This window comes from Nonomuraea candida (assembly GCF_000725485.1).
GTDB lineage: Bacteria > Actinomycetota > Actinomycetes > Streptosporangiales > Streptosporangiaceae > Nonomuraea > Nonomuraea candida.
This window is the reverse complement of the sequence record NZ_JOAG01000009.1, coordinates 111,793-166,982: the sequence shown is the minus strand read 5'-3', so window position 1 is coordinate 166,982 and position 55,190 is coordinate 111,793. Positions and strand designations below refer to the sequence as shown.

The window sequence follows — 55,190 nt, the reverse complement described above, 5'->3', positions numbered from 1 at the left end:
GGGTGTCATACCAGACCGTCTCGCGCGTGCTCAACGAGTCGCCCCGGGTGCGGCCCGAGACGCGGACGGCGGTGCTGGAGGCGATCGAGCGGCTCGGGTTCCGGCCCAGCCGGGCGGCGCGCGCCCTGAGCCTGGGGCGCGCCCGCGGCATCACCGCCGTCACCTCCAACACCGTCCTGTACGGCTACGCCGCCACCCTCCAGGGCCTGGAGGAGGCCGCCAGGGCCGAGGGCATGGCGATGGGGATCAGGGTCGTGGAGTCGGCCGAGCCCGCCGAGGTGAAGCAGACCGTCGACTACGTCAGCGACGCCAGCGCGGGCGGGGTGGTGGTGATCGCGTTCGACCCCCTGGGCGTGGCGGTGCTGGAGGCGCTGCCCGAGCACGTGCCCGCCGTCGCCGCCGCCGAGCCGGCCGCGCCCGACCGGGGCCGGGTCGCCATCGCCCTCGACGAGCGCCGCGCCGCCGCCGACGCCACCCGCCACCTGCTGGAGCTCGGCCACCGCACCGTCCACCACGTGGCCATCCCGTCCGAGGGCGGAGCCCCGTCCGGCCGGCCGGTGGACGACGGCGCGCCCGGCGGGCGGCTGGCGGGGTGGCGTGATGCGTTGCGGGCGGCCGGGGCCGAGATTCCCGGGGTACTGGCGTGCGGCTGGGACCTCCGTTCCGCGTACGCCGCCGGGCAGCGGCTGGCCGCCGACCCCGCGGTCACCGCGATCCTGTGCGGCAACGACGACATCGCGCAGGGCGTGCGCCGGGCCTTGTACGACGCGGGCAAGGACGTGCCCGGGCAGGTGAGCATCGTCGGGTTCGACGACATCCCCGGCTCGGCGTACTGGACGCCTGCCCTGACCACCGTGCGGATGGACTTCGCGGGCCTGGGCCGGGCCTGCTTCCACGCGGCGGTGGCCGAGCTGACCGGCGGCGAGCAGCCCGCGCCCGCGCTCACCCCGCCCGCCCTGGTGCTGCGCGAGTCCACCGCGCCACCACCCCGGCCCTGACGCCGGCAGGCAGGCACCGCTCCCCCGCCTCGTCACTGACGCCGGCGGGCGGAACCCCGCTCCCCGCTCGTGTCCGGGCCCGTAACCGGCGTGTAACGATCCCGCATAGGGGGCTTCCCTGGCCGGCGTGTGACCGCTCACACTGAGGCTCACGCATGTGACCGGTCACATGTCCTGCTCACGGAAAGCGAGATCTGATGCCTGCTGACGTCGTCGAGACGTTGCGCTGGGGCCACGCCGCCCTCACCGCCGTCGTGGAGATCCACCCGGATCGCCCGGTGACGCTGCGCGAACTGTCGGCGGGAGAGCCCGCCCGGCCCCCGGCGCACCCGGCGCAACCGCTGGTCGAGGTGCTGGTCGCGGGCGAGGGGCGGGCCAGGGCCTCCCGGCGGCTCTCGGAGACGGCGGTGGGCGCCCGGCTGCGGTACGCGGGCTCCGCGCGCTCGCACGAGAACGGCTGGCACGAGCTGCGCCTGCTCCTGCGGGACGCGGAGTCGGGCCTGGAGGCGGAGCTGGTGCTGCGCTCCCCCGACGGCGTGCCCGCGGTGCGGGCACGGGTCCGGGTGCGCAACACCGGCGGCCGGACGGCGCTGCTGCTGGCCGTCACCTCGTTCGCCGCGGGCCTCCCGGCCGGCGACCTCGACGTGCTGCGCGCCGACAGCGACTGGCTGGGCGAGGGCCGCTGGGCACGGGAGCCGCTGCGCGACCGCGTACCCGACCTGGGCCTGGCGGGGCACGGCCAGCACGGCAAGGGCGTGTACGCGCTGACCAGCTCGGGCACCTGGTCCAGCGGCCGGCACGTGCCGATGGGCGGGGTGACCGACGGGGGCACCGGCCTGACCTGGCTGTGGCAGATCGAGCACAACGGCCCGTGGCGGTGGGAGACGGGCGGCCGCGTGGACGGCGCGTACCTGGCGCTGTCCGGGCCGACGGACGTCGACCACCAGTGGAGCCAGCCGCTCGCGCCCGGCGCGGAGTTCACCACCGTGCCCGTCTCGATCGCCGTGTCGGACGGGGGCGTGGCGGGCGCGGCGGCGGCGCTGACGGCGTACCGGCGGGCGCTGGTGCGCCCGCACCCCGACCGGGAGGCGCTGCCGGTCGTGTTCAACGACTACATGAACACGCTGATGGGCGACCCGACGACGGCCAAGCTGCTGCCCCTGATCGACGCCGCCGCGGAGGCGGGCGCGGAGATCTTCTGCGTGGACGCCGGCTGGTACGACGACGGCGGCGACTGGTGGGACAGCGTCGGCGAGTGGCGGCCCTCCCGGACCCGCTTCCCCCGTGGCCTGGAGGAGGTGCTGGCCCGCATCGCCGGGCACAGCATGACGGCCGGGCTGTGGCTGGAGCCCGAGGTCATCGGCGTGCGCAGCCCGATGGCGGACAAGCTGCCCGACGAGGCGTTCCTGCAGCGCGGCGGCGTGCGGATCGCCGAGCACGGCCGCTACCACCTGGACCTGCGCCATCCGGCGGCCGTCGCGCACCTCGACGAGGTGGTGGACCGGCTGGTGGCGGAGCTGGGCGTGGGCTACTTCAAGCTCGACTACAACATCGACCCCGGCGCGGGCACCGACCGGGAGGCCGCCGCCGGGGCCGGCCTGCTGGCGCACAACCGGGCGCACCTGGCCTGGCTGGAGGGCGTCCTGGACCGGCACCCCGGCCTGGTGCTGGAGAACTGCGCCTCCGGGGCGATGCGCATGGACTACGCGCTGCTCTCGCGCCTGCAGCTCCAGTCCACCAGTGACCAGCAGGACTTCCTGCGCTACCCGCCGATCGCGGTGTCCGCGCCGCTGGCGGTGCTGCCCGAACAGGCCGCCAACTGGGCCTACCCGCAGCCCGGCATGAGCGACGAGGAGATCGCCTTCACGATGTGCACCGGCCTGCTGGGCCGCCTGTACCTGTCGGGCAACCTGCACCGCATGACCGCCGCGCAGCGGGCCCTGGTCAGGGACGGCGTGCTGCTCCACCGGGCCCTGCGCGGGGACCTGCGGCGCGCCGTGCCGTGCTGGCCGCTGGGCCTGCCCGGCTGGGACGACCCGTGGCTCGCCCTCGGCCTGCGCGCCGGCGAGACCACCCATCTGGGCGTCTGGCGCAGGCCGGGCGCCCCGGAGAGCACCGTGCTCGCCCTGCCCCACCTGGCGGGGCGCGAGGTGCGCGCCGAGATCGCCTATCCCGCGGGGGCGGACGGCTGGGCGTGCGCGTGGGACCCGCGCCGCGCCGAGCTGACCGTCACCGTGACCACCCCCGCACCGACCGCCCGCATCCTCCAGATCCGCCCCATCTGAACCCTTTCGGCCCCCGGCCGAACCCGACAAAGGACGCCGAATCGTGAAGATCGCACAGCGTGCCGCCGCCGCGGCGGCCCTCGTCCTGGCCGTGACGGCCTGCAGCGACCCTTCCGCCGGGCCCGCCGCGGCCCCCGCCACCGGCGGCTCGCCCGCCGCCTGGCCCTCCCCCACCGCCCGCCTGGACGGGGTGACGCTCACCATCTGGGCCGCCCAGAACAGCACCACCGTGCCCAAGGCCGTGACCGAGGCGTTCAGCCGGGCGACCGGGGCCAAGGTCGAGATCGTCACCGTCCCCGACCCGTACGAGCAGGGCGTGCAGACCAAGGTGGCCACCGGCGACAAGCCGGACCTGGCCTTCTGGCAGCCGACCGCCTCCATGCTCACCGCGCTCAACGCGCGGGCCAACCTGCAGCCGCTGGACGGCGCGCCCTGGATCTCCAGCCTGTCGCCCGAGCTGCGCGACATCACGGGCCTGCTGGACGGGACCCGCTACGCCGCGCTGATCACCAGCCCGGCCGTCGAGGGCGTCTACTACAACAAGAAGCACGTCGAACAGGTGCCGAAGAACTTCGGCGAGCTGGTCGAGACCGCCCGCGCGCTCAAGGGCGAGGGCGTCACCCCGTTCTTCGAGATGGCCGGCGACAAGTGGGCCACCCAGTGGTGGGTGCAGGTGCAGCTCGCCGACGCCGCCAGGGACGGCCTGTGGGAGCGGGTCAACACCGGCAAGGAGACGTTCGAGGACAAGACGATCCTGGACGCGATCAAGACGTACAAGGGGCTGATCGACGAGGGGCTGTTCAACGCCGACCTCAGGACCGCCACGTTCGAGGACCAGGGCGAGGCGCTGCTGTCGGGCGAGGCGGCCATGGTGATGCAGGTCAACTCGTTCTTCGGCCAGCTCCAGGCCAAGGCCGGCACCGCGGAGCTGGACGAGAGGATCGGCTTCTTCCCGATCTCGCCGACCGGCAACGTGGGCACGTTCATCCCCGACCAGTCCAACGCGCTGGTGGCCTTCCGCACCGGCGACGCCGGGCGGGAGCGGGCGGCGCGGCAGTTGCTGGCGTACTGGATGGGGCCCGGCTACGCGGGCTTCGTGGCCGACCGCAAGACCGTGTCGCTGCGTACGGACGTGCCCACGCCCGACGGGGTGCCGCAGGCGCTGAAGGACGCGCACGCCTCGCTCGGCACGGCCGTCGGCTCCATGCAGGCGCTGGCCGTGGCCAACCCGGACCTGTACCTGAACCTGGCCGACATGATCACCGGCACGCTCACGCCGGAGCAGGTGGCCGCCGCCACGCAGAAGCAGTTCGCCCAGCTCGCCAGGGCCGCCGGCGCGACCGGCTTCTGACCGTGAAGACATCCTGGAGACACCCGTGGAGACGACCGTGAGGACGGCCGGCCGCACCCACCCCATGTGGTTCCTCGTCCCGGCGTTCGCGATCCTGTTCGTCTTCTTCTTCCTGCCGACCCTGTTCAACTTCGTCTACGCCTTCACGGACTGGTCCAGCTTCAAGAGCGAGATCCGCTACACCGGGTTCGGCAACTTCGCCGCCCTGCTGTCGGACGGCACGCTCTTCGCCGCGCTGCGCGTCACCGTGGTCTACGCCGTGCTGGTGGCGCTGTTCCAGAACCTGTTCGGCTTCGGCCTGGCCGTGCTGCTGGAGCAGGACACCTGGCTCAACCGGGCGGCCCGCCTGGCCTTCCTGGTGCCGGTGCTGATGTCGGCGCTGGCCGTCGGCTACGTCTTCCAGGCCCTGCTCAAGCCGGACGGCAGCCTCAACGGCCTGCTCTCGGCGCTGACCGGGCAGCAGGTGGAGATCGCCTGGCTGGGCAGCACGACGTGGACGCTGGTCCTGGCCGCGGTCATCCACGCCTGGAAGTGGATGGGCCTGTCAATGCTCATCTACCTGGCCGGGCTGAAGACGATCCCGGAGGACGTGACCGAGGCCGCCCGCATCGACGGGGCCACGCCCTGGCAGGCGTTCTGGTGGGTGCGCTTCCCGCTGCTCGCCCCGGCCGTCACCTTCAACGTGGCCACCGCGCTGCTCGGCTCGATGAACGGCTTCGACATCGTCCAGGCGCTCACCGGCGGCGGCCCGGCCCGCAGCACCGAGATCCTGAACATCTTCATCTACCGCACCTTCGGGCAGGGGCTGTTCGCCCAGGCGACGACCATGAGCCTGGTGCTGTTCCTGGTGGTCGCGCTGCTGGCCTTCCCCGTCATCAGGGTGCTGCGCAAGAGGGAGGACATCCTGTGACCGTCCCCGTCTTCGGGTCCGCCGCCCGCCACACCCGCCCGCCGGTCGTGCGGGGACTGGCGGCGCGGCTGCGTCCCTTCGCCGTGGTCGCGCTCGTCGTGCCCGTGATGGGGGTGCCGCTGTGGCTGGTGGTCGCCACCGCCGGCAAGTCGCAGGGCGAGGCGCTGTCGCCGGACCTGTCGCCGCCGTCGGACTGGCGGTTGTGGGAGAACCTGGTCCAGGTCTGGCAGCAGGGCGAGGTGCCGGCGGCGTTCCTGGGCAGCCTGCTCGTGGTCGCGCCGTCGGTGGCGCTGGTGCTCACGTTCGGCTCGATGGCCTCCTGGATCCTCGCCCGGCGCGCCTCCCGGCTGAACGCCGTGCTGTACGCGCTGGCCATCAGCGGCATCGTGCTGCCGCCCGCCGTCGTCACCATCGTGCTCCTGCTGCGCCAGCTCGGCCTGGCCGGCAGCCCGGTGGGGATGATCGGGGTCTACGTCGGCATCTACCTGTCCACGGTGATCTTCTTCGTCACCGGGTTCGTCCGCACGGTGCCGCTGTCGCTGGAGGAGGCCGCCCGCATGGACGGCGCGGGGCCGGTGCGGGTGTTCTTCTCGGTGATCCTGCCGCTGCTGCGCCCGGTGCTGGCCACCGCGACCATCCTCATCTGCCTGTACGTCTGGAACGACGTCTTCTACGCCTTCTTCGTCATCGGCGGCCGGCTCGACACGCTGCCGCTGAACCTGTTCCAGGTGGCCAACGCCGGGCTCTATCTCGACAACTGGCATCTGATCTTCGCCTACATCGTGCTGATGAGCCTGCCGCTGCTGGTCGTCTTCGCCGTCGCCCAGCGGAAGATCATCTCCGGCATCACCGGCGGCGCCGTCAAGTGAGCGCCGCCGGCGGGCGCCGGGGTCAGGCGAGGGAGACCAGGCCGGCGTACCCGTCGTGCCAGAGGTCCTCGACCCCGTCGGGCAGCAGCAGCACCCGTTCGGGCCGCAGCGCCTCGACGGCCTCGTGGTCGTGGGTGACCATCACGACCGCGCCCTCGTACGCGCTGACGGCCGCCAGCACCTCGGCCTTGGAGGCGGGGTCGAGGTTGTTGGTCGGCTCGTCGAGCAGCAGCACGTTGGCCCGGGAGCTGACCAGCCCGGCCAGCGCCAGCCGGGTCTTCTCGCCGCCCGACAGCACCCCGACGGGCTTGTCCACGTCGTCGCCGCCGAACAGGAACGACCCGAGCACCGATCTGGCCTCGCCGTCGGACAGGTGCGGGGCGGCGGCGGCCAGGTGCCCGCCGACGGTGCCGGCGGGGTCGAGGGTGTCGTGCTCCTGGGCGAAGTAGCCCAGGCGCAGCCCGTGGCCCGGCACGACCCGGCCGGAGTCCGGCCGCTCGTGCCCGGCCAGCAGTTTGAGCAGCGTCGTCTTGCCCGCGCCGTTGAGCCCGAGCACGACGAGCCTGCTGCCCCGGTCGATGGCCAGGTCCACGCCGGACAGGACCGGCAGCGAGCCGTAGGACTTGGTCAGGCTGATCGCGCCGAGCGGGGTCCGGCCGCAGGGCGCGGGCTCGGGCAGCCGGATGCGGGCGACCTTGCCCGCGCGGCGGACGGGCCGGGTCTCGGCGAGCATGCGGTCGGCGCGGCGGGCCATGTCCCTGGCCCTGACGGCCGTGGCCGACCTGGAGCGCATGCGGTCGGCCTGCGCGTGCAGCGCGGCGGCCTTGCGCTCGGCGGCGGCGCGCAGCCGGGTCCGGCGCCGGTCGTCGGCGGCCCGGTCGGCCAGGTACGCGCGCCAGCCGGTGTTGTGCGTCTCCAGCGTGCCGTCCTCGACGTGCCAGACCCGGTTGACCACGTCCGCGAGCAGGCCGGTGTCGTGGGTGATGAGCACCAGCCCGCCGGGGTAGCCGGTCAGGAACGTGCGCAGCCAGGCGATGGAGTCGCCGTCGAGGTGGTTGGTGGGCTCGTCGAGCAGCAGCACGCCCGGCTCGGCGAACAGCACACGGGCCAGCTCGGCCCGGCGCCGCTGCCCCCCGGACAGGGTGCCCAGCGGCTGGTCGAGCGCGCGGTCGGGCAGGCCGAGCCCGGCGGCGACGCGGGCGGCCTCCGCCTCGGCCGCGTAGCCGCCGCGCGCCTGGAACTCGGCCTCGGCCCTGGCGTAACGCGCCATGGCGCGCTCGTCGGCGGACTCGGCCAGCGCCAGCTCGGCGGCGCGCAGCTCGCGCAGGGCCCGGTCGAGGTCGCGGGCGGACAGGACGCGGTCGATGACGGTGCGCTCGGGGTCGGCGGCGGCCGGGTCCTGCGGCAGGTAGCCGACGGGGCCGGTGCGGACGATCTCACCGGCGGCGGGCTGGAGCCGGCCGGCGAGGGTCTTCATGAGGGTGGTCTTGCCGGCGCCGTTGCGGCCGACCAGGCCGACGCGGTCGCCGGGGGCGACGTGAGCGGTGACGCCGGACATCAGGAGGCGGGCGCCGACGCGCACGTCGAGGCCACGGAAGGTAAGCATGGGAATACGCTCCGGAGAAGCTCTAGGGCACAAGGGTGGCGTGGAAGCTGGTGCCCTTGGCTAAGAGGTCCGGATCGTCGACATGCGACCCAGTGTACGAAGTCGTCGCGCCGGCTCGCCAGTCGATTTCGGCGGGCCGGCGCGCGGCGAGGTCAGGACGTCAGTTCCAGATGCCGGGCACGCCGGCGGGCACGTCGTCCTGGACCTCCTTCCTGTCGATCGCGTCGCCGCGCAGCGGCAGGTTCACGGTGACCTCGCGGCCCCAGCCGGCGAAGCGGGTGTCGGACTCGACCCGCACCGTGCTCTTGGAGACGGGCAGCGTGGCCTTGACCGCCACCCGCCTGACCAGGCCCTTGTCCCCGAACCAGAGGGTGTAGGAGATCGTGCCGGTCTTGAAGCGGGTGCCGTAGCGCTCGGCGAACGGCGCGGAGGCGGCGGCCAGCTTGGCCGGCTTGATCGCGCCCTTGAGGATGCCGTCCTTCCAGGACGTGCGGTGGGCGACGAGCGTCTTGAGCGTGGCCGGATCGAGGACCTCGACCATCAGGTTGCTCGGCGGCAGCTTGACGCCGGGGTAGCGCACCCAGCTCGCGCCGTGGGGCATCAGCGTCTCGTCCACCACGGGGCCGGAGACGTAGCTCACGCCGCCGGAGGAGATCAGCCTGACGGGGCCGGCCTGGAGGCCCTCGGTCTCCTTGGGGGCGGCCTTCTTCATCTCGCGCAGCAGCTTCTCGTTGTACTGCACGGTCTGGCCGAGGTCGGAGGCGACGGGGCCGCGGGAGCCGAGCCCGATCGTGCCGTCGATGGCGGAGGTGACGACCCGGCCGCCCGCGTAGGTGACCTTCGCGGTGGCCGTCAGGTTGACGGCCCTGCCGGAGGTTAACTCGGCCTTCAGCGCCTTGACCGGGTCGGTGCTGGATGCGGCTGCCTGCGCGGGGGCTGCGGTGAGCTGCACCATGCCCGCGACCACGGCGACACCGACGATGGTTCGCTTCATGGGGTTTCCTTGGGAACGGTCCGAAAAGACGCGAACAATCTGGTGCATCTAAGATCGCCAGTCAAGCCGGGGACCGGATCGTCCCGGGCCCCGCGCGACCCCCGCCAGGGCCGCGCGGCGCAGGGTCACGGCGTGGCTACGCCGGGAAGTCCTTCGGGTCGATCGAGCGGGTCCGCGCGTTGCCGCCCTTCACGGGGTTGAGGGTCAGGGTGTAGATCCGGTACTGGCCGCCGCTGGTGCGGTACCTGAGCCGTTCGTCGAAGCGCTGGTACACCGCGGCCCGGGTGAACCTGCCCTTGGAGACGCTGAAGCGGTAGCCGGTGGTGAAGTAGACACGGTAGGTGCCGTCGCTGACGTCGCCGATGGTGGCCGACGACTTGGCCCGCACGTAGATGCTGACGGCCTTGGTCTTGCCCCTGACCAGGGTGACGACGCCGTCACGGGACAGGCCGTTCTTGATCTTGAGCTTGCCGGGGCCGCCGCTGATGCGGTCGTGAAGGATCCTGCCATTGCGCGGCCGCGCCGCCGCGGCCGACTCGGCCGTCAGCGTCACCGAGGTGACGGAGCGCTCGCTGGTCGCGGTGGCGGCACTTGCGGGAGCGGAGGTGAGCAGCCCGCCGGCCAGCGCCGCGGCCGCGACGACCCCGGTGCGCAGGGCGGTTCCTTCGAGCAGTTTCTTCACGATGAACATCTCCTTTGTGACGCATGGTCACGGTAAAGATAGAAGAAACCGATCTCATCCGACACCGGGTATTTGCTTAGGTTCGGGGCCGGGCGGACGGGGTGCGCGCGGGGCCGCCGCACCACCTGACCACCGCCGCCACCGCCTGACCGGGCAGCTCGGGGCCGTCCTCGGCCGCCCAGGCGACATATCCGTCCGGCCTGATCAGGACCGCGCCCGGCAGGCCCGCCACGACCGGCCCCGCGTACCGGGCGATCGTGGCCCGGTTCCCGATCGCGTCGCCCGCCGCCCGCGCCACGCCGCCCGCCCGGGTGGTGTCCACCAGCAGGTGGCGGCCGTCGCGCAGCAGCTCGTACAGCCGGCCCTGCGCGCACCGCAGGTCGGGCACGCGCCGGCCGGTCCACGGGTGGGCCCCTCGGGCGGGGGCGGGATAGCGGATGCCGAGCCCGGTCAGCCGCCCGGCGAGCGGCTCGCGCGTCCAGCGCAGGCGCAGGACCAGCCGGAGCGTCAGCGCCCGCAGCGCGCGGCGCAGCGCCGAGCGGCCCAGCACGAGGCGGTTGAAAGCGTCGGTCAGGGCCAGCACCTGCGCGCCCACCCGGTGCCGCTCGCGCTCGTAGCTGTCCAGCAGCCCGTCGGGCGCCTGCCCGCGCACGGCGGCGGCCAGCTTCCAGCCCAGGTTCATCGCGTCCTGGAGGCCGGTGTTCATGCCCTGGCCGCCCAGCGGCGAGTGCACGTGGGCGGCGTCGCCCGCCAGGAACACCCGGCCGGCGCGGTAGCGGCGGGCCTGCCTGCGCTCGCTCCGGAAGCGCGAGCTCCACCGCTGCTCGGCCATGCCGAAGTCGGTGCCGGCGATGCGCAGGAAGGCGTCGCGCATCTCCTCCAGGGGCAGCGGCACGTCCAGGGGCACCTGCTCGCGCAGCCGGTCCCAGGCGATGGCGCGGAACCAGCCGTCGCCGAACGGCACCATGAGCACCACGCCCTCGCGGTTCGCCCAGGCGAACAGGCTGTCCTCGGGCGGCGCGGCCAGGCGGACGTCGGCCAGCAGGATGTGCGTCTCGTACTGCTTGCCGGCGAAGTCGATGCCGGCCAGGCCGCGGACCCTGCTGTGCGCGCCGTCGCAGCCCACGACGTAACCGGCCGACTCCGTGCCGCCGCCGGCCAGCTCCAGGAGCACCCGCCGGCCGTCCTGGCGCAGGCCGGTGACCTCGGCGCCGCGCACGATCTCGACGCCCAGCTCGCGGGCGCGCGCCTCCAGCAGGTGCTCGGTGCCGCTCTGGGGGACGATCAGCACCATGGGGTACCTGGTCCGCAGGGTGCTCAGGTCGAGGACGGCGCCCGGGGCCGGCTGGACCCGGCGTACGGGGACGCCCCGCTCCAGCAGGTCGTCCGCCAGGCCCCGGGCGTCCAGCAGCTCCAGGGTGCGGGCGTGCACGGCGAACGCCCTGGTGATGTTGGGCTGTGCGGTCCGGCGTTCCAGGACCTTGCAGCGGACGCCCGCCTGCGCCAGCTCGCAGGCCAGCATGAGGCCGGTCGGCCCGGCGCCCACCACGATCACGTCGGTCGAGTTCATCGTGTGTCATCCCTCCGGTGTCTCGATGCCCCCACCATGCGCCGGGAAGCGGACGCGTCGAATCCGCGAAGTGCACAGTCCGGCTCGGGCGGCCTCCCCTGCCCCGGCGCTCGCATCCGTGAAGTCACCGGTCGCGCCGCCCCTGCCGGGCAGCGGCCCCGCGCCCGCGCGGGTCACCGTTCGCGGCGCCCGCGGCCCCGGGTCGTCTGCCGCGGCGCCCGCGGCCCCGCCGGGTCAGCGGCCGCCGTCCAGCAGGCCCGGCTGTTCCAGGGAGAGTCTGACCAGTTCGGCCCGCGACGACAGGCCCAGCTTCACGAAGACCTTGTGCAGGTGGTAGTCGACCGTGCGCGGGCTCAGGAACAGGTGCGCCGCGATCTCCCTGTTGGTCCCGCCCTCGCTGACCAGCCGGGCGATCAGCAGTTCCTGCGGGGTGAGGTCGGCGGTCGTGCTGGGGTCGCGCCTGCGCGCGGTCTCGCCGCTGGCCTGCAGCTCCGCGCGGGCGAGCGCGGCCCAGGGCGCGGCGTCCAGCCGTTCGAAGCCCTCGCGGGCGGCGCGCAGGTGGCGTCGCGCCTCGATCCGCCGCCGGCGCCTGCGCAGCGTCTCGCCGTACAGCAGCGCCGTCCGGGCGGCGTCGAACGGCCGGCCGGCCCGCGCGTGCAGCGCCAGCGCCGCGGCGAAGTGCTCCTCGTCGCCTTCCACCAGGCCCCGGCAGCGGGCCACCAGCGCGTGCGCCCACGGGGCGCGGGACGGCTCGGCCCAGCGGCGCAGCAGCTCCAGGGCGCCGGCGGCGCGCTCCGGCCGGTCCGTACGCACGGCGGCCTCCACCAGGTCGGCGGCGGCGAAGATCTTCACGACGGGATGCCCCTCGCCGGGGGCGGCGTCCGCCAGCGCCGTCAGCCGGTCGAACGCCTCGCCGGTGCGGCCCTCCCCCAGCTCCAGCAGGGCCGGCGCCCATGCCGCGATCCCGGCCGGCGGCCCGAGCCGCTGGCCGATGGCGTGGGCGAGGGCCGCGCCGGCCTCCGTACGGCATTCGCGCGCGCGGCCCTGGGCGGCGGCGATCCAGGCGAGCACCGCCCGGTGGTGCGCGGCGGGATTGTCCTGCCCGGTGTCCAGCGCCAGCCGCAGGCCCTCGGTGGCGGTGGCGCGGGCGGCGGCGAAGCGGCCGGTCCACATCTGCAGCGAGGCGAGCGGCGCGAGCACCATGGGCAGCGCGCTGACCGCGCCGGCCGTGCGGGCGCGCACGACCGCGGAGGTGAACAGGTCGAGCGCCGCGTCGTCGTCCCCCAGGAACATGGCCGCGCCCGCGCCCAGCGCCAGGTCCTGCGGGTCGGCGGCGTCCCGCGCCAGCGCGAGCCCCTCGCGCAGCGCGGGCGCGGCCCGGCCGGCGTCGCCCTCCAGCAGCGCGACGAGCCCGGCCAGCAGCCGGGCGGCCGAGACGGCGGCGCCCTCCGTCACCTCCGAGAGGCGGCGGGCCGCGGTGACGAGCTTCGGCAGGTCGGCGATGGTCCACGCCTGCCGGCCCGCTTCGGCGAGCATGCGGGCGGCCCGGCCGGGGTCCAGCCGGGCGATGGGCTCGGCGCCGGCCACGAGCATCGTGTACGCCGTCGCCGGCCGGCCGCTGACGCCCTCGATCGTTCCCCGCACGTGCTCGCCCCTGGCGCGCAGCAGCGGGTCGGCCGTGTCGCGGGCGGCCTCGTCCAGCAGCGCGCGGGCCCGGTCCCGGCGGCCGGCCAGCCAGTCCGCCTCGGCGGCGAGCGTCAGCCGGCGCGCCCGCGCCTCGCCCGCGGCGGTCAGCGCGGCGGCCCGGCTCAGCGCGCCTGCGGCGGCCGCGTGCGCGCCGCGCCGGGCGGCCCGGCCGGCGGACGCCTCCAGCTCCCCGGCCACCGCCTCGTCCGGGCCGGTCGCGGCCGCCGCCAGGTGCCAGGCCCGCCGGTCGGCGTCCTCGTCCGTCAGCGCCTCCGCCAGCGCCCGCTCCACGGCCTGGCGCCGCAGGAAGGTCGCGCCCCGGTAGACGGCCGAGCGCACGAGCGGGTGGCGGAAGGTCAGGACGCCGCCGTCCACCCGGACGAGCCCGGCGTTCTCGGCCTCGTCGAGCGCGTCGGGGCCGGGCTCCAGCCGCCGCGCCGTCCTGAGCACGAGATTCACGTCGCCGCTCTCGTCGGCGGCGGCGACCAGCAGCAGGGTCTGCGCGGGCGCGCTCAGCCGGCGCACCCGGGCCAGGAAGACCTGCTCGACCACCTCGCCGACGGGCAGGCGCGCCGGCAGGGGACGGGCGCCCGAAAGCTGCTCGGCCGACAACGAGCCGGGCAGTTCGAGCAGGCCGAGCGGGTTGCCCGCGGTGGTGGTCACGAGCAGGCCGGCGACCTCGGGCGCGATCTCCACCGCCGCCCGCTCGGCCAGCAGCGCCCGCGCCGCCTCCGGCGCCAGCCCGCCCAGGCGCAGCTCGGGCAGCCCGGCCAGCGCCTTCGGGTACGGGGCCGCGGCGAGCGGGGGCGGCGGGACCGTGCCGGTCTCCTCGTCGCGCGCGGCGAACAGCAGCACCACGCCCTCGGCCTCCAGCCGCCGCGCCACGAACGCCAGCGCGTCGGCGGAGGCCCCGTCGAGCCAGTGGGCGTCGTCGATCAGGCACAGCAGCGGCCCGTCCTCGGCCACCTCCGACAGCAGGCTCAGCACCGCGACCGAGACCAGGAACCGGTCCGCCTCGACGGGGTCGCCCAGCCCGAACGCGCCCCGCAGGGCGGCGGCCTGCCCGGCGGGGATCGCGTCGATCCGGTCCGCCACGGGCCGCAGGAGCTGGTGCGCGGCGGCGTACGGCAGCTCGGACTCCGGCTCGACGCCGCAGCCCCGCAGCACCCGCAGGTCGTGCGCCCGCGCGGCGGCGAAGTCGAGCAGCGCGGACTTGCCGATGCCCGCCTCGCCCCTGAGGACCAGGACGCCGCTGCGCCCCTCGCGAGCGCCGTCGAGCAGCCGCGCCAGGAGGGCGCACTCCCGCTCCCTGCCATGCAGCATGCCTTGATCGTACGACCGCCCCCGGCAGGGCTCAGCGGCCTTCCCCCGCGGGGTGCAGGACGGGGGCGCTGAGCCGGGCGCACAGGTCCCAGACCGCGTTCTGCGCGGCGGGGTCGAGCGCGGCGGCCGGGAGCGGCTTGCGGCGGCACTTGCCGTCCACGTACGCCCCGGTCACCCCCTCCAGCTCGGGCGCGCAGGCGGCGTGCACGCTGGAGCGGGCCGAGCGGGTCAGGTCGGACAGGAAGAGCGGGGCGACGACCTTCAGCACCAGCGGCGCGATCGGCCGGTAGAGGATCGGGAACGCCCGGACCGGGATGGCCCGGTTCATCGGCGTGTGGCCGTGGCCGGGGTAGACCACGTTCGCCGTCACGCCCGTGCCTTCGAGCTCCCGCGCCAGGCGGTGGGTCAGCGCCATCGTCATCGTCTTGGTGTGGTTGTAGTGGGTGAACGTCCACCCGACGTAGCGGCGCTCCCCCATGAGGTCGCCGGGGTCGATGCGGCCGCCGGGGATGCCGCCGGTGAGGTTGACCACGCGGGCGGCGGGGGCGCGCCGCAGCAGTGGCAGGAGGAGATGGGTGAGCGTGTACGGCGCCAGGACGTGGGCCGCGAACATCTTCTCCACGCCGTCGGCGGTCGTCTGGCGGGTGGGCTGGTTCACGCCGACGTTGTTGACCAGCACGTCCAGCCGGTCGTGCCGCTCGGTGACCGCGTCCGCCACGCGGCGCAGGCCGTCGAGCCGCGTGCAGTCGGCGGCGACGGCGTGCACGCGGTCGTGGCCCGCGCTGTCCCTGAGGTCGCGGGCGGCGCGCTGCCCGCGCTCGGGGTCGAGGCCGACGAGGACCACCGAGGCGCCCCGCCTGGCCAGCTCGCGGGCCGTCTCCATGCCGATGCCGCCGGTGCCGCCGGTGACGAGGACTGCCCTGCCATTCATGTCATTCGATGCCATGAACGACACTATATGCCTACCGATACACTCGGACGCATGGCAGGGTTGAGAGAGCGCACGAGACGGGCCGTGCAGGCCGAGCTGGCGGCGGTGGCGCTGGAGCTGTTCACCGAGCGGGGGTTCGACGAGGTGACCGTCGACGACATCGCCCGCGCGGCCGGGGTGTCCAAGCGCAGCTTCTTCCGCTACTTCCCGGCCAAGGAGGACGCGGTGTTCGGCGGCGTCCAGGTCATGGGCGACGACATCGCCGAGCAGCTCGCCGCCCGCCCGGCCGGCGAGCCGCCGTGGGAGTCGCTGCACGCGGTCCTGCGCGAGTGGGTCGCGCGCATCGACGCGGAGAGCCGGGCGGCGCTGCGCCTGATCGAGAGCACGCCGACGCTGCGCGCCCGCTTCCACGACCGGCGCGAGCAGGCGCGCGGGCACATCGCGGCGGCGCTGGCCGCCCGCACGGGCCTCGACCCCTTCACGATCGATCTCCTGACGGCCGCCGCCGGGGCCGCCGTCGAGTGCGCCGCCCGCGAGTGGCTGCGCGCGGGCCCGGACGCCGGCCACATGGCCCTCGTGGACACCGCGTTCGACCGCCTCCGCCCCTCCTGCGCCGGCCCCTGACCCGCTGCCCTCCCGCCGCCTTCCGGCCGCCTGAGCCGGTGCCTTCCGGCCGCCTGACCCGCCGCCTGAGCCGGTGCCTTCCGGCCGCCTGATGCGGTGCCCGGCCCGCCGCCCTCCGGCCGGGGTGCGCCCGCGGGTGTGCCGGCGGCGGTTCCGCACCCCGCTGAAGTGGCGCTTCATGGCATATGGCCTAGACTGCGGCAGATGTTCGCGGCCCCTGCCCGGCTGGCCTGGCTGGACGCCCTGCGGGGGCCGGCAGCGCTGGCCGTCACCATGCACCACGCCGGCTGGACGTTCGTCCCGGGCGTCTGGGCGGCGGTGGACCGCCTGATCGACCTGGGCACGTGGGGCGTGTTCGTGTTCTTCCTGGTCAGCGGATACATCATCCCCGCCTCCCTGGAGCGGCGCGGCGACCTGCGCGCGTTCTGGACCGGCCGCGCCTTCCGGCTCCTGCCGCTGCTGCTGGCCGCCTCCGGACTGGCGCTCCTCCTCGCCCTGGCCGGCGTGCTGCCCTTCCCCCCGGGGATCGGCGGGCGGCCGTGGCCGGTGGTCGCGCTGGGCAACGTGACGATGCTGCAGGAGCTGCTCAACCTGCCCGCCGTCATCAACGTGACCTGGACGCTCTCGTACGAGATGGCGTTCTACCTGCTGAGCGTGGCGCTGTTCGCGGTGCGGCAGGCGCACCGGTCGGCGGGGATCTCCGTCGCGCTGGCGATGGCGGCCGTGCCGCTGGGCCTGCTGCTGCCGAAGGCGGTGATCGGCGGCCGGGCCGACCTGGCCGCCACGCTGCTCGGGCTCGCCGTCGTCGCGGCCGTCGGGGTGACGGCGCTCGGGCAGGGCCGGGCGCGCACGGTGGCGGCCGTCGCGGGCGGGCTGCTGGGCCTGGCGCTGGTGGTCCTGGGCAGCAGGGGCGGCACCTGGCAGGGGGTGATCATCCTGGCGACGATGTTCGCGGGCACGGCGGTGTACCGGGCCGAGCAGGGCACGATCCCCTGGCGGGCCGCCTGGATGGCGGTGGCGGCGGTGCTGGGCTGCGGGATCTTCGCCAAGGACGACCCGGCCTGGGCGCCGGCGATCGTGCTGGCGTTCGGCGTCTTCTGGCTGACGTACGCGCTGCGGCGGCGCGCGTTCCCGCGCTGGGCCTCCCGGCTCGGTGTGATCAGCTTCTCCGTCTACCTGCTGCACCCGATCCTGCTGCACGTGCTGCCGGACCTGCCGCTGTTCCTGCTCGCGCTGATCCCGCTCAGCCTGCTGAGCCACCGCCTGATCGAGGCCCCCGGCCAGCGCCTCGGCCGCCGCCTGATCCGGCGGCCGTGACGGCGGGGTGCGGGAAGGCGCGAGCCGTCCCGCCACGAGCCGCACCCGGTCAGCGGTGCGTGCCGGCGTAGATGGCGCGGGCGGCGAAGCCGATCCACTCGGGGCGCTCCCAGGTGGTCCAGCGGGCGCGGGCCTCCTTGTCGATCCGGGCGGCCGTCTCGTCGGCGGAGACGCCGGCCGCGCGCAGCCGGGAGACCTCCCCGTACACGTAGTCGAGGTAGTCGCGGACGTCGCGGATCAGCGAGGTGCCGCCCACCTCGCCGTGGCCGGGCACGACGATCTCCGGGGCGCGGGCGATCAGGTCGTCGAGGACGCCGATCCAGCCGCCGCAGTCCACGTCCACGTCGTGCGGCGGGAAGTACGGCGCGATCGGGAAGATCCGGGTCTCGATGAGATCGCCGCCGAACAGCACCCGGTCGTCGATGACGATGACCTGGTCGGAGCCCGTGTGCGCGGGCCCGACGGCCCGCAGCACCGCCTTGTGCCCGCCCAGGTCGAGCTCGGCCTCGCCCTCGTAGACCAGGTCGGGATCGACGAGTTCGACGCCTTCGAGCTCGGCCGCGGCGGCGGCGCTCAGCTCCCTGAACATCTCCACGTACGCGGCGCCCTTGCGGTGCAGCTCCGCGCGCTGGGAGGCGTTGTAGACGATCGTGGCGGCGCCCTTGAACGCCTGCGCCCCGAACCCGTGCTCGGGGTGGAAGTGCGTGACGGTCAGGTACAGGTGGCGGTCGCCGGCCAGGCGCCGGGCCTGCTCCAGGACGTGGGCGCCGTTGCGGGGCCCCATGCCGGTGTCGATGACCAGCGCGGCGTGCTCGCCGACGACGATGCCGACGTTCGGGACGAGCTCGACGCGCTGGTCGGGGATGACGTACACGCCGTCGGACAGCTCGACGGGCTCGCCGCGCACGACCGGGGCCGGGCCCGTCTCGATGTCGGGGAGGGCGCCGGGGATCTGCGGGGAATCGGCGGGGCACATGGCCGGTCTCCAATCTGAACAGTGTTGAGATGCATGTGAGCGTAGCAGAGATCTGAGCGGTGTTAAGATCGGGTGATGGCGAGAGAGCGGTACCACCACGGCGATCTGCGCAGCGCGCTGCTGGACGCCGCCGAGACACTCGTACGCGAGCGCGGCGCCGACGGGTGGTCCCTGCGCGAGGCCTCGGCGCGGGTCGGTGTCAGCCCCAGCGCCGCCTACCACCACTTCGCCTCCCGCGACACGCTGGTCCGCGCCCTGTCCGAGCGGACGCTCGGCTGGCTCGGGGAGCGCCTGCGCCAGGACTGCGAACGCGCGCCGGGCCAGGAGGACGACCCGCAGTGCCGGCTGATCGCCCTGGGCCGCGGCTATGTCCGCTGGGCGCTCGACGACCCGGCCGTCGCCCGGCTGGTGCTGCGCGGCGGCGCCACCGGCCCGGACTCCTCCATCTCCCCGCACCCGCACGACGTGCTCACCGCCGAGCTCGACCGGCTCGCCGAGGCCGGCGCGCTGCCGGGACCGGCGCGGGAGGGGGCGGAGTTCGTGGTGTGGGCGGCGCTGCACGGGCTGGCCGTGCTGCTGGCCGACGGCCTGGTCCGCTTCGACGACCCGCACGCGGTGGGCCTCCAGACCGAGCGGGTCGTCCGTACCACCCTCAACGGCCTGGCGCAGGAGTCGTCCCCCACGGCGGGCCGGCCGCCGGCCCGCTCCGCCTACACCGAACGCCTGGCCGCCCGCCGCGCACCCGAGTGAAGCCGCCCGCTCGGTGAAGCCGCCCGCTCGGGTGAAGCCTCCCGCTCGGGGGAGCCGGCGGGTGGAGCCTTCCCGGCGGGCGCGTCTCGGGAGGCCCGTTCAGGGGGCGGGCGGACGCCTGACCCGGAGGGCGCCGGCGGTCAGGGGGCGGGCTCCCCGAGTTCCTCCGTCAGCACGCGCTGGGCGACCGCGAAGGCGGCGTTGGCGGCCGGGACGCCGCAGTAGATGGCGCTCTGGAGCAGCACCTCGCCGATCTCGTCGGGGGTCAGACCGTTGCGCAGGGCGGCGCGTACGTGCATGGCCAGCTCCTCCAGGTGCCCCCGGGCGACCAGTGCGGTGAGCGTGACGCAACTGCGGGTGCGGCGGTCGAGGCCGGGCCGGGTCCAGATCTCCCCCCACGCGTAACGGGTGATCAGGTCCTGGAAGTCGCGGGTGAAGGGGGTCGTACGGGCCACCGCGCGGTCCACGTGCGCGTCGCCCAGCACCTCGCGGCGCACCCGCATCCCGGGGACGGCGGGCAGATGGGCGAGCAGCGCCCGCGTGACGCGCTCCGGCTGGTCGGCCACGGCCAGGTGCGCGGCGCCGGGGATCTCGACGAGCGTGGCGCCGGGGATGCCGTCGGCCAGCTCCCTGGCATGCGCCGGTGGCGTCGCCGGGTCGTCGCGACCGGCCACGACCAGGGTGGGCACGGTGATGCCCGCCAGCTCGCCGCGCAGGTCGTAGCCGGCCAGGGCGTCGCAGCAGGCGGCGTACCCGGCCGGGTCGGCGGCGGCCAGGTCGTCCAGCAGCGCGCGGTCGGGCGGGCCCGCGAACCAGCGCCGCGCGGTCGCCTCCAGCAGCGGCCCGGTGCCCTCCGACCGCACCAGCGCGGCCCGGTCGTGCCAGGAGCCCGGGTCGCCGAACCTGGCGCTGGAGCAGATCATCGCCAGGGAGCGCAGCCGTCCCGGACGGCGGGCCGCCAGGGTGGCGCCGATCGCGCCGCCGATCGAGACGCCCGCGTAGTGGAAGTCGTCCAGGCCCGCGTCGGCGGCCGCCTCCAGGACCAGCTCCGCCAGGTCCGCCACGGTGCCCACCTGGTGCACGGGGGACTCGCCGTGGCCCGGCAGGTCGAACCTGAGCACCCGGAAGGTCCGGGCCAGGGCCGGGAGCTGCGGCTCCCACAGGCGCAGGGAGGTGCCCAGGGACGGGCCCAGAACGAGCGGCTCCCCGTGCCCTGGACCGTCCATCCGGTAGTGCAGCATCAGCGTGGTGCCTCGTCTTCGTCACGCGCGTCTTCGTCACGCGCGTCTTCGTCACGCGCGTCTTCGCCAGGCACGCCCTCTTCGCCAGGCACGCCGTCGGTGGCCAGGGCGCGGTCCACGAGGGCGGGGGCGGGGCCCGGGTCGCCGGGGACGGTCAGGTTGGCGCGCATGCGTTCAGGGTGGACCCGGAGGTCGGCGAACAGCTCGGCCGCGTCGCGGGCCGCGCCCGCCACCAGGCGCAGCGCCTCGCGCAACGGCTGCCACTCGGCGTGCCAGGCGCCGGAGGGCCGCTCGTCCTCGGCGGCGAGGGAGCCGTACAGGATCGCGGCCAGCGCGGGGACCTGGCGGGCGGCGGCGGCGATCATCGTGGCTCTGACCGGATTGTGCTTGTGCGGCATGGACGACGAGCCGCCGCCCACGCCCTCGGACAGCTCACCGATCTCGGTACGCGACAACACCAGCACGTCGGCCGCCGCCTTGCCCAGCGCCCCCGCCGTGAACGCCAGCGCCCCGGCCAGGTCGGCGACGGGCGTGCGCAGCACGTGCCACGGCAGCCCGGGCGCGGCCAGCCCCAGCTCCGCCGCGAACCGCCCGGGCAACTCCAGCACCACGTCCCCAGCCGGGCCCACGCCCACGCCCGAGCCCGAGGGCGGGGCTGGGGGCGGGACCGGATCCGAAGCCAGGGCCGGATCCGAGGGCGGGGCCGAGCCCGAGACCGGGGCCGCATCCGGGGGCGGGGTCGTATCCGCGGGTGGGCGGAAGGCGGCCAGGGTGCCGGCTGCGCCGCCGAGCTGAGCCGGGAGGGACGCGCGGGCGGCGGCGAGGCGGGCGCGGGCGTCGCGGGCGAGCCGGCGCCAGCCCGCCGCCTTGAGCCCGAACGTCGTGGGCACGGCCTGCTGCGTGAGCGTCCTGGCGGCCATCGGGGTGTCGCGGTGCCGGGCCGCCAGCGCGGTCAGCGCCCCGATCACGCGGTCGAGGTCGGCCAGGACGGGGCCCAGGGCGCGGCGGGCGACGAGCATGAGCGCGGTGTCCATGATGTCCTGGCTGGTCGCGCCCCGGTGCACGTACGCGGCGTGCGGCCCGGCCGCCTCGCGCAGGTCCCGTACGAGCGGGATGACCGGGTTGCCGCCCGAGCGGGCCCGGGCCACCAGGTCCGGCAGGCTGAAGGCCGGGACGCGGGCGGCCTCCGACACCGCCCGCGCCGCCTCGGGCGGGGCCAGGCCGAGGGCCGCCTGGGCACGGGTGAGCGCGGCCTCGGCGTCCAGCATGGCCCGCAGCACGGCGACGTCCCCGGTGTCCGCGACCGCGCCCCGCATCGGCGCCAGCAACCCGAGATCGGCCTCCGCCGCACTCGCGGACGCCGGACCCGCGGATGCCGGGTGCGGCTGTGGGGCGGGGTCAGCCGAAGTCAAGGAAGACCGTCTCCTTCTCGCCCTGCAGATGGATGTCGAACCGGTAGACCCCCTCGCGCTCCTCCGCCGCCACCAGCGTCTGCCGCCGCTCCGGCGTGAGCGCGTCGAGGAAGGCGTCCTGCCCGAGCCGCCCGGGGTAGATGCGGGTGTAGAGGTGGTGCAGCAGGCCACGGGCGAACACGCACACGCTGATGTACCCGTTCCCCGGCATGACCGTGCGCAACGTCCAGTGCCCGTCCGCGTCGGTGGCGACGCGGCCGAAGCCGGTGAAGCGCACGCCGTCGCGGCCCAGGATCGCGCCGTTCGTCGGGTCGCGGCGCAGCGTGCCCGGCGCCCCGGCGAGCGAGCCCCGCTCGTCGGCCTGCCAGAACTCCAGCAGCGCGTCCGGCACCGGGTCGCCGGCGCCGTCGTAGACGTGGCCGTGCACGGCGATCCCGCCGGCGGCCAGCTCGCCGCCTCCGGGGAACGGCAGCGCGTACCCGTAGAACGGGCCGACCGTCTGCGAGGGGGTGGGCTTCATCGGCCTTCCTCCATCCAGGTCGCCGCGGGACCGTCGAGCACGATGTCCCACCGGTAGCCGAGCGACCACTCGGGCTCGGACAGGTCGTGCTCGTAGGTGGCGACCAGCCGCTGCCTGGCGCTGTCGTCCGTCACCGACTGCATGATCGGGTCGTACGGGAAGAGCGGGTCGCCCGGGAAGTACATCTGGGTGACGAGCCGCTGGGTGAAGGCGCTGCCGAAGAGCGAGAAGTGGATGTGCGCCGGCCGCCAGGCGTTGAGGTGGTTGCGCCACGGGTAGGCGCCGGGCTTGATCGTGGTGAACAGGTAGCCGCCGTCGTCGCCGGTCAGGCAGCGGCCCACGCCGGAGAAGTTGGGGTCGAGCGGCGCGGAGTGGTCGTCGCGCTGGTGCAGGTAGCGGCCGGAGGCGTTGGCCTGCCAGATCTCCACGAGCTGCCCGCGCACGGGCCGGCCCTGGCGGTCGAGCACCCGCCCCCGCACCGTGATCCGCTCGCCCAGCGGCTCGCCCAGGTGCTGCCTGGTGAGGTCGTTGTCGAGCGCGGTCACGTCGCTGGGGCCGAACACCGGCCCGGACAACTCGGCCGCCTCCGGGTCCTTGACCGCGACCAGCGGCTGCTTGGGGTGGCGCAGCAGCGTGCTGCGGTAGGGGCCGTAGTCGCGGGCGGGGTGGTCGGCCGCCTCTCCGGCGCGCGCCGCGCGGAGCGCCGCGATCTCGCCGTCGATGTCGGCCTGCTTGAGGGGTTCGGACATCACACTACCTTTCGAGTACGACGGCCAGCCCCTGGCCGACGCCGATGCACAGACAGGCGAGACCGGTGCCGGACCCGGCGGCGGCCAGCCGGTGCGCCACCGCGCCGGTGACCCGGGCTCCGGAGGCGCCGAGCGGGTGGCCGATCGCGATCGCGCCGCCGTCGGGGTTGACGATGGCGGGGTCGAGGTCGGGCAGCTCGGCCAGGCAGCCCAGCACCTGGGCGGCGAACGCCTCGTTCAGCTCGGCGGTGGTCAGGTCGCCGAAGCCCTTGCCCGCCTTGGCCAGCGCCTTCTGCGCGGCCTCGACGGGGCCGAGCCCGAAGTAGCGCGGCTCCAGGGCGCTGACGCCACTGGCCACGATCCTGGCCAGGGGCTCGCGCCCGCGCAGCCCCGCCTCGTCGGTCAGCAGCAGCGCCGCGGCCCCGTCGTTGAGCGGCGAGGAGTTGCCCGCGGTGACGGTGCCGCCGTCCTTGCGGAAGACGGGCTTGAGCCTGGCCAGCGCCTCCAGGGAGGTGTCGTGGCGGATGCCCTCGTCGGCGGTCACGCCCGCGACGGGCACGATCTCGCGCCCGAACGACGCCTTGACCGCCTTCTGGTGGCTGGCCAGCGCGAACGCGTCCTGCTCCGCGCGGCCGATGCGGTGCTTGTCGGCGATCAGCTCGGCGCCCTCGCCGAGTGCGACGGTGTGCTCGGCGGGCATGGCCGGGTTGACCAGCCGCCAGCCGAGCGTGGTGGAGACCAGCTCCTGGCCGCCCGCCGGGAACGCCTTGTCGGGCTTGGGCAGCACCCAGGGCGCGCGGGTCATCGACTCGACGCCGCCCGCGATGACGGTGGAGGCGTCGCCGACCGCGATGGCGCGGTAGGCGTGGATGACGGCCTCCATGCCGGAGCCGCACAGCCGGTTGACGGTCACGCCCGGCGTGGTGATCGGCAGGCCGGCCAGGATCGCGGCCATGCGGGCGACGTTGCGGTTCTCCTCGCCCGCGCCGTTGGCGTTGCCGAGCACCACCTCGTCGGCGCCGTCGAGGCCGTTGCGCTCGGCCAGCGCGGCGACGACGTGGGCGGCCAGGTCGTCGGGGCGGACGCCGGACAGGGCGCCGCCGTAGCGGCCGAACGGCGTGCGTACGGCGTCGAGGACGTAGACGTCCTTCATGCGAGAACCTCCGCGTCGGTGCGGTCGCGAATCTGCTCCAGGCTCACTCCGGGCGCGCGCTCGACGAGCCTGAGCCCCTGCCCGGTGACGTCGAGGACGCCGAGGTCGGTGATGATCCGGTGCACGCACTCCTTGCCCGTCAGCGGCAGCGTGCACTCCCCCACGACCTTCGGCGAGCCGTCCTTGGCGTTGTGGTCCATGATCACGAGCACCTTGCGGGCGCCGTGCACCAGGTCCATGGCCCCGCCCATGCCCTTGACGAGCTTGCCCGGCACCATCCAGTTGGCCAGGTCGCCGCGGGCGGAGACCTGCATCGCGCCCAGCACGGCCACGTCGATGTGGCCGCCGCGGATCATGCCGAACGACAGCGAGGAGTCGAAGAACGACGCGCCGGGCAGCACGGTGACGGTCTCCTTGCCGGCGTTGACGAGGTCGGGGTCGACCTCGTGCTCCTGCGGGTAGGGGCCGACGCCGAGCACGCCGTTCTCCGAGTGCAGCACCACGTCCACGCCCGGCGGCAGGAACGAGGGGATGCGGGTGGGCAGGCCGATGCCCAGGTTGACGTAGTCGCCGTCGCGCAGCTCGGCCGCCGCCCGCGCGACCATCTCGTCACGGGTCCAGCTCATCCGGCGACCGCCTCTCCTGCCGGCGGCGCCGAGACCGTGCGCCGTTCGATGCCCTTGTCGGCGGCCTGCTCCGGGGTCAGGACCAGCACGCGCTGGACGAAGACGCCGGGCAGGTGCACCTCGTCGGGGTCCAGCTCGGCCAGCTCCTCGACCTCGGCGACCGTGATCCGGCCGGCCATGGCGGCCAGCGGGTTGAAGTTTCTGGCGGCCTTGCGGAAGACCAGGTTGCCGTGGCGGTCGCCCTTGGCGGCGCGGACGAGGGCGAAGTCGGTGCGGATGCCGCGCTCCAGCACGTAGGGGCGGCCGTCGAACTCGCGCACCTCCTTCGGCGGCGAGGCGACCGCGATCGAGCCGTCGGGGTTGTGCCGCAGCGGCAGGCCGCCCTCGGCGACGGGCGTGCCGACGCCGGCCGGGGTGTAGAAGGCGGGGATGCCGCTGCCGCCCGCGCGCAGCCGCTCGGCCAGGCTGCCCTGCGGGGTCAGCTCGACCTCCAGCTCGCCGGCCAGGTATTGGCGGGCGAACTCCTTGTTGTCGCCGATGTAGGAGGCGGTCACGCGGGCGATGCGCCCGGCCGCCAGCAGGACGCCGAGGCCGCCGCCGTCGACCCCGCAGTTGTTGGACACGACGCCGAGGCCGGTGGCGCCGCTGTCGTAAAGGGCCTGGATCAGCACATTGGGGATGCCGCTGAGGCCGAAGCCGCCGACGGCGAACGTCGCGCCGTCCCGCACTCCGGCCAGAGCCTCCGCGGCCGTGGCGACCACCTTGTCTCCGCGCACGACGCTCCGTTCCCGACGTGTTCGCTCTGCGAACTTTAGTTCATTATTATCAGGACCAGTATGTGGATGCGCGGCTGGGCTGTCAAAGGTTCCCGCGCCGTCGTAGGAGGAGCCGATGGAAGCGGGCGGAACCCTTGAGCGCGGGCTGGCGGTGCTGCGCGCGCTGACCGCCGACCCGGGGCGGCCCGCCCGGGCGACGGACCTGGTCCGCGCGACCGGGCTGGCCAGGTCCACCGTGGACCGCGTGCTCGGCACCCTCGTCCACCTCGGCTACCTGCGCTCCGACGGCCGCGACGTGACGCCCGCGCCGCGCCTGATGGAGCTGGGCGAGTCCTACCTGGCGGGCTCCGGGCTGCGTGACGCGCTCGCGCCCCTGGCCGCGCGGCTGGCCGAGGAGCTCGACGAGTCCGTCTCGCTGGCCGTGCGCGACGGCGACGGGGTGCGCTTCATCGTGCAGGTCACCCGGCGGCGCACCATGTCGGTCACCTTCCGGGTCGGCGACCTGCTGCCCGCCGGCCGCTGCGCGGCCGGCCTGGCGCTGCTCGACCCGGACGCGCCGTGGGCCCAGGACGACCAGCTCATCGAGCCGGGCCTGATCGCGCTGGCGGTGCCCGTACGCGACGCGGCCGGGCGGGCCGCGTGCGCGCTCAGCGTGGTCAGCCACACCAGCAGGCACACCGTGACGGGGCTGCGCGAGCACTGCCTGCCCGCGCTGCGCAAGGCGGCCGCCGAGATGGAGGCGGCCCTCGCGGGCCCGCGCCCCCTGCCGGAGCCGCCGCCCGGGGCCGACCTCTCCCGCAGCGCCAAGCAGGAGCTGGGGATGGGCTTCCTGCAGTCGCTGGCGCGCGGCCTGGCCGTCATGGTGGCGCTCGGGACGGCCCGGGGCGGCCTGACCCTCGCCGACTGCGCCAGAGTGACGGGGCTGCCGCGCGCGACCGTGCGCCGCGCGGTCCAGGCGCTGGAGCGCCTCGGCTACGCCGCGGCCGACGGGCCCCGCTTCGTGCCGCTGCCGCGGGTGCTGGAGCTGGGCTACGCCCACCTGTCGGGGCTGACGTTCGGGGAGGTCGTCCAGCCGCACCTGGCCGACCTGGTGGCCCGGGTGCGCGAGTCGGCGTCGGTGGCGGTGCTGTCGGGCGACGACGTGGTGTACGTGGCCCGGGTCCAGACCGTCAGCATCATGAGCATCAACCTCACGGTCGGCACCCGGCTGCCCGCGTACGCGACCTCCATGGGCCGGGTGCTCCTGGCCGAGCTGCCCGACGAGCGGCTGGCCACGATCGTGCCGCGGCGGCTGTCCCCCAGGACCGTCACCTCGGCGGCCGGGCTGCGCGCGCTGCTGCGCCAGGCGGCCGCGGACGGGTACGCCCTGGTGGACCAGGAGCTGGAGGAAGGGGTGCGCTCCATCGCGGTGCCGATCCGCGACCGCGCGGGGCGCACCGTGGCGGCCGTGAACGTCGCCACCCACGCCGGCCGCGCCGGCAACGACGTCCTGGTGCGCGACGTGCTGCCCGCGCTCAGGGAGGCGGCGGCGCGCATGGAGGCCGACCTCGCCCACACCCGCGCCGAACCGCCCGACTGGTCATGAGCGCCAGGGGGCCCGGCCGGGTCATGAGGCCGGCGCGGCCCGGCCGGTCACGAGGCCAGGACTGAGACGGCGGTGGCCAGGTAGAGGCAGCCGCCGACCGCGACGCCGACGCCGGCCAGCGCGGGCGTCCAGGCCGCCGCCGTGCGCAGGAACCGCAGGCGCGGCGTGTGGCGGCTCAGCACCACCCTGCCGTGGACGGTCACGATCCCGACGCCCGTCAGCGTGACCGCCATGCCGAGGCCGAACGCCAGCACCAGCACGACGGCGTCGAGCGACCGTCCGGTGAGCAGCCCGCTGACCAGCACGATGAACGCCGACGGCGAGGGCACCAGCCCTCCGGACAGCGCCAGCGCGGTCAGCCCGCGTGGCGACCACGGGTCCTCAACGTGTCCATGCCCGTGCCCGTGTCCATGCCCGTGCCCGTGTCCATGTCCGTGCCCGTGCCCGTGCCCGTGGCCGTGCCCGTGCCCGTGGCCGTGGGCGCCGGTCCTGCGGTTGCGCAGGTGCCGGTACGTCAGGTGCGCCCCCACCCCGATCACCACCACGCCCGCGACCACCTGGAGCCAGGCGGTGACGGCCTCGGTGCCGAAGGAGGCGGCGCTGCTCAGGCCCACCCAGGCCAGCGCGAGCGCCAGCACCGACACGGTGTGCATCAGCGCCACCACCACGCCGAGCCGCAGGGCGTCCCGGTAGCGGCCGTGGGTGCCGATCAGGTACGCGGCCGTCACGCTCTTGCCGTGCCCCGGCGCGACCGCGTGCAGGGCCCCGACCCCCAGCGCGACCGCCAGCGCCGGCCAGAACGCCCCCGCCCCGTCGAAGAGCGCGATCAGATAGTTCTCCGGTCCGGTCGTGGCGCCGTTCATACGGGCACGTCCGCGCGGCGGCGGCGTACGAGGAACGCGGCGAGCACGCCCGCCACGGCCACCAGCGCGACGGCGGGCGCCGCGAGCGGCACGCCGCCCGCCGCCGACGGGTCGAAGCGCAGCCGCCTGGTGTCGGCCGCCGACGTGAGCAGCGCCTTCGCCGGCTCGGCCGGGGTCTCGGCGGTGAGCATCGTCCGGTACGCCTCGTGCAGGTCGGCCAGCGCCCCGATGCGGACGTCCACGTCCCTGACGGTCTCCGGGCACGCGAAGCTGAACCGGGCGCCGTCGGCGAGCAGCCGCTCCAGCGGGGCCAGCTCCGGCGCGCAGGGCCGGCCGTGCTGGGTGACGCCGATGCGGGCGAGCAGGTAGTCGCGGACCGCGGCGGAGCGGGCCAGCTTCTGCTCGCCGGTCAGGCTGGTGTCGGTGCCGGTCGCGGGGTCCTCGAACGCGCCGACCGAGCGGCCCAGCGCCACCCAGTCGTCCTCGGCGGGCAGCCAGGCGAGCGTCACCCGGTTGCCCTCGGCCCCGATCCGGGCCGTGGACGGCGGCCCGAACGGGTGCGCCGCCGCGGCCCCCGCGGGCACGAGTGCCACGGCGACCGGGACGGCGACGGCGATGAGCAGCACGCACAGGCGGCGTGCGATGAGCGGAAAGGTCAAGGAGAACTCCTGAGCAGGATCCTGGCCGGAACCGCACGACCCACCGGCGCGCGGTCCCGGCCAGGGGGGATCACTTGGTCACGGTGATGGCGGGACTGGTGATCTTCTGGTTCTGGCTGTCCAGGTAGACCTCGTACACGCCGCCCCTCTTCACCAGCACGGGCACCCGCACGGTCTCCTCGACGCGGCCCAGCTCATCGGCCTTCTCATAGCCGATCAGCGCGCCGTCGCGCCCGCGGCGGCCGGAGTCGTCGCCCCTCGCGCGCCACCACACGGCCACCCGCTCCCCCGGGTCGTAGCCGTACGCCGACACCTTGACCGTCTCCAGCCGCCGCACCGACGTCTTGTCGACGGTCACCTGCTCCCCGACGGTGTTCTCGGCCGTGCGCAGGTCGTTGACGGTGCGCTCGCCCTTGTCGTTCTTGCGGATCACGAACCCGTCGTGGTGCTCGCCGTTGGCGTAGCGGGCCTCGAAGGTGATGGTGTCCTTCGTGACGTCGATGAGCTGGTAGAGCTGGGTGTTCTGGCTGGTGCTGCGCACCTCGGCGCCGTTTCCGGTCCAGTTCTCGCCGCCGTTGAGCGCGTACATCTTGCCGCCCGACACCGAAACCACGTACGGCACGCCGTTGTGCACGGTCGCGGACTTGCGCGCCGAGACCGGGTTGCCGCGCCCGTAGGAGTGGTCGTGGCCCTGAAGCACCAGGTCCACGCCGTACTTCTCGAACAGCGGCGCCCACTGCGCCCGCACGTTGGGGTTGTTGCGGGTGCCGGTGGTCGAGTAGACGGGGTGGTGGAAGGTCACCACGGTCCACTTGTTCGGGTTGTCCTTGAGCAGGCCCTCCAGCCAGGCGGTCTGGGCGGCCATCAGCGTGGCGTTGCTCTGGTGGTTGGTGTCCAGCCCGATGAAGCGCACGCCCTGGTAGTCGAGGGTGTAGACGGTCTGCTTGAGCTCGGGGTTGCCCGGCCCGTTGTCCGGATACGGGAACTGCGGCCGCCAGAAGGCCGACAGGCCGCCGCTGTACTCATGGTTGCCGGGGATCGAGATGTTGTTGACCTGGCCGTCGATGAACCCGCCCGCCTTGTACCACTCGCCCCACTGCTCCTCGCTGTTGGCGGAGTCGATGAGGTCGCCTGGCGGAGCTGCGGGGCGCGGCACGCCGAGCTGTGGGGCGGCGGCGAGGACCGCGACCTGGCCTACTATCCGATCATGCCGACGGCGGAGACGTGGGCCGACGGCGACCGCGACATCATGTGCGCCGTCTACCGCCGCACCGGCCGCCTGACCGGCTCCACCCTCCCACCCGCCTGACCACCCGCCCGCCGCCGGCCCACGGCCCCGGTCGGGGGCGAGGTCGGCGCCGGCGGCAGGCGGCGCCGGGCGGGGATCAGCGCAGGAACTCGTCGAGTTCGCGGATGGCCACGTCCACGTCGTCGGCGACGCCGCGGCGCAGCAGCTTGGCGTACAGGCCATCGCCGCTCACCCCGTACCGGCGGATCTGGGCGACCCGCACCCGCATGCGGGCCTGGATCTCCCTCACCACGGCCTGCGGGTCGCCGGTGTAGCCGTACACGTCGAGGAAGAGCCGCAGGCGGGCGGCCCGCGAGTCGAAGTCCCGCAGCCCCTCCAGCGCGGCGACGTGGCGGGCGTAGAGGGGGACCCAGGCGTGCGCCATCCAGGCGACGTCGGACTCGGGTGTGACGGGGCCGGCGAAGTCCCAGTCGAAGAACCCGGTCAGCCGCCCCGCCTGCCAGGCGGCGTTGAAGGGGCTGGCGTCGTTGTGGGCGATGATCATGCCCGGCGCCCACCGCCCGCCGGTGCGCCACCGCGCCGCGGCGGACGGCACGAAGTCGGCCACGGCCTCGTGGTAGGCGCGCGTCCACTCGGCCACCTGGACGAGCGTCTCCTCCGTACGGGTCCACCAGGGCCACACGGGCGCCTCGCCCATGGTCTCGCCCTCGATGTAGGTGAGGATCTCGCGCCCCTCGGCGTCGATGCCCAGCACGCGGGGCGCCCCCTGGAACCCCTTGCGCTCCAGGTGCCGCAGCAGCTCGTGCACCGAGGCCGTCCAGGCCCGCACCGGCCGTCGCACGGTGTCGTCCACCCGCACCGCGCCCGCGTCATTGCCGCCGCGGAGCTGGTCTTTGTTCACTTGTCACCTCACCAGAGCCCGTGAGTGGCCGGGCCCGCCCCGCGCGCGGGGCTCGTCCCGCGCGCGGACCGGAGCCCGGAGGGTCAGCCCATCGGCGGCACCGTGCCGAAGGCGGGGCGGCCGGCCGCCCGGTAGGTCTGGAGCATGATCCCGTTGGTGCTGGTCCTGCTCCCGGCGAGCTCCAGCCCGGTCGGGACGACGCCGTCGGACAACCGCCTGCCGGAACCCAGCACGACCGGGAAGTCCAGCAGCGGCACGACCCAGCCGCCGTGGTCGAACCCGCCGCTGCGGTCCTCGTCGGGGCTGCCGGGCCCCTGCGCGACGCCGTCAATGGTGACGACCGTGGTGACGGTGAGCTGCAACGCGTTTCCTCCTGACCATGGGGCAGTCGTTTCCGCGGTGGCAGATCGCCGGACGTCGCGAAACTCATCGCCGCGGGCAGTGACGAGGGACTTGACGACCTCCCACGCGGTGGACACTGCCATGCCCGAAACCGGCGGTCAACCGCCTGATTGCGAACTCACGCGTCGGGCCATCCGAGCGGGTGCGCCACGCTCGCCACGGGCTCGCCGCCGGCCTCGGTGAAGGCGTTCATGGCCGAGATGAGCGCCCGGCGCTGCGCCGCCGACATGCGCGCCACGATCGCGCCGATCTCCTTCCTGCGGCGGGCCATCACCTCGTCCACGATGCGCCGCCCCTCCACGGTCAGCCGCATGAGGCTCTCGCGCCGGTTGTGGGGGTTGACCTCGCGTACGACGAGGCCCGCGGCGGCCAGCCGGTCGGCCATGCGCATCGCGGTGGAGGCGTTGACGTCGAGCAGCTCCGCCATCGTGACCAGCTTGGTCTCGCCGTGCCCGGCCAGCACCACCAGCATCCTGAACTGCGGGAGCGTCACTTTGTCCTCGACCGCCGCCAGGGACCGCGCGGCGAGGCCGACCAGGAGCCGCGAGCCGGTCAGGACCGCCGTGATGACCGCGGTCAGGTCCTCGCCGTCCACCCGCGGCGCAGCGTCTTCGCCCATGGGAACCGTTCTACACCGTTCCGCTACGGGTTCTCGAATGTTACTGTCACGTTTTATTGCACTGTGCAAAAATGAGAAGTGGCGAACCGTTACGCGATGGAGGGGTGAATGGGAAACGCGAACCGTACCGGCTTCTCCTGGATCGTCACGCAGAGTGGTGATTCCGCTGTGCTGAGTCCCGCCGGTGATCTGGACCTGGCCTCCATGGAGGAGTTCCGCCACGGGCTGACGGAGGCGATCGCGTGCCTGCGTCCGCCGCGCATCGTGGTCGACCTGCGCCACGTCGGCTTCTGCGACTCCTCGGGGCTGAACACGCTGATCTGGGCCGCCAACACGGTGGAGGGGGCGGGCGGCGGGCTCCGGCTGACCGGGGCACAACCCCGGGTGACCCGCCTGCTGCGCCTGACCGGGCTGGACAAACGCTTCCACCTCTGCGACACGCCGGCGGCAACGTAACGCCCGAGCTGCGAGCCACAGGGCGGCCCACCGGCCCCCGAGGCCGGGAACACGTCCCATGAGGCCGGCCTCGGGCATTTCTGGTCCCCGGCGGCGGGGTTTCCTCGTCCGAGAAAAGACGATTACGCCATTTCGTGGGGACGATGCATCGGGCGGCCATGCGGAGCCCGGCCGGATCGGGACGAGTGGCTGATCTGCGCCGCGAGTCAGAGCCGGGGCTGGAGGCCCATGCCCGTCCGCGCCGATGCGGACAAGAAGCGGGAGGGGTTACCGCCCCGGGTGAAGGTCTGCGGAACAAGGGGCCGGGACTACGCCTCCACCTGCGGGAGCGGTCTCGCCGAGGAATCGGACCGAGCGATGCCACCGGGAATCGAGCCCGCGGATCGAGGCTAAGCCGAGCATAAAAAGGCACTATTTGCGATCTTGCCTGGTCATCGGGCCCTGGGCAATCATGTCAACGCCGCCAGAAAGGGCGATAGTGCGCAATTCCCACGAAATCGGGCAGCGCAGGGTCCGCTGTGACGTGTCGCCAGGACCGCCGCTCTTCTGTCGGTGTCTCCATCGTCGATCAGGAAAGGAGTCGGCATGAAGCAACTCATGCGGCAGGTGAGCGAGCGGCTCGTCGGAGCGGTGCTGCCGAGCGTGGAGGCCGGTGCCTGCGTGCCGGAACACGGCCAGTGCTGCCGGAGGGGCTACGCCTTCAGCTGCAACGGCATTTGCAGCGTCCGCCGGTCCGGCTGCTGACCACTGTTCACCGTAGAGGCCGGCGGGATGCCCTCAGTGTCTCGCCGGTTCATCGGAACCGTCCGGAGGTTGCCGTGTTCGACCTGCTCGCTCGCGCCTTGCTCGCTGTCGTCTTCTTTGCGGCGGTCGTGGGAAAGGCGCGTTCCAGGCAGGGGTTCGCCGAGTTCCGCGACACGGTCGCCGCGATCGGGCCGCGGTGGCTGCCGGCCGGTCCGGCCGGTGGCGCGGTCGTCGCGGGGGAGGCCGCGGCTGTGGTGCTGCTCGCCGTCCCCGGCACGCGGCTGGCGGGCTACGCGTTCGCAGCCGTGCTTCTCGCGCTGTTCTGCGCCGGCATCGCCCGCGCGGTCCTGACCAGGCAGTCCGTACGGTGCCAGTGCTTCGGCTCGGGAGGCGGCCTGCTCGGCCCGCGGCACCTCGTCCGCAACACCCTGCTGATCGCCGTCGCCGTGGCCGGAGCGCTGGCCGGCGGCGCGGCCCCGTCCGCCCCCGCCGTGCTGGTCGCCCTGGTCACCGGAGCCTTCCTCGGCCTGCTCACCACCCGCTGGGAGGACGTCGCGTTCCTCCTCGTTCCCGCCGGGAGAAGCCGTTGACCCTGCTCACCACCGCCGTCGTCCTGCTCGCCGTCGTGGTCGCGGTGCATCTGCTGTTCACGTTCGGGCTGGTCGCCCGGGTCCGCGAGCTGCAGCAGCACGGCGGCGCCCGCGCCGACAACAGGCAGTTGCCCAGGCCCGGAGCGGTCATCCGGCCCTTCTCGGTCACCGCCACCGATGGCACCGCGATCACCGAGGCCGACCTCGACGGCCCGGTCCAGGTCGGGTTCTTCCAGGTCGGCTGCGGACCGTGCCGGATGCTGTCGGACGCCCTGGTCGGCGCGCCGCCGGCAGTTCGGTTCGTCTCCATCGTGGACGGCGATCCAGTCGACCCGGAGGCCACCGAGCGGTTGGCCGCCAAGCTCGAGGCTCTCGGCCGGGTCGCGGTCATCGGCGTCGACGATCCCGTGCTGACCGCGTTCGAGGTCGTGGCGTTCCCGACGCTGCTGCACACGCACGGCGGCGTGGTCACCGCGTCCGGCAGCCGGCTCGATGACTTCGCCGACGCCACGAGCGCCGCCCCAGCACAGCTGACATGACGCGATCCGCCGTCCGCGCGGGCGCGGCGGCGCTCGCGCTGCCGTTCCGGTCCACGCCGGTGATCGCCACCGCCGCCCTGGCGCTCACCGTCCTGGCGGGCGCCGCGCCCGCGATCGCGGCATGGCTGACGATGACCCTGGTCAACGAGATCACTTCGGCACGTCGAGGACCCCGCCTTCCACGACCGGCTGCGGCTCGCCGAGCAGGCCGCGCAGGAGGCGCCCGGCACGGTCTCCCAGTTCGCGCAGGAGCTGATCCGTTCAGCGGTCCTGCTCGCCGGCTTCACGGGTGCGTTGCTGGTGGTGTGGCCGCCCATGAACCTGCTGCTGCTCGCCTCGGTCCTGACCGCCGTGCTCGCCAGGCTGGCGACCGCGCGGCGCGAGGCGGCCACCGAGGAGGCGTGGGTGGCCACCGACCGGCGCCGCCTGTTCTACCGGGCGCTGCTCACCGACGTGCGTGCCGCCAAGGAGATCCGGCTGTTCGGCCTCGGCACGCTGCTCCACGCCAGGATGATCGACTCGCTGACGGCGGTCTCGCACGCACGGCTGTCGGTGACGCGCAGAGGCGCGCTGCAGCAGAGCGGGCTCGCACTGCTCGGTGCCGTCGTGACAGGGGCAGGCACGGTCGTCGTCACCACGAACATCGCCACCGGCGGATCGTCGGTCGGCGACCTGGTGCTGTTCCTCAGTGCGGTGGCCGGCGTGCAGACCGGGCTGTCCTCCGTGGTGCTCCAGCTCGGCGAGAGCGTGCGCGCGGTGCGGCTGTGCGCGGGCAAGAGCACGCTGGTGAAACTGTTGTGCCGGTTCTACGACCCGCAGCGCGGCACGATCACCTGGGGTGGCGTGGACCTCCGCGAGCTGGACGCCGCGGCCCTGCGCGCCCGGATCGGCGTGGTGTTCCAGGAGTTCATGACCTACGACCTGACCGCGGCCGAGAACATCGGCATCGGTCAGGTGTCCCAGCTCGGCGATCGGTCGCGGATCGTCGAGGCCGCGCGGGCGGCACGAGCGGACGACACGGTGGCGGCTCTGCCCCACGGCTACGACACCGTACTGTCCAGGACGCATGCCGACGACGGCGAGCAGGCCGGAGTGACGTTGTCCGGCGGGCAGTGGCAGCGGATCGCCCTGGCCCGCTGCCTGATGCGCACCGACGCCGAGCTGATCGTGCTCGACGAGCCGACCTCGGGACTGGACGCCGAGGGCGAGAACCGGGTGCACGACACCCTGCGCCGGCACACGCGAGGCCGTACGCGGTTGCTGATCTCCCACCGGATGTCCGCGCTGCGCGGTGCCGACGTGATCGTCACGCTCGCCGACGGCCGGATCGCCGAGCAGGGCAGTCATGACGAACTGATGGACGCGGGCGGCGAGTACGCCCGGCTGTTCCGCCTCCAGGCCGGCGGATACCAGGATGCGAGAGTGCGATGATCGGGTGGATCAGGGTGACCGTACGGGGCAACAGCATGTCGCCCACCTTCCGGGACGGCCAGCGCCTGCTCGCGCGCCGGCTGCGTCGTGCCCCCCGGCGCTGGGAGGTGATCGTGTTCCGGGTGGCGGACGAGGAGCTGCCGCACCGGATCAAGCGAGTCGCCGCCGTCGCCGGGGACCCGCTGCCGGACTGGCTCGCCCCGGCACTGCACGGCGTGTCCCACGTACCGGCCGGGTATGTCGCGGTGGCCGGGGACAACACCCGCTCGCAGGACTCCCGCCAGCTGGGTCTGATCGACTGCCGCGACATCGTCGGCGCCATCCCGGCATTCCGTCGGGCCAGGTCGCGCCCGGCCGTCAGGGGAGATGGCCGACGGCGCCGATGAGGCCGGGGATGGTCAGGTCGATCCTGGCCTGGCGGTCGAGCTCCGACTCGGGCCGCCACGACTTTACCGGGACGAGCCCCGGCTCCAGCAGGGTCAGGCCGTCGAAGTAGGCGCCGATCTGCCGCAGCGAGCGGGCGGCCAGCGCGCCCGGCCTGGTCCCCTTGTAGACCTGCTGGCCCGCCTTGACCTTCGGGTCGTCGGCGTCCGGGGTGAAGAAGTGCGAGATCAGCAGGTGGCTGCCGGGCACGAGCGGCGCGCGCAGCGTCTTGACGATGTCGTCGGCCTGCTGGTCGCCGGGGACGAAGTGCAGCACCGCCGACATCAGCAGCCCGACGGGCCGCCCGAAGTCCAGGTGCCCGGCCACCTCGGGGTCGGCCAGGATGGCGGCGGGGTCGGTGATGTCGCCCCAGACCGCGACGGTGCCGGGGCTGTCGGCCAGCAGGGCGCGGGCGTGCGTCAGGACGATCGGGTCGTTGTCGACATAGACCACGCGGGCGTCGGGGACGATCCGCTGCGCGACCTGGTGCACGTTCTCCTGCGTGGGCAGGCCGGCGCCGATGTCGAGGAACTGCCGCACGCCCCGCTCGGCCATGACCCGCACGGCCTTGCCGATGAAGGCCCGGTTGTCGCGGGCCGTCTCGCGCACCTCGGGGACGATCGCGATGATCTTCTCGGCGGCCTCGCGGTCCGCCGGGAAGTGGTCCTTGCCGCCCAGGTAGTAGTCGTACATGCGGGCCACGCTGGGAACCGTGGGATCGACACCGGGCACATGCGGCTCAGCAGCACTCACGCGAGATCTCCCTGCACTGGGGTGACGCCCAGCCTAGCGATCAACGCGTACCGGGAGAAGTGTCGCTTTTCGGGCCTCAGCGGAGCAGACCGGCCTCATACAGGGCCTGAAGAACCAGGGAGTCGACGTACGAGACCGCCCAGCGCTCGTCCGCCAGGCCCGAACCCTGGCCCGCCCGCGCCGTGGCCGCACCGTGGCCGCACCGTGGCTGCACCGTGGCCGCGTCCTGGCCGCGAGCAGGCTTCCGGGTGCGGGAGACTTGGACGGTGACCTACGAGAACGGGCGCCCCGGCCCTCCGGTGACCAGCGCCTCCATCCTGGTGCTCACGCTGGCGCGCCGCGTCGAGACCGAGCTCAACGCCGCGCTGGCGGCGCTCGACCTCACGGTGAGCCGGCTCGGGCTGCTCGGTCACATCGCGGCCGTGCCCGGCGCGTCGTTCAGCGACCTGGCCCGCATGTCGGGCATCACGGTGCAGAGCGTGCACGCGGCGGTGAAGGCGCTGGCCGGGGCGGGCCTGGTGCGCGACAACACGGCCCGCGCGGGGGCCGCGTCGGCCATCGAGGTGACCCCCGACGGCGACCGCCTGCTGCGCCGGGCCCGGGAGGCGGTGGCCGGGGTGGACGAGCGGATGTTCGGCGAGACGGCCGACCCGGTCCTGCGCCAGGTGGGCGCCACCCTCCGCGCCGCCTTCACCGCCCCTCCTGGCGCCACCTCCTAGCGCCCTCTCCCGCCCCCTTCCCGGCCTTCCCTCCGCGCCCCTTCCCTGCCCTTCCCCCACCCGAGGCTCGCTACGTCGTCACTGGTCGCCTCCCATGGCGGTGGAGTGGAATCGGTCGCGGTAGTCGGAGGGCGCGACGCCCACCCGGCGGTGGAACGTGCGGCGCAGCGTCTCGGCGGTGCCGAAGCCGCAGCGGCGGGCGATGACCTCGACGGGGTCGTCGCTCTGCGCCAGCGCCCGCTGGGCGGCCTCGACCCGGACGCGCTCGACGTAGGAGCCGGGCGGCACGCCGAGCTCGGCGGTGAAGCGGCGCTGCAGGTGGCGGGGGCTGAGCCCGGCGTGCGCGGCGAGGTCCTGGATGTCGTGCCGGGCGCCGGGGTCGGCGTGGATGGCGGCCACGGCGGCGCGGATCGGGTCGGTGGACGGCTGCGCGGTCCACAGCGGCACGCTGAACTGGGACTGGCTGCCCGGCCTGCGCAGGAACAGGACGAGCTGCCTGGCCACGGCGAGCGCGACGTCGCCGCCGAGGTCGTCCTCGACGAGCGCGAGCGCGAGGTCCATGCCGGCGGTCACCCCGGCCGACGACCAGACGCGCCCGTCCCTGATGAAGATCGGATCGCTGTCGACCGTGACGCCGGGGTGCTCCTCGGCCAGCCGCCCGGCACGGCCCCAGTGGGTGGTGACCCGGCGGCCGTCCAGCAGCCCCGCGGCGGCCAGCAGGAACGCCCCCGTGCACACCGAGGCCACCCGGCGGGCGGTGGCGCCGGCGGCGGCGACCCAGCCGGTCAGCGCGGGATCGTGCCTGACCGCGTAGACGCCGCTGCCGCCGGTCACGACCAGCGTGTCCACGCCGTCAGGGGCGAGCGTGGCCACGCCGTGGCCGGCGTGCACGGGCAGGCCGCTCTCGGCCCGCACCAGCCCGGGCAGCGGGGCCACGACCTCGCAGGAGTAGCCGCCCGCGCGCCGGGCCGCCTGCTGGAACACCTCGTGCGGGCCCGCGAGGTCGAGGGCCTGGAAGCCGTCGAAGACGACGAAGACGACGCGGCGCTGGTTCACGCTTCCCACCCTGCCGGTCGCCGGTTGGTGGCGTCAATGACACGCACCCCACGATTCGCGCCATCAGCGGCCTCCTTCAGAGGGCCTGAAGGGTGCGTGCTAAGCTTCAGGTTACCTGAAGGTTTGGAGGTCTTCGTGGAACACCTGCTGCTGTCCATCCATGTGCTGGCCGGGATCGTGTTCGTGGGCGGCTCGGGCATCGCGGCCAGCCTCTTCCCGCGCTACGTGCCGGTCGCGGACCCGGTCCCGGCCGGCGTGGCGACCGGGACGGCCGGGTCCCGCGCGGGGGTGGCGTCAGCCGGGGACGGCCTCTTGAGCACGGAGGGCAGCGTGGCGGTGGCCGGAGCCGGGGCGGAGGCGGGCGGGCACGGCGAGGCGGACGGGCGCAGCCGGGCCGTGGCGGTCGCGATGCACCGCATCACCCGTGGCTACAGCCTGGCCGGGATCATCGTGCCGGCCGCCGGCATCGTGCTGGCGTTCGTGCAGGGCCGTACCGGGGAGATCTGGATCACCCTGGCGATGGTCCTGACCGCGGCGGCCGGGCTGCTGCTGGCCGTGCAGATCTACCCCCGCCAGCGCGACGCCCTGGCCACCCCCGGCGACCGGGCGCGGCTGAAGCCCCTGTCCATGCTGGCCGGCGTCTACAACCTGCTGTGGGCCGTGGTCGTCGTCCTGATGATCGTCCGTCCGGGCGCGGAGGGTTGAGGCCGGTGCGCGCGCTCCGCGTCGCGGTCTCCGTCGAGACCCTCTCGCTGGCGGTCCTGCTGGTGAACCTGTTCACCGTCCACGTGCCCGCGGTGGCCTCGCTGGTCGGCCCGCTGCACGGCGGGGCGTACCTCGCCGTCATCATCCTCACCACGCTGGCCCCCGGCAGCGCCGGGACCGGCGCGCGGTGGCGCGCCTGGGTCCCGGTGATCGGCGGCCTGCTCGCCCTCGCCCGGCTCCGCCGCGTGGCACAGCCGGCCTGACCGGCGGGACCCCGGCCACCGCCGGCGGCTACGAACGGTCGTCGCGCTGGTGGGCCATCGAGGCGCCGCCGGTCCTCTCGCCCTCCCCGTCCTCGATCGAGCCGGGCGAGTAGTAGCGCCGCAGCCAGTCGGCCAGCCCGTCGAGGCCGGGCAGCAGGACGCGCTCGGTGATGTTCGCCTGGTCCAGCCTCTGCCTGATCTCGGCCTTGACCGCGGCCGGGATCAGCCACGCCCGCGCGAGCCCCGGGTTCTCCCGCAGCCACCGTTCGAGCTGGTACGTCGGCGACGAGAAGACCGACAGCACCGACGACTGGTTGACCACCCGCTCGTCCAGCGAGGGCGGCTCGAAGAAGGCCAGGAACGGCGCGTCGTCACCGCCCAGCCGGTCGAAGCAGGTCAGGTCGGGGGCGACCTCTGCCAGCATCTCCGTGGTGAACACCAGCGCCCCTTCGGTGTCGAGCGAGCGGCGCAGCGGCGCGGGCAGCAGCCGGTGCGCGCCCGCGCAGTCCACGGCCAGCAGCAGGCCGTCGTCGTCCGGCCAGGACGCGGTGGTGAAGTGCAGGGCGACGAGCGGGGAGAAGGTCCAGTCCAGCAGGCGGGTGGGCAGGCCGTGGTGCTGGCCCAGGGCCAGCCAGTCCCACAGGGTCGGGCCGGGCGCGCGGCGGTGCGCGTACTTCCGGAAGTTCCTGATCAGATGCGACTCGACGCCCGCGTAGTCGCCGCGCAGCCGCGCCAGCCCCGACATGTGGGAGTACGTGCTGCGCGCCAGCCCCCGGAAGACCAGCGTGGAATGCGCGTGCGCCGCCCCGTCGCGCCGCCCGGCCTCACTGATCGCGTCGTCCAGCTCCCGCCAGGACGACACCTTGTGCACTTTCACTCTGCATCCGTTGCCCCCGGCCGTCCCTCCCACACATCAGGGCCCTCGACAACCGCGCCCGCGGACCCTAGGTTCGTTGTGACGTGGATCACCATCCCCCCGACGAGGTGACGTGCCATGGCCGTTGATCGGGCGACCGCCGGCTTGCTCAAGCAGTTCGCGGAGGCGGGCGGCAGACCGCTGCACGAGCAGAGCGTCGCGGAGGCGCGCGCGGTCAGCGCCATGCTCAGCGGGCTGAGCGGCAAGGGGCCGGAGATGGCCCGCGTGGCGGAGGTCACCGTCCCGGCCGAGGACGGCGCCGCGTTCCCCGCCCGCGTCCTGACGCCGACCGCGGCCCCGCGCGGCGTCATCGTGTACTACCACGGCGGCGGCTGGGTCCTGGGCGGCATCGACGAGTTCGACACCCTGGGCAGGGAGCTGGCCGCCCGGACGGGCTGCGAGGTCGTCCTGCCCGCCTACCGGCTCGCGCCCGAGCACCGCTACCCCACCGCCGCCCGCGACGCCTACTCCGCGCTGCTCTGGACGGCCGCCGCCAGGCCCGGCCTGCCGATCGTGGTGGCGGGCGACAGCGCCGGCGGCAACCTGGCGGCCGTCGTGGCCCAGCGCGCCAGGGACGAGGGCGGCCCGGCCATCGCGTTACAGGTGCTCGTCTACCCGGTCACCGACTGCGACCTGGACCGGGACTCCTACTACGACCCGGAGAACCAGCTCCTGCTCACTCGGGACGCGGTGGCCTGGTTCTGGGACCACTACGCGCCCGACCACGTCCGGCGCGCCGAGCCCGACGCCTCTCCCCTGCGCGCCGGGGACCTGTCCGGCCTGCCGCCCGCGGTCGTGCTGACCGCCGAGCACGACGTGCTGCGCGAGGAGGGCGAGACGTACGCCGAACGGCTGCGCCAGGCGGGCGTGCCGGTCGAGCTCCGGCGGTTCGAGGGCCAGATGCACGTCTTCTTCACGCTGGTGAACGTGCTGCCCGCGAGCGCCGACGCGCTGGCCATGGTGGCCGAGGCCGTGGCCCGGCGCCTGGCCTGACGGGCGCGCGGGGCCGGGAGTCCGCACCGGGCCGGAGCATGGTGCCACCTCAGCCGGCGAAGAGCTGGGTGAGCTTCAGGAACAGCTCGTACACCCCGTACGCGAACGGCAGCCCCACCCACGACCACGCCAGCGTCATCAGCGCGGCGCGCCGGCCCTCCGGCCTGTCCTGGCTCATCTCGTCCGCCCCTTCTCCGTCACCTGCTCCTGCCATCCCGCCACCCGCTCGTGGTGTCTCTCGTGCACCGGCCTGATCAGCTCGTTGGCCAGGAAGCCCACGGCGAGCAGCCCGATCATGATGAACAGCGAGGTCGTGTAGAGCTCGGGGCCCGAGCGCCCGGCGGCCTTCTGCGCGTCGGCGATCGCGTTGACGATCAGCGGGCCGAGCACGCCGGCGGTGGACCAGGCGGTGAGCAGGCGGCCGTGGATCGCGCCGACCTGGTAGGTGCCGAACAGGTCCTTCAGGTAGGCGGGGACGGTGGCGAAGCCGCCGCCGTAGAAGGACAGGATGCCCAGCGCGCACCCGATGAACAGCGGCTTGGAGGTGTCGCCCGCCAGGGCGATGGCGAGGTAGAGCAGCGCGCCGACGCCCAGGTAGACGCGGTACATGTTCTTGCGCCCGATCAGGTCGGAGGTGGAGGACCAGACGAACCGCCCGGCCATGTTGGCCAGCGACAGCAGCGCCACGAACCCGGCCGCCGCCCCGGCCGCGACGGCCGCGGAGGTGCCGGCGAAGAAGTCGACGATCATCGGCGCGGCCTTCTCCAGGATGCCGATGCCGGCGGTGACGTTGCAGCACAGCACGATCCACAGCAGGTAGAACTGCGGGGTGCGGATCGCGTTGCGGGCCGACACGTCGGCCGTGGTGACCAGCGGCCGGAGCCGGACGGCCGCGGCCGGCCGCCGTCCCCGGGGCGTCCAGCCGGGGGGCGGCACCCGTACGAGGAGCACGCCCATCGACATGAACCCGGCGTAGACGACGCCGTGCACGAGGAACGTCGTGGCGATCCCGCCGGTGCTCGCGCCGAAGGAGGCCAACATCTGCGCCGACCACGGCGAGGCGATGAGCGCGCCCCCGCCGAACCCCATGATCGCGATGCCGGTGGCCATGCCGGGCCGGTCGGGGAACCACTTGATCAGCGTGGAGACGGGTGAGATGTAGCCGATGCCCAGCCCGATCCCGCCCACGAAGCCGTAGCCGAGCACGACCAGCCAGTACTGGCGGGTGATCACGCCCAGCGCGGACAGCAGGAAGCCGGAGGAGAAGCAGGTCATCGAGACGAACATGGCCCAGCGGGGCCCGTTGCGCTCGACGAGCGTGCCGCCGAAGGCCGCCGACAGGCCGAGCATGACGATGCCGAGTTGGAACGGCAGCGCGCTCTGCGTGCCCGACAGGCCCAGCGCGGATTCGAGCGGTGGCTTGAAGACGCTCCACGCGTACGCCTGCCCGATGGCCAGATGCACGGAGAGCGCCGCGGGCGGCACGAGCCACCGGCTCCAGGTGGGCGCCGCCACGGTGCGGGAACGGCTGAGGAAACTGGCGAACCTGGTGCTGTCTGCCACGCCTCACCGGTACCACATACCGTATGCAGTATTGAGCATTCCGGCGATCTTTACGATGAGTGGTCCGATCCTCTCGATGAACGGCCGTTCTCAGGGACGTCGGCGATGCGCCGCCACGCGGTGAGGAACGTCTCAGAGATCACGTCCGCCGTGTCGTCGGGCGAGCCCGTACGGCGGGCGGCGTACTGATGGATGGCCGGGTAGTGCGCGTTGTAGATCGCTTCCAAGCGGTCTCGCGCGCCCGGTGGATGGCTCACGGATGGTTCTCCTCGTGCCAAAGTGCTGGACATCTCGTACATGTCCGGCACCTTTTCCGAGTGTTTCACCCCGCCGTCGCGGACCGCCGTTTGCAGGGATCTCCTCCGTTCGGTCGCATCGCAGATCAAGGTCCAGGGAACCGCCGACCATAATCGAGGGAGCGGCAGCGGGCGGACGAGGAGGCGGCGATGATCATGGAGACGACCGGCGAGCCGGAGATCAAGATCGGGGCGGGCCGCGTGCGGGGGCGCGTCGAGGACGGCATCGCCGTCTTCCGCGGCATCCCGTTCGGCCGGCCGCCGGTCGGCGACCTGCGCTTCGGCGCGCCCGTCCCGCCCGAGCCGTGGGACGGCACGCGTGACTGCGCGGCCTTCGGCCCGCCGCCGCCCCAGCCGCCCGCTCCCGGCACGCCGGCCGTGCCCGAGCGTCCGGGAGAGAGCTGGCTGACGGTCAACGTGTGGTCGCCCGCCCTCGACCCGGCCGCCCGGCTGCCGGTGATGGTGTGGATCTACGGGGGCGCGTACAAGGGCGGCAGGTCCGGCGACTCCGTGTACGACGGGGCGCGGCTGGCCCGCGAGGGGAACGCGGTGGTCGTCACCCTCAACTACCGGGTCGGCATGGAGGGGTTCGGGCAGATCGAGGGGGCGCCGGCCAACCGGGGGCTGCTCGACCAGGTGGCCGCCCTGGAGTGGGTGCGGGAGAACATCGCCGCGTTCGGGGGCGACCAGGGACGGGTGACGGTGTTCGGCGAGTCGGCGGGGGCCGGGTCGGTCGCCGCGCTCATGGCCATGCCGCGGGCCGCCGGCCTGTTCGCGCGGGCGATCGCGCAGAGCGTGCCGGGCACCTACTTCTCGGCCGCGCTGGCCGGCGACATCGCCGCCGTCCTGGCCGCCGAGGCGGGCCTGCGGCCCACCGTCGCCGACCTGGCCGGCGTCGAGCCCGCCCGGCTGGTCACGGTCACCGAGGCGATCACGCCCAGGATGGCCGGGTACGAGCACCGCTGGGGCGCCGTGGCCCGCACCATCACCCCGTACTCACCGGTCGTGGACGGTGACGTCCTGCCCAGCGACCCGTGGGCCGCGCTGGCCGGCGGCGCCGGCCGCGACGTCGAGCTGATCGCAGGCCACACCCGCGACGAGTACCGGCTGTTCACCCAGCTGGGGCAGGCGGGCGACGACGACGACCTGCTGCGCTCGTTCGCGCCCGGCCTGGAGCAGGGCTACCGGGACGCCTTCCCCGAGGCGGAGCCGGGGCTGCTGGGCGAGCTGGTCCGGTCCGACTGGCTGTTCCGCATGCCGTCCGTGCGGCTGGCCGAGGCGCAGGCGGAGGGCGGCGGCGTGGCCTACGCCTACGAGCTGACCTGGCCCACCCCCGCCCTCGGGGGCGCGCTGGGGGCCTGTCACGGGCTGGACGTGCCGCTGGTGTTCGGCAACCTGAGCAGCGGGATGGCCGCGTTCTTCCTCGGTGAGCGGGTGACGCCCGAGGCGGAGACCGTCTCGGCCGGGTTCCGGCGCGCGTGGACGGGCTTCGCGGCGGGCGACGGGCCGGGATGGGAGCCGTACGACGCGGGGCGGCGGCTGACGCGCCTCTTCGACGTCCGGCTGTCGGTCGTGCCCTACCCGGAGGAGGCGTCCCGCCGCCTGTGGGCCTCCCACCCGTTCACCGCGCTCCCCCTCCTCGGCTGAACCGCCCCGCACCGGAGCGAGCCCTCGTCGGCCGGGCGGCCCTCCCGGCCTCCTCCTCCCGAACTTTGTTCTGTAGAGTGGTGGGGCATGACGGACATCTTCGACGACCTCGTGGCCGAGTACGAGCAGCTCGACGCCGTCCTGGCCGCCCTCACGCCCGCGCAGTGGTCCCACCCGTCGGCCGCCGCCGGCTGGACCGTCTCCGACGTGGTGCTGCACCTGGCCCAGTCCGAGGAGCTCGTGCTCGCCTCACTGGCCGGCGAGCTGTCGGGCCCGCACGCTCCCGGCGAGGTCGACGCCGTGGCCGCCGCCGCCGTGGCCGCCCAGCGCGACATCGCGCCCGCCGACCTGCTGGCGCGCTGGCGCGCGGCCGTCTCGCGCACGCCCGCCGCGCTGCGTGGCCATCCCCGGGGCAGCCGCCTGAGCTGGGTGGCCGCCACCCTGTCGCCCGCGACCATGGCCACCACCCGGCTGGCCGAGCACTGGGCCCACGCCCACGACATCACGGAGCCGCTCGGCATCGCCTACCCCGACACGGCGCGGCTGCGGCACATCGCCTGGCTGGGGCACCGCACGCTGCCGTACGCGTTCGACGTGGAGGGGCTGTCCGGCGGGCCCGTCCGCTGCGAGCTGACCGCGCCCGACGGCGACCTGTGGCGCTTCGGCGACCCGGCCGCCCCGTCGGCCATCACCGGGCCGGCCGCCGACTTCTGCCGCGTGGGCGCCCGCCGCCTGGCCCCGTCGGACTCGGCGCTGAAGGCCACCGGCCCGCACGGCGCCGAGGCACTCGCCGTCCTGCGCAACTACGCCTTCTGACGCTCAGCCGATCACCCGCGCCCAGCCGGCCGCCCCCGAGCCCCGGCCCGGCCGCCCGCCCCCGAGCCCCGGCCCAACCGGTCGCCTGCCGCTCCCGGCTCAGCCGATCATGCCGCCCAGGCGGCCTTCGAGCATCAGCAGCAGCTCCGCCAGCAGGTCGGCCAGCTCCCGCTCCTTGCCCGGGGGCAGGCCGGCGAGCAGCGCGGTCTCGTACTCGAGCTGCTCGGGCATCAGCCGCATGATGAACTCCCTGCCGCGCCCGGTCAGCGACAGGTGGGCCACCCGTCGGTCACGGTCGTCGACGCGCCGGGCGACCAGGCCGATCTCCTCCAGGCGGCGCACCCGCTTGGTCACGGCCGCGCCCGAGGCGAACGTCTCCCGCGCCAGCCTGCCCGGCGTCAGCTCGCCGCCCACCCGGAGCAGGGCGCACAGCAGGTCGTACTCGGCCCGGTTGACCCCGGCCCGGCCCAGCGGGGCGTCGGTGGCCTGCTGCAGGAGGGCGGTGCACCGGTTGAGCCGGCCGATGACGGCGATGGTGTCGAGGTCGGCGTCGGGGAGGACCTTCCGCCACTGGCGCAGCGCGACCGCCACGGCGTCCTCCACGGGCCCGTCCCTTCCTGTCATGTACGGTGGCTCCGATCGTACGCGCCGGCCCCGCTCCCCCGATCCCGCGGTCGTCACCCCGCTACGCGGTCAGCTCGGCGAGCCTGTGGTGGCCGGCCCGTTCGGCGGCGGCGATGCGTTCCTGCGGCAGCGCCGCGCCCCACCACTCGCCCGCCGCCAGGTCGGCGGCCTCACGCAACTCCACGAGCGCGGCCCGCAACCGCTCCCGTGACGGCGGGCCCTCCGGCAGCGGCTCGCCGACCAGGCGTTCCAGCCGGTCGAGACCGTCCCGCACGCGCTGGGCCGCCCGCCGGTCGGGCAGCAGCACGCAGGCCAGCAGCCCGGCGGCGGCTCCCAGGCAGGTGTCCAGCCACCGGTCGGCCACCAGCGCCGGCACCGGCCCGGCGCCCGCGAACTCGGTCATCAGCATCGCCATCGGCGCCACGAACACGCTGCCCAGCCAGTAGTTGCGGGTGATGGCCGCCTCCGTGACGAACTGCAGCGCCAGCACGGCCAGGATGAGCGCGAGCGCGCCGAGCCTGGTGACGGGCGCCACCAGGGTGAACAGCGCGACGCCGAGGAGGTTGCCGACGACGCGTTGCAGGGCCCGGCTCCAGGACATGGTGGTGTTGGCGGCGAACACGGCCGCGGCGGTCACCACCGCCCAGTACGGCCGCCCCACGCCCAGCGCCATCGACACCCATCCGGCCGCCGCCGCCCCCGCGGCCACCATGCCGACCACCCGCACGCCGCGCGCCACCCGGGCCCAGCGGGACCGAAGCCGCCCGGCGCCCCCCGGAGCCGCCGGCACGCCCGCACCCCACGTCGCGGCCGGCGGGGGCGTGGACGGCTCGGGGCCCGCCTGTTCGGCGGCGATTCCGGCCAGTTCCGCCCGCTCGGCGGCCTCGGTCCGGGGGTCGCCGGCCGGGGGCCGGGGCAGCGGGCGGCCCTTGCGCAGGTCGCGCGCCCACGCCACGAACAGCTCCGCGTCGGCCTCATCCGCCTCACCTGCCACCTGGACGCCGACCTCACGCACCTCCCCCGCCACCCGGACGCCGGCCTCACGCACCTCGCCCACCACCTGGGCGCCGGCCTCGGCGGACGGCCGGGCGTGCGCACGCGCGCTCCCGCTCGTCCCGCCCCGGTCCGCCACGGCCTCGGCCGCGTGCGCCGGGAGGCCCGTGCGGGCGGCGGCCGACTCCGCGCGGACCAGGAGGCGGCGCAGGCCCTCGTGGTGGCCGCCGGAGCGCAGCAGGGTCTGCCAGGCGGCGTTGACGGCCGCGGCGGCCGCGTGACGTGCCTGGTGGGAGTCACCGGTCGCCGCCCGGCCCGGCCGGAGGCGGAGGAGGCGGGCGGTGGATTCCAGGGCTCGGGCGACGGCGACGCGTTCGGGGCCGTCCCGGCGGACCAGGCCGGGCGCCATGCCCACCGCCCACGCCACGGCCCCGCCCAGCAGCCCGAGCGCCAGGTGCGCGGGCACGTCGGCGAGGTGCTGGTGCGGGACGAAGGCGGCACTGGCGGCGATGAACGTGAGCACCACGTTGCCCGGCGGGCCGATCCGGGTGGCGTCGCAGACGGCCTTGTGCAGCCCGGCCAGGAGGGCGGCCACCGCCACCCGGATGGCGACCGAGTCGGTGAGCGCGGCCGTGACCAGGGCGGCGGCGGTGCCGGCCAGCATCCCCAGCACGACCCACGCCAGAGCCCCGGCCCGCGCCGCGTAGGGCAGGCCGTGACCGTACAGGGCGCACATGGCGCCCGCGGAGGCGTACAGGACCAGGTCCAGCCGTCCCGCCGCGAAGAGCCCGAGCAGCACGACGGCCAGCGCGGCGACGCCGCTGAGGGCGGGCTTGTGCCAGACGTCGCCGAGCGGCGCCAGGCGCAGCGCGGCGCGGACGGGCATGCGGACACGAGGACGGGACCGGGGGAAGGGGATGGCACTCACCCAGAAAGTTTAGCTTATGTTTTACTTGTGAAATAACAGATCGGCCCAGGTGAGAGGCCTGACGCCGGTGGAATCCACGGGTGAGCGGTGCGGACCGCGCCGAGAGGCACACCCCTGGGAGTCAGGGGTCGGCGCCGCGGACCGCGCGGTCCGCGGCGGCGATGAGGGGGCTGTCGCGGTAGCGCTGCCAGCCGGCCCGGAGGCGGTGCAGCTCGTCGCGGACCCGGGCCGAGGCGATCAGGTGGACGTCGTCGCCGAGGCCGAGCGCGGTGACCGCGGCCTGCTCCGGGTCGCCGGCGCGGAGGTGGGCGTGGGCCGCCCGCAGTCCGATCAGCACCCGGGTACGCAGCTCCACGGGCCGGCGGGCGTCCATGGAGGCGGTGAAGTGGCGGGCGGCGGTGGCGTGGTCGCCGAGCTGGGTCAGGGTGAGCCCGATCTGGTGCTCCAGGGACTCGCGCCGGTAGTTGCCGGTCCACTCCGTCTCGGGCGGGGAGTCGGCACGTTCGAGCTCGGTCTCGGTACGGCGCAGCAGGTTGAGCGCGTCCCAGCGGGTGCCGGCGGCGGCGTGCGCCTCGGCGCGCATGCCGGTGATCCAGGCCAGCGTGCGCCGGGGGCCGCGCCCGCCGAGCGCCGAGGCGGCCGCGTCGGCCAGCGATAACGCCTCGCCGTCATGGCCCAGCTCGGCGGCCTGCACGGCCATGCTGCGTAACGCCGTCGCGCGCAGCACCAGGTCATCGGCCTCGTCGGCGAGCCGCACGGTGCTGATGTAGTAGCGCTGGGCCAGCGCGTTCGCGCCGGCGTCCATGGCCATGTACGCGGCCAGGTAGCTCAGCTCGGCCGCCGCCGCGAACAGGTCGGGACGGGTCCGGCCCGTCGCCTCCCGCAGCAGCGGCGTGACCTCGTGGGACAGGTAGGCGGCCACGGCGGCGCGGGCGTGGCCGCCGCCGTACCGGTCGTCGAGGTCGGCGAAGCTGGCGGTGGCGGCGCGCAGGCGGGCCACCTCGCCGGCGCCCGGCCGGCCGCGCGGGGGCCGCGGCGGGTGGTACCCGGTCTGCCTGGCGGACAGGGTGGTGAGCGCGGCCAGGGTGAACGTGCCCGCGGTCAGCACCGTACGCCGGTTGAGCAGGTCGTCCTCCCCCAGCGTGGCCAGCCGGGCCACCGGGTCGCCGCCCCACGGGTCGTCGGCCGGCGGCCACCCGCGCGGCGGATCGGGCCAGCCGAGGTGCGCCGGGGTGAGGTCGGCCCGGTTGAGCCGCCGGCGGAACGCCTCCACGGCGGCGCGCACCGCCTCGGGGCGGGGGACCGTGCCGGTCAGCCAGTGCCCCACCGCCGAGCGGTCGTAGTGGATCCGCTCGCCGCTCTCGGCGGCCACGGCGTTGACGTGCCGCGCGGTGGCGGCGTGCGTCCAGCCGGCCTGCTCGATCAGCGCGGCGAGAGCCCGGTTCACGACCGGACGGGTGCGCCGTGGCGGCATCGCAACTTCACATCGCTTCACATCGCCGTCCCCTCGACGATGCGCCGTACGCAGCGCACCGTCAATAGTGCGGACGGTGACGCGCCGACCACCCGGCGGCGGCACCGCGAGCCGGAAGAGAAAGGACGACGGCGTCCCGAGCCGGGGAAGGAAGATCGCTGACGACGGCGCCCCGAGCCGGGGGGAGAAGGAGGAGGCATGGTAGGCACCCTTGCCGCCGAAGTGGCACACGGCGAGCTGCTGGCCGCGCTGGCGGGACGGCCCCTGGTCGTCATCGACCGGTTCTGCACCGCCCTGCGTACCGGTTACACCGGCCCCATGCCCATCGAGGCGTTACGGCCCGCACTGAGCATCGGCTGCTACGCGGCGTGGCACCCCGCGCTGCCCGGCATGGCCGTCTCCGCCGAGGAGCACGGCCGGGTGCGCTCGGTGGCCGAGCGGCGGGGCTGGCCGCGCCGGGTGCGGCACGACGCCGCGCGGCACCTGGTCAAGCTCGACCGCCCGCCCGTCATCCTCACCTCGCACGCCGGCGCCCAGCTCCAGGAGCTGGCGGAGCCCGGCGGCACGGTCGCGGCGATCGACCCGGGGGTGCGGGCCACGATCGAGGCCCGGCATCTCTTCGACGACCTGCTGCGCGCGGCCGGGGTGCCCGCCGTGGCGCGCGTGCGGTGCGTGCCGGCCGAGCGGCTGCCGAGCCTGGCGGAGCTGCGCAAGGCGGTGGGCAGCGACCGGGTCGTGGTGCAGGCGGGCGGCACGTTCGGGGGGCGCGGCACCGTGGTGGTCTCGGACGACGACGACATGGCGCGGGCGGCCCGGCTGCTGGGGCCGTACCGGGTGGCGGCGTACGTGGACGGCTGGCCGTGCGCCGTCACCGTGCTCAGCGTCCCGGACGGCGAGGGCGGCGTCAGCGTGTACGTGGACCGCCCCTCCCACGTGGCGACCGGCGTCCCGGAGCTGGGTGTGGGCCCGTTGCACAACGCCGGCCACGACTGGTCACGCCCCTGGCCGGTGCCGGCCGCCGCGCTGCTCATGGAGTGCGCGGAGCGGATCGCCGTCTGGGGCTGGCGCCGCTACGGCGTCGCCGGGATGTTCAGCCTGAGAGCGCTGCTGACCCCGGGCGAGCGCGTCTACCTGTCGGCGATCAGGTGGCGCTGCGACGAGAGCACCGAGGTCTCGGCGGCCAACCAGCAGGCCGTGGGCGTGCCGCCGTTCGTGCTGGCGCACTTGGTGGTGATGCTGGGCGGGCGGGTGAGCTGGCTGGCGGACGCGCAGGAGTTCAACCAGCTCAGCCTGATGCGCGCCACCCAGCGCGGCGGGCCCTTCTCGATCAGGGTACGGCTGGGCGGCGACTCCCCCGTGCGCGTCGTGGCCGGTCAGGGCTCCGGCGTCTACCGGCTGGACAGCGCAGGCCGCCCGCGCCTGGCCCGGCGCGCCGCGCACGCGTCCGAGGCGGACGCCGACCAGGGCGAGTTCCTGCTCGCGGACCTGCCGGGGCCGGACGTCATCTGCCGGCCCGGCGCCGACCTTGCCACGGTCGAGGCCGTGACGGAAGGGGCCACGCAGCCGTTCCACGGGCCCTCCAGCGCCTCGCCCTTCACCCGCCGCGTGGCGGCGGCCGTCGCAGACCTCTTCGCGCCCGCCGATCCGTGACGGCGGGCACCCCGGGTCTCCGGTCGCCGGCACGCGGCTTTCAGCGGGCCGCCAGGACGCGGCTTTCAGCGGGCCGCCAGGACGCGGGCCAGGGCGTGCAGGGTCTCCGGCGGGGTGCCGGGCGGCGGGGAGACGCGCAGGACGGGCTCGCGGAGGTGCAGCGGCGCGCGGGCCACCGGCACGACGCCCACCAGCAGGGACGCCTCCCTCGCCCGGGCGGCGGCGCGCTCGGCCGTGTCGCCCGGCGGGGGCTTGAGCGTGACGAGCGCCGACGGTTCGCCGAGCGGCTCCGCCACCCGCCAACCGCCGGCCCCGTCGAGGAGCTCGCGCGCCGCCCGGCCCAGGCCGGCCAGGTGGGCGTGGACGGCGGGCGGGCCGAGGTCGAGGTGCTCGCGGGCCGCCACGCCGAGGCCCAGCCGGGCCGCGATCGCGCCTTCCGAGCCCTCGTAGCGCGCCGCCCCCGGCACCGGGACCGGCTCGCCGGCCGCCGCGAGGTCGTCGTCCGGCCCGCGCCAGAGGTGGCCGCTCAGCGTGGGCGCGGGGGCGTCCATGGCGAAGGCCGGGGCGTCCGTGCCGGGGGCCGGGGCGTCCGTGCCGGGGGCCGGGGCGTCCGTGCCGTCCGTGCCGAGGGGCGGGGCGTCCATGGCCGGGGCCGGGGCGCCGATGCCAGCGGTCAGGGCGGGCACGATCAGGAGGCCGACGCCCCGGGGGCCGGCCAGCCACTTGCGCGACGTGCCCACGTACGCGCTCGCCCCCGTGCCGCGTACCTCCACGTGGCCCAGCGACTGGCAGACGTCCAGCACGAACGGCACCCCCGCCGCCCGGCACAGCGCCCCGATCTCGCGCGCCGGCTGCACGACCCCGTGGTGGGAGCCGACGTGGGAGACCACGACCAGGTCCAGCCCCGCCGCCAGCCGGGCCCGCACCCCGTCGGGGTCGATCCGGGCCGCGCCGTCCACGGGCAGCTCGACCAGCCGCCAGCCGCGCCGGCCTGCCAGGCGGCGCAGGAGCATCAGCGTGCCGCCGTACTCGGTGCGGGCGCAGCCGACGCGGGCGCCCGGCCCGAGCCGCCACCCGCCCAGCAGCGCCGCCATCGCCGCCGTCCCGCTCTCCAGGAACGCCACGTCCTGCGGCGCGGCCCCGACCAGCGCGGCCGGGGCCGCGCGGGTGGCGGTGAGGTCGGGCACGGCGGCATAGCCGCCGCGCTCGCGCTCGCGCCGCAACTGGGCCGTGACGGCGTCGAGGACGCGGTCGCTGGGCACGTTGCAGCCGGCCGCGTCGAGGTGCCCGGGCGGCGACACGCCGCGCGCCGCCCGCCACACCTCGCCCACCCGGTCCCGCACGCTCATGACTCACCCGTCCGGTCGCGCACGGTCATGCCTCACCCACCCGGTCGCGCACGGTCATGCCTCGGCCAGCACCAGCGTGAAGTCCTCCGCCGGGTCGGTGTAGCGGTGGCGCACGGTGAAGCCCGCCGCCGTCAGCTCGTCACGCAGCCCCTCCGGCCGGAACTTGGCGCTGATCTCGGTGCGCATCTCCTCCCCCGCCGCGAACTCCACGGCCAGCCCGAGCCCGCCGACCCGCACCCGCATGGCCCGGCTCGCCCGCAGCCGCATCTCGATCCAGTCCTGCCGCTCGTCGTAGACGGCGACGTGCTCGAACGCCTCGGGCACGAAGTCCGCGTCCAGCTCGCGGTTGATCACGCGCAGCACGTTGCGGTTGAACTCGGCCGTCACCCCGGCCGCGTCGTCGTAGGCCGCGACCAGCCGCCCGGTCTCCTTCACCAGGTCGGCCCCCAGCAGGAACGTGTCGCCCGGCCGCAGCGTGGCCCGCAGCCGCTCCAGGAACGCCGCGCGGGCGGCCGGTTCGAGGTTGCCGATCGTGCCGCCGAGGAAGGCCACCATGCGCCGCCCGTCGCGGGGCAGCAGCGCCAGGTGCCGCTCGAAGTCGGCGCACACCCCCCGCACGGCCAGCCCCGGATAGCGCCCGGCCACCCGCCGCGCCGCGGCCTCCAGGGTGACCGCGTCGACGTCGACCGGGGTGTAGCCGCGCAGCGTGCCCGCCGCCGCCAGCGCGTCCAGCAGCAGCACGGTCTTCTCGCTGGTGCCCGACCCCAGCTCGACCAGCGTGTCCGCGCCGCAGGCCGCGGCCACGTCCGCGGCCCTGGCGCGCAGGATCGCCAGCTCGCGGCGGGTCGGGTAGTACTCGGGCAACCGGGTGATACGGGAGAACAACTCGCTGCCGGCGGCGTCGTAGAACCACTTGGGCGGCAGCTCTTTGGGATAGGCGGCCAGGCCGCTCTTGACGTCGTGTTCGAGGGCCTGGCGCAGGTAGTCGCGGTCAAGATGGTTGATCACACGCACGGTGGACTGGCTGACGGGCACGAGGCCTCCTGTAGTGGGTTTCACAACGGCTGGACGCGGACGTCGTCGCGGGTGACGGTGAGCAGGCTCCGGTCGGGCACGGCCTGCCAGCCGGGCAGGTCGTCGAGCGGCTCGCTGGCCACCAGCACGCCGTCGGGCAGCCGGTGGTGGAACAGGGTGTCGCCCCAGACGGTCGCCACGAGAGACGTGCCGTCGCAGGCGAGCAGGTTGAGGCGGGCGACGGGGTCCTTCTCCCCCGCCCGTACGACGACCTCGGCCAGCGCCTCGCCCAGCCCGGCCCCGGCGCGCCCGCGCAGGAAGACGGCGGCGGCCAGCCAGGCGGCGTCGCAGGTGCTCTCGGCGCCGTCGGCGAGGTCCTTGACCGCGTCGCGCTCGACCCGGCCGTTGTGGCTGAGCAGCCACCCCCGGTCGGCGAACGGCGCGGTGGCGCTCTCCTCGATCGGCATGCCCACGGTGGCCGAGCGCACGGCGGCCAGCAGGCACGTCGAACGGGCCACCGCGGCCAGGCCGGGCAGGTTGGCGTCGGTCCAGATGGGCACCGAACGCCGGTAGCGCACCGGCTCGGGACGGCCGGGGACGTACCAGCCCATGCCGTACCCGTCGGCGTTGACCAGGCCGGCCCGCTGGCGGCGGGGCGCGTACGACTGCTTGAGCAGCCCGTGCTCCGGGTCGTGGATGAGCGAGGCGAGCGGGCGCTCGGCGCCCAGCCAGGCGGCGTGCCTGCACATCAGGCCGGCTCCGACCGGGCGCAGCGGAAGCCGGTGAAGATCTGCCGCCGGATCGGGTAGTCCCAGTTGCGGAACGTCGTGCGCGCCGCCGCCGGATCGGCCGCCCACGACCCGCCGCGCAGCACCCGGTATTCCTCCCCGAAGAACACCTCGCTGTACTCCTTGTACGGAAAGCTCCGGAACCCCGGATAGCCCTGGAACCACGAGCCGGTCCACTCCCACACGTCCCCCACCATCTGCTCGGCCCCGTAGGCGGAGGCCCCCGCCGGGTAGGCGCCGAGCGGCGCGGGCCGGGCGGCGCGGTGACCGAGGTTGGCCAGCGAGGGGCCGGGGCTCGCCTCGCCCCACGGGTAGCGCCTGGCCCGTCGCGCCTCCGGATCCCAGCCGCACGCCTTCTCCCACTCGGCCTCGGTGGGCAGCCGCTTGCCGGCCCAGCGGGCGTAGGCGTCGGCTTCGTACCAGCTCACGTGCTGGACGGGCTCGTCCGGCGGGACCGGCTCGGTGCGGCCGAAGCGCAGGCGCCACCAGGAGTCGCCGTCGCGCGTCCAGAACAGCGGCGCGGTGACGCCGGTGCGCTGCCGCCACTGCCAGCCTTCCGGGGTCCACCAGCGCGGGTCGTCGTAGCCGCCGTCGGCCATGAACGCCTGGTAGGCGCCGTTGCCGACGGGGAGCCGGTCGATCCAGTAGCCGGGCACGTCCACCCAGGTGGCCGGGCGCTCGTTGTCGTAGGCCCAGGGCACGGTGTCGGTGCCCATGAGGAAGGGGCCGGCGGGGACGTACACCTCCTCGGGGCCTCCGGCGCGGCCCGCCGGCAGGTCGCCGTCGCGTACGAGGCCGGGCAGGCGGGAGAGCTGCAGCGTGGCGAGCATGGT

General features: G+C 74.7%; 55 protein-coding genes (2 of these 55 only partly in view). 22 read left to right on the top strand and 33 right to left on the bottom strand.

Features of this window, described 5'->3' with window-relative positions:
* The 5 genes from IO39_RS09095 to IO39_RS09075 form a co-directional block, all read left to right on the top strand.
* A protein-coding gene (locus IO39_RS09095) for a LacI family DNA-binding transcriptional regulator (protein WP_211266947.1) crosses the window boundary here: on the top strand, positions 1-998 show its 3' portion. It extends 97 nt beyond the left edge of the window; 998 of the gene's 1,095 nt are visible here — the last part of the coding sequence; its start codon lies beyond the left edge, outside the window; its stop codon occupies positions 996-998.
* Positions 999-1,195: 197 nt separating this feature from the next.
* Complete coding sequence (locus IO39_RS09090) at positions 1,196-3,283, top strand: alpha-galactosidase (RefSeq protein ID WP_043618998.1); 2,088 nt, start codon at positions 1,196-1,198, stop codon at positions 3,281-3,283.
* A 43-nt stretch (positions 3,284-3,326) separates the two neighbouring features.
* A complete protein-coding gene (locus IO39_RS09085; protein WP_043618995.1) occupies positions 3,327-4,634 on the top strand; it encodes an ABC transporter substrate-binding protein in 1,308 nt (435 codons plus the stop codon).
* 25 nt (positions 4,635-4,659) lie between these two features.
* Entirely contained in the window at positions 4,660-5,544 is an 885-nt protein-coding gene (locus IO39_RS09080) for a carbohydrate ABC transporter permease (RefSeq protein WP_211266946.1), read from the top strand.
* Positions 5,541-6,413 carry a carbohydrate ABC transporter permease gene (locus tag IO39_RS09075; RefSeq protein ID WP_211266945.1) on the top strand — a complete coding sequence of 291 codons (873 nt, stop codon included), beginning with the start codon at positions 5,541-5,543 and terminating at the stop codon, positions 6,411-6,413. Before IO39_RS09080 ends, IO39_RS09075 begins: the two co-directional genes overlap by 4 nt.
* Positions 6,414-6,435: 22 nt before the next feature.
* Here IO39_RS09075 and IO39_RS09070 read toward each other — a convergent pair whose 3' ends face one another.
* From IO39_RS09070 to IO39_RS09045, 6 genes are all read right to left on the bottom strand, one after another.
* Positions 6,436-8,019, bottom strand: a complete 1,584-nt coding sequence (locus IO39_RS09070) for an ABC-F family ATP-binding cassette domain-containing protein (protein ID WP_043618992.1) — start codon at positions 8,017-8,019, stop codon at positions 6,436-6,438.
* A 160-nt stretch (positions 8,020-8,179) separates the two neighbouring features.
* On the bottom strand, positions 8,180-9,013 hold the full coding sequence (locus IO39_RS09065; RefSeq protein WP_043618989.1) for a hypothetical protein: 834 nt from the start codon (positions 9,011-9,013) through the stop codon (positions 8,180-8,182).
* A 136-nt stretch (positions 9,014-9,149) separates the two neighbouring features.
* The gene (locus IO39_RS09060) at positions 9,150-9,704 is read right to left on the bottom strand and encodes a hypothetical protein (RefSeq protein ID WP_043618986.1); all 555 of its coding nucleotides are present in this window, start codon (positions 9,702-9,704) and stop codon (positions 9,150-9,152) included.
* A 67-nt stretch (positions 9,705-9,771) separates the two neighbouring features.
* The gene (locus IO39_RS09055; RefSeq protein ID WP_043618982.1) at positions 9,772-11,265 is read right to left on the bottom strand and encodes an FAD-dependent monooxygenase; all 1,494 of its coding nucleotides are present in this window, start codon (positions 11,263-11,265) and stop codon (positions 9,772-9,774) included.
* Between the two features lie 234 nt (positions 11,266-11,499).
* Positions 11,500-14,274, bottom strand: coding sequence for a helix-turn-helix transcriptional regulator (locus IO39_RS09050; RefSeq protein ID WP_043618979.1), 2,775 nt, complete (start codon positions 14,272-14,274; stop codon positions 11,500-11,502).
* A gap of 31 nt (positions 14,275-14,305) precedes the next feature.
* Complete coding sequence (locus tag IO39_RS09045) at positions 14,306-15,220, bottom strand: SDR family NAD(P)-dependent oxidoreductase (protein WP_245641874.1); 915 nt, start codon at positions 15,218-15,220, stop codon at positions 14,306-14,308.
* 36 nt (positions 15,221-15,256) lie between these two features.
* Here IO39_RS09045 and IO39_RS09040 point away from each other — a divergent pair, with 36 nt between their 5' ends.
* Entirely contained in the window at positions 15,257-15,829 is a 573-nt protein-coding gene (locus IO39_RS09040) for a TetR family transcriptional regulator (protein WP_043618976.1), read from the top strand.
* A gap of 204 nt (positions 15,830-16,033) precedes the next feature.
* Complete coding sequence (locus IO39_RS09035; protein WP_043618973.1) at positions 16,034-17,146, top strand: acyltransferase family protein; 1,113 nt, start codon at positions 16,034-16,036, stop codon at positions 17,144-17,146.
* Positions 17,147-17,195: 49 nt separating this feature from the next.
* On the opposite strand, the gene IO39_RS09030 is transcribed toward IO39_RS09035, so the two are convergent.
* On the bottom strand, positions 17,196-18,122 hold the full coding sequence (locus IO39_RS09030; protein ID WP_052422624.1) for an MBL fold metallo-hydrolase: 927 nt from the start codon (positions 18,120-18,122) through the stop codon (positions 17,196-17,198).
* 75 nt (positions 18,123-18,197) lie between these two features.
* On the opposite strand from IO39_RS09030, the gene IO39_RS09025 reads away from it, so the two are divergent.
* On the top strand, positions 18,198-18,872 hold the full coding sequence (locus IO39_RS09025; protein ID WP_043618970.1) for a TetR/AcrR family transcriptional regulator: 675 nt from the start codon (positions 18,198-18,200) through the stop codon (positions 18,870-18,872).
* Between the two features lie 140 nt (positions 18,873-19,012).
* Here IO39_RS09025 and pcaDC read toward each other — a convergent pair whose 3' ends face one another.
* From pcaDC to IO39_RS08990, 7 genes are all read right to left on the bottom strand, one after another.
* Complete coding sequence (pcaDC, locus tag IO39_RS09020) at positions 19,013-20,113, bottom strand: bifunctional 3-oxoadipate enol-lactonase/4-carboxymuconolactone decarboxylase PcaDC (protein WP_043618967.1); 1,101 nt, start codon at positions 20,111-20,113, stop codon at positions 19,013-19,015.
* Complete coding sequence (locus IO39_RS09015; protein ID WP_084772590.1) at positions 20,113-21,429, bottom strand: lyase family protein; 1,317 nt, start codon at positions 21,427-21,429, stop codon at positions 20,113-20,115. The genes pcaDC and IO39_RS09015 overlap by 1 nt, the downstream gene beginning before the upstream one ends.
* Before the next feature lie 82 nt (positions 21,430-21,511).
* Complete coding sequence (gene pcaG, locus IO39_RS09010; protein ID WP_043618964.1) at positions 21,512-22,045, bottom strand: protocatechuate 3,4-dioxygenase subunit alpha; 534 nt, start codon at positions 22,043-22,045, stop codon at positions 21,512-21,514.
* Entirely contained in the window at positions 22,042-22,794 is a 753-nt protein-coding gene (pcaH, locus tag IO39_RS09005; RefSeq protein WP_043619357.1) for a protocatechuate 3,4-dioxygenase subunit beta, read from the bottom strand. The genes pcaG and pcaH overlap by 4 nt, the downstream gene beginning before the upstream one ends.
* A gap of 4 nt (positions 22,795-22,798) precedes the next feature.
* Entirely contained in the window at positions 22,799-23,947 is a 1,149-nt protein-coding gene (locus IO39_RS09000; RefSeq protein ID WP_043618961.1) for a thiolase family protein, read from the bottom strand.
* Complete coding sequence (locus tag IO39_RS08995) at positions 23,944-24,573, bottom strand: CoA transferase subunit B (protein ID WP_043618958.1); 630 nt, start codon at positions 24,571-24,573, stop codon at positions 23,944-23,946. The genes IO39_RS09000 and IO39_RS08995 overlap by 4 nt, the downstream gene beginning before the upstream one ends.
* Positions 24,570-25,349, bottom strand: a complete 780-nt coding sequence (locus IO39_RS08990) for a CoA transferase subunit A (RefSeq protein WP_043618954.1) — start codon at positions 25,347-25,349, stop codon at positions 24,570-24,572. Before IO39_RS08990 ends, IO39_RS08995 begins: the two co-directional genes overlap by 4 nt.
* A gap of 115 nt (positions 25,350-25,464) precedes the next feature.
* On the opposite strand from IO39_RS08990, the gene IO39_RS59400 reads away from it, so the two are divergent.
* Positions 25,465-26,934 carry an IclR family transcriptional regulator domain-containing protein gene (locus IO39_RS59400; RefSeq protein ID WP_043618952.1) on the top strand — a complete coding sequence of 490 codons (1,470 nt, stop codon included), beginning with the start codon at positions 25,465-25,467 and terminating at the stop codon, positions 26,932-26,934.
* A gap of 47 nt (positions 26,935-26,981) precedes the next feature.
* On the opposite strand, the gene IO39_RS08980 is transcribed toward IO39_RS59400, so the two are convergent.
* The 6 genes from IO39_RS08980 to IO39_RS08955 form a co-directional block, all read right to left on the bottom strand.
* On the bottom strand, positions 26,982-27,797 hold the full coding sequence (locus IO39_RS08980; protein WP_043618949.1) for a nickel/cobalt transporter: 816 nt from the start codon (positions 27,795-27,797) through the stop codon (positions 26,982-26,984).
* Positions 27,794-28,456 carry a hypothetical protein gene (locus tag IO39_RS08975; protein WP_043618946.1) on the bottom strand — a complete coding sequence of 221 codons (663 nt, stop codon included), beginning with the start codon at positions 28,454-28,456 and terminating at the stop codon, positions 27,794-27,796. The genes IO39_RS08980 and IO39_RS08975 overlap by 4 nt, the downstream gene beginning before the upstream one ends.
* Positions 28,457-28,526: 70 nt before the next feature.
* The gene (locus tag IO39_RS08970; RefSeq protein WP_211266944.1) at positions 28,527-29,612 is read right to left on the bottom strand and encodes a metallophosphoesterase family protein; all 1,086 of its coding nucleotides are present in this window, start codon (positions 29,610-29,612) and stop codon (positions 28,527-28,529) included.
* A gap of 229 nt (positions 29,613-29,841) precedes the next feature.
* Positions 29,842-30,606 carry a phosphotransferase gene (locus IO39_RS08965; protein WP_043618942.1) on the bottom strand — a complete coding sequence of 255 codons (765 nt, stop codon included), beginning with the start codon at positions 30,604-30,606 and terminating at the stop codon, positions 29,842-29,844.
* An 83-nt stretch (positions 30,607-30,689) separates the two neighbouring features.
* Positions 30,690-30,968, bottom strand: a complete 279-nt coding sequence (locus tag IO39_RS08960; protein ID WP_043618939.1) for a hypothetical protein — start codon at positions 30,966-30,968, stop codon at positions 30,690-30,692.
* A gap of 158 nt (positions 30,969-31,126) precedes the next feature.
* Positions 31,127-31,627 (bottom strand): MarR family winged helix-turn-helix transcriptional regulator, encoded by a 501-nt coding sequence (locus IO39_RS08955; protein WP_043618936.1) that lies wholly within the window; start codon positions 31,625-31,627, stop codon positions 31,127-31,129.
* Positions 31,628-31,735: 108 nt separating this feature from the next.
* Here IO39_RS08955 and IO39_RS08950 point away from each other — a divergent pair, with 108 nt between their 5' ends.
* The 6 genes from IO39_RS08950 to IO39_RS08930 all read left to right on the top strand — a co-directional run bounded on the left by IO39_RS08950 (position 31,736) and on the right by IO39_RS08930 (position 35,773).
* Complete coding sequence (locus IO39_RS08950; RefSeq protein ID WP_063765239.1) at positions 31,736-32,083, top strand: STAS domain-containing protein; 348 nt, start codon at positions 31,736-31,738, stop codon at positions 32,081-32,083.
* 585 nt (positions 32,084-32,668) lie between these two features.
* Entirely contained in the window at positions 32,669-32,827 is a 159-nt protein-coding gene (locus tag IO39_RS54195) for a hypothetical protein (protein WP_157548068.1), read from the top strand.
* Positions 32,761-33,417 (top strand): MauE/DoxX family redox-associated membrane protein, encoded by a 657-nt coding sequence (locus IO39_RS08945; protein ID WP_342671408.1) that lies wholly within the window; start codon positions 32,761-32,763, stop codon positions 33,415-33,417. Before IO39_RS54195 ends, IO39_RS08945 begins: the two co-directional genes overlap by 67 nt.
* A complete protein-coding gene (locus IO39_RS08940) occupies positions 33,414-33,956 on the top strand; it encodes a TlpA family protein disulfide reductase (RefSeq protein WP_052422622.1) in 543 nt (180 codons plus the stop codon). Before IO39_RS08945 ends, IO39_RS08940 begins: the two co-directional genes overlap by 4 nt.
* Before the next feature lie 315 nt (positions 33,957-34,271).
* Positions 34,272-35,387, top strand: coding sequence for an ATP-binding cassette domain-containing protein (locus tag IO39_RS08935; RefSeq protein ID WP_084772588.1), 1,116 nt, complete (start codon positions 34,272-34,274; stop codon positions 35,385-35,387).
* A complete protein-coding gene (locus tag IO39_RS08930) occupies positions 35,384-35,773 on the top strand; it encodes a S26 family signal peptidase (RefSeq protein ID WP_052422620.1) in 390 nt (129 codons plus the stop codon). The genes IO39_RS08935 and IO39_RS08930 overlap by 4 nt, the downstream gene beginning before the upstream one ends.
* On the opposite strand, the gene IO39_RS08925 is transcribed toward IO39_RS08930, so the two are convergent.
* Positions 35,745-36,563: an SAM-dependent methyltransferase gene (locus IO39_RS08925; RefSeq protein WP_043618929.1), complete on the bottom strand. Its 819-nt coding sequence runs from the start codon at positions 36,561-36,563 to the stop codon at positions 35,745-35,747. The genes IO39_RS08930 and IO39_RS08925 overlap by 29 nt on opposite strands.
* A gap of 266 nt (positions 36,564-36,829) precedes the next feature.
* On the opposite strand from IO39_RS08925, the gene IO39_RS08920 reads away from it, so the two are divergent.
* Positions 36,830-37,282, top strand: a complete 453-nt coding sequence (locus IO39_RS08920; RefSeq protein ID WP_043618927.1) for a MarR family winged helix-turn-helix transcriptional regulator — start codon at positions 36,830-36,832, stop codon at positions 37,280-37,282.
* A 78-nt stretch (positions 37,283-37,360) separates the two neighbouring features.
* Here the strand turns inward: IO39_RS08920 and IO39_RS08915 are convergent, their stop codons facing one another.
* Positions 37,361-38,338: a GlxA family transcriptional regulator gene (locus tag IO39_RS08915; protein ID WP_043618925.1), complete on the bottom strand. Its 978-nt coding sequence runs from the start codon at positions 38,336-38,338 to the stop codon at positions 37,361-37,363.
* 135 nt (positions 38,339-38,473) lie between these two features.
* On the opposite strand from IO39_RS08915, the gene IO39_RS08910 reads away from it, so the two are divergent.
* Both IO39_RS08910 and IO39_RS08905 read left to right on the top strand, forming a co-directional pair.
* On the top strand, positions 38,474-39,043 hold the full coding sequence (locus tag IO39_RS08910) for a membrane protein (RefSeq protein WP_043619340.1): 570 nt from the start codon (positions 38,474-38,476) through the stop codon (positions 39,041-39,043).
* 5 nt (positions 39,044-39,048) lie between these two features.
* A complete protein-coding gene (locus tag IO39_RS08905; protein ID WP_043618924.1) occupies positions 39,049-39,306 on the top strand; it encodes a hypothetical protein in 258 nt (85 codons plus the stop codon).
* Between the two features lie 28 nt (positions 39,307-39,334).
* On the opposite strand, the gene IO39_RS08900 is transcribed toward IO39_RS08905, so the two are convergent.
* A complete protein-coding gene (locus IO39_RS08900) occupies positions 39,335-40,183 on the bottom strand; it encodes an FRG domain-containing protein (RefSeq protein ID WP_084772525.1) in 849 nt (282 codons plus the stop codon).
* Between the two features lie 117 nt (positions 40,184-40,300).
* On the opposite strand from IO39_RS08900, the gene IO39_RS08895 reads away from it, so the two are divergent.
* Positions 40,301-41,215, top strand: coding sequence for an alpha/beta hydrolase (locus IO39_RS08895; RefSeq protein ID WP_043618922.1), 915 nt, complete (start codon positions 40,301-40,303; stop codon positions 41,213-41,215).
* Between the two features lie 49 nt (positions 41,216-41,264).
* On the opposite strand, the gene IO39_RS58805 is transcribed toward IO39_RS08895, so the two are convergent.
* The 3 genes from IO39_RS58805 to IO39_RS52360 are packed head-to-tail and all read right to left on the bottom strand — an operon-like array spanning position 41,265 to position 43,077.
* The gene (locus IO39_RS58805; protein ID WP_281200061.1) at positions 41,265-41,393 is read right to left on the bottom strand and encodes an MFS transporter small subunit; all 129 of its coding nucleotides are present in this window, start codon (positions 41,391-41,393) and stop codon (positions 41,265-41,267) included.
* Positions 41,390-42,778 carry an OFA family MFS transporter gene (locus IO39_RS08890; protein WP_043618920.1) on the bottom strand — a complete coding sequence of 463 codons (1,389 nt, stop codon included), beginning with the start codon at positions 42,776-42,778 and terminating at the stop codon, positions 41,390-41,392. The genes IO39_RS58805 and IO39_RS08890 overlap by 4 nt, the downstream gene beginning before the upstream one ends.
* Before the next feature lie 50 nt (positions 42,779-42,828).
* Positions 42,829-43,077: an RNA polymerase sigma factor gene (locus tag IO39_RS52360; protein WP_245641873.1), complete on the bottom strand. Its 249-nt coding sequence runs from the start codon at positions 43,075-43,077 to the stop codon at positions 42,829-42,831.
* 147 nt (positions 43,078-43,224) lie between these two features.
* On the opposite strand from IO39_RS52360, the gene IO39_RS08885 reads away from it, so the two are divergent.
* Both IO39_RS08885 and IO39_RS08880 read left to right on the top strand, forming a co-directional pair.
* Entirely contained in the window at positions 43,225-44,721 is a 1,497-nt protein-coding gene (locus IO39_RS08885; RefSeq protein WP_245641872.1) for a carboxylesterase/lipase family protein, read from the top strand.
* A gap of 87 nt (positions 44,722-44,808) precedes the next feature.
* Positions 44,809-45,537: a maleylpyruvate isomerase family mycothiol-dependent enzyme gene (locus tag IO39_RS08880; RefSeq protein ID WP_043618917.1), complete on the top strand. Its 729-nt coding sequence runs from the start codon at positions 44,809-44,811 to the stop codon at positions 45,535-45,537.
* Between the two features lie 99 nt (positions 45,538-45,636).
* Here the strand turns inward: IO39_RS08880 and IO39_RS08875 are convergent, their stop codons facing one another.
* The 3 genes from IO39_RS08875 to IO39_RS08865 form a co-directional block, all read right to left on the bottom strand.
* Positions 45,637-46,161 carry a MarR family winged helix-turn-helix transcriptional regulator gene (locus IO39_RS08875; RefSeq protein WP_043618913.1) on the bottom strand — a complete coding sequence of 175 codons (525 nt, stop codon included), beginning with the start codon at positions 46,159-46,161 and terminating at the stop codon, positions 45,637-45,639.
* A gap of 61 nt (positions 46,162-46,222) precedes the next feature.
* Positions 46,223-48,082, bottom strand: a complete 1,860-nt coding sequence (locus tag IO39_RS58800) for an FUSC family protein (protein ID WP_211266943.1) — start codon at positions 48,080-48,082, stop codon at positions 46,223-46,225.
* 121 nt (positions 48,083-48,203) lie between these two features.
* Positions 48,204-49,529, bottom strand: coding sequence for an NsdA family TPR-like regulatory protein (locus tag IO39_RS08865; RefSeq protein WP_211266942.1), 1,326 nt, complete (start codon positions 49,527-49,529; stop codon positions 48,204-48,206).
* Between the two features lie 225 nt (positions 49,530-49,754).
* Here IO39_RS08865 and IO39_RS08860 point away from each other — a divergent pair, with 225 nt between their 5' ends.
* Entirely contained in the window at positions 49,755-51,206 is a 1,452-nt protein-coding gene (locus IO39_RS08860; RefSeq protein ID WP_157548064.1) for a hypothetical protein, read from the top strand.
* A 65-nt stretch (positions 51,207-51,271) separates the two neighbouring features.
* On the opposite strand, the gene IO39_RS08855 is transcribed toward IO39_RS08860, so the two are convergent.
* The 4 genes in view from IO39_RS08855 to egtB are tightly spaced (at most 54 nt apart) and all read right to left on the bottom strand, a layout consistent with a single transcriptional unit that may run on beyond the window.
* A complete protein-coding gene (locus IO39_RS08855) occupies positions 51,272-52,555 on the bottom strand; it encodes an aminotransferase class V-fold PLP-dependent enzyme (RefSeq protein ID WP_043618905.1) in 1,284 nt (427 codons plus the stop codon).
* Positions 52,556-52,609: 54 nt separating this feature from the next.
* A complete protein-coding gene (gene egtD / locus IO39_RS08850; RefSeq protein WP_052422617.1) occupies positions 52,610-53,590 on the bottom strand; it encodes an L-histidine N(alpha)-methyltransferase in 981 nt (326 codons plus the stop codon).
* A gap of 20 nt (positions 53,591-53,610) precedes the next feature.
* Positions 53,611-54,318: an ergothioneine biosynthesis protein EgtC gene (egtC, locus tag IO39_RS08845; RefSeq protein ID WP_043618901.1), complete on the bottom strand. Its 708-nt coding sequence runs from the start codon at positions 54,316-54,318 to the stop codon at positions 53,611-53,613.
* On the bottom strand, positions 54,318-55,190 hold the 3' portion of the coding sequence (gene egtB, locus IO39_RS08840) for an ergothioneine biosynthesis protein EgtB (protein WP_043618898.1). Its footprint extends 420 nt past the window's final position; the window shows 873 of its 1,293 coding nt (coding positions 421-1,293); the start codon falls outside the window, past its right edge; its stop codon occupies positions 54,318-54,320. Before egtB ends, egtC begins: the two co-directional genes overlap by 1 nt.

Bases quoted from the DNA above. Each gene is read 5' to 3' on its own strand.
- IO39_RS09025 (WP_043618970.1), top strand. From the start codon at position 18,198: ATGGCGAGAGAGCGGTACCACCACGGCGATCTGCGCAGCGCGCTGCTG.
- pcaH (WP_043619357.1), bottom strand. From the start codon at position 22,794: ATGTCCGAACCCCTCAAGCAGGCCGACATCGACGGCGAGATCGCGGCG.
- IO39_RS09000 (WP_043618961.1), bottom strand. From the start codon at position 23,947: ATGAAGGACGTCTACGTCCTCGACGCCGTACGCACGCCGTTCGGCCGC.
- IO39_RS08860 (WP_157548064.1), top strand. From the start codon at position 49,755: ATGGTAGGCACCCTTGCCGCCGAAGTGGCACACGGCGAGCTGCTGGCC.
- IO39_RS08980 (WP_043618949.1), bottom strand. From the start codon at position 27,797: ATGAACGGCGCCACGACCGGACCGGAGAACTATCTGATCGCGCTCTTC.
- IO39_RS08930 (WP_052422620.1), top strand. From the start codon at position 35,384: ATGATCGGGTGGATCAGGGTGACCGTACGGGGCAACAGCATGTCGCCC.
- IO39_RS09030 (WP_052422624.1), bottom strand. From the start codon at position 18,122: ATGTGCCCCGCCGATTCCCCGCAGATCCCCGGCGCCCTCCCCGACATC.
- IO39_RS09060 (WP_043618986.1), bottom strand. From the start codon at position 9,704: ATGTTCATCGTGAAGAAACTGCTCGAAGGAACCGCCCTGCGCACCGGG.
- IO39_RS08875 (WP_043618913.1), bottom strand. From the start codon at position 46,161: ATGACAGGAAGGGACGGGCCCGTGGAGGACGCCGTGGCGGTCGCGCTG.
- IO39_RS52360 (WP_245641873.1), bottom strand. From the start codon at position 43,077: ATGTACGAGATGTCCAGCACTTTGGCACGAGGAGAACCATCCGTGAGC.
- IO39_RS09040 (WP_043618976.1), top strand. From the start codon at position 15,257: ATGGCAGGGTTGAGAGAGCGCACGAGACGGGCCGTGCAGGCCGAGCTG.
- IO39_RS09015 (WP_084772590.1), bottom strand. From the start codon at position 21,429: ATGCGGGGCGCGGTCGCGGACACCGGGGACGTCGCCGTGCTGCGGGCC.
- IO39_RS08880 (WP_043618917.1), top strand. From the start codon at position 44,809: ATGACGGACATCTTCGACGACCTCGTGGCCGAGTACGAGCAGCTCGAC.
- IO39_RS09035 (WP_043618973.1), top strand. From the start codon at position 16,034: ATGTTCGCGGCCCCTGCCCGGCTGGCCTGGCTGGACGCCCTGCGGGGG.
- IO39_RS09065 (WP_043618989.1), bottom strand. From the start codon at position 9,013: ATGAAGCGAACCATCGTCGGTGTCGCCGTGGTCGCGGGCATGGTGCAG.
- IO39_RS08935 (WP_084772588.1), top strand. From the start codon at position 34,272: ATGAACCTGCTGCTGCTCGCCTCGGTCCTGACCGCCGTGCTCGCCAGG.
- IO39_RS08995 (WP_043618958.1), bottom strand. From the start codon at position 24,573: ATGAGCTGGACCCGTGACGAGATGGTCGCGCGGGCGGCGGCCGAGCTG.
- IO39_RS08895 (WP_043618922.1), top strand. From the start codon at position 40,301: ATGGCCGTTGATCGGGCGACCGCCGGCTTGCTCAAGCAGTTCGCGGAG.
- pcaG (WP_043618964.1), bottom strand. From the start codon at position 22,045: ATGAAGCCCACCCCCTCGCAGACGGTCGGCCCGTTCTACGGGTACGCG.
- IO39_RS59400 (WP_043618952.1), top strand. From the start codon at position 25,465: ATGGAAGCGGGCGGAACCCTTGAGCGCGGGCTGGCGGTGCTGCGCGCG.
- IO39_RS09070 (WP_043618992.1), bottom strand. From the start codon at position 8,019: ATGCTTACCTTCCGTGGCCTCGACGTGCGCGTCGGCGCCCGCCTCCTG.
- IO39_RS09050 (WP_043618979.1), bottom strand. From the start codon at position 14,274: ATGCTGCATGGCAGGGAGCGGGAGTGCGCCCTCCTGGCGCGGCTGCTC.
- IO39_RS08855 (WP_043618905.1), bottom strand. From the start codon at position 52,555: ATGAGCGTGCGGGACCGGGTGGGCGAGGTGTGGCGGGCGGCGCGCGGC.
- IO39_RS08885 (WP_245641872.1), top strand. From the start codon at position 43,225: ATGATCATGGAGACGACCGGCGAGCCGGAGATCAAGATCGGGGCGGGC.
- IO39_RS54195 (WP_157548068.1), top strand. From the start codon at position 32,669: ATGAAGCAACTCATGCGGCAGGTGAGCGAGCGGCTCGTCGGAGCGGTG.
- IO39_RS09045 (WP_245641874.1), bottom strand. From the start codon at position 15,220: ATGGCATCGAATGACATGAATGGCAGGGCAGTCCTCGTCACCGGCGGC.
- IO39_RS58805 (WP_281200061.1), bottom strand. From the start codon at position 41,393: ATGAGCCAGGACAGGCCGGAGGGCCGGCGCGCCGCGCTGATGACGCTG.
- IO39_RS09055 (WP_043618982.1), bottom strand. From the start codon at position 11,265: ATGAACTCGACCGACGTGATCGTGGTGGGCGCCGGGCCGACCGGCCTC.
- pcaDC (WP_043618967.1), bottom strand. From the start codon at position 20,113: ATGCTGCACTACCGGATGGACGGTCCAGGGCACGGGGAGCCGCTCGTT.
- IO39_RS09090 (WP_043618998.1), top strand. From the start codon at position 1,196: ATGCCTGCTGACGTCGTCGAGACGTTGCGCTGGGGCCACGCCGCCCTC.
- IO39_RS08955 (WP_043618936.1), bottom strand. From the start codon at position 31,627: ATGGGCGAAGACGCTGCGCCGCGGGTGGACGGCGAGGACCTGACCGCG.
- IO39_RS08950 (WP_063765239.1), top strand. From the start codon at position 31,736: ATGGGAAACGCGAACCGTACCGGCTTCTCCTGGATCGTCACGCAGAGT.
- egtC (WP_043618901.1), bottom strand. From the start codon at position 54,318: ATGTGCAGGCACGCCGCCTGGCTGGGCGCCGAGCGCCCGCTCGCCTCG.